The organism is Plesiocystis pacifica SIR-1 (assembly GCF_000170895.1).
Lineage (GTDB): Bacteria > Myxococcota_A > Polyangia > Nannocystales > Nannocystaceae > Plesiocystis > Plesiocystis pacifica.
In genome coordinates this window covers 1-57,026 of the sequence record NZ_ABCS01000058.1, presented here as the reverse complement: position 1 = coordinate 57,026, position 57,026 = coordinate 1, and the positions used below count along the sequence as shown (strand labels likewise).

Annotated in this window: 47 protein-coding genes (1 of these 47 running past the window's edge); 16 read left to right on the top strand and 31 right to left on the bottom strand. The window is 71.5% G+C overall.

Annotated elements, in window-relative coordinates:
- Positions 1-340, top strand: partial view of a hypothetical protein gene (locus tag PPSIR1_RS25600; protein WP_045116732.1) — the 3' portion only. 305 nt of this gene lie to the left of the window's left edge; 340 of the gene's 645 nt are visible here — the last part of the coding sequence; the start codon falls outside the window, past its left edge; the stop codon is at positions 338-340.
- On the opposite strand, the gene PPSIR1_RS25595 is transcribed toward PPSIR1_RS25600, so the two are convergent.
- From PPSIR1_RS25595 to PPSIR1_RS25535, 13 genes are all read right to left on the bottom strand, one after another.
- Positions 337-1,548 carry a hypothetical protein gene (locus PPSIR1_RS25595; protein ID WP_157595973.1) on the bottom strand — a complete coding sequence of 404 codons (1,212 nt, stop codon included), beginning with the start codon at positions 1,546-1,548 and terminating at the stop codon, positions 337-339. The two genes, PPSIR1_RS25600 and PPSIR1_RS25595, sit on opposite strands and share 4 nt — an antisense overlap.
- Before the next feature lie 140 nt (positions 1,549-1,688).
- Positions 1,689-1,982 carry a hypothetical protein gene (locus tag PPSIR1_RS25590; RefSeq protein WP_157595972.1) on the bottom strand — a complete coding sequence of 98 codons (294 nt, stop codon included), beginning with the start codon at positions 1,980-1,982 and terminating at the stop codon, positions 1,689-1,691.
- Positions 1,983-2,285: 303 nt separating this feature from the next.
- Entirely contained in the window at positions 2,286-2,816 is a 531-nt protein-coding gene (locus PPSIR1_RS25585; protein WP_006974085.1) for a hypothetical protein, read from the bottom strand.
- Positions 2,813-3,379, bottom strand: coding sequence for a DUF4166 domain-containing protein (locus tag PPSIR1_RS25580; protein ID WP_006974084.1), 567 nt, complete (start codon positions 3,377-3,379; stop codon positions 2,813-2,815). Before PPSIR1_RS25580 ends, PPSIR1_RS25585 begins: the two co-directional genes overlap by 4 nt.
- A 50-nt stretch (positions 3,380-3,429) precedes the next feature.
- Positions 3,430-6,660: an efflux RND transporter permease subunit gene (locus PPSIR1_RS25575; RefSeq protein WP_006974083.1), complete on the bottom strand. Its 3,231-nt coding sequence runs from the start codon at positions 6,658-6,660 to the stop codon at positions 3,430-3,432.
- The gene (locus PPSIR1_RS43805; RefSeq protein ID WP_006974082.1) at positions 6,653-7,873 is read right to left on the bottom strand and encodes an efflux RND transporter periplasmic adaptor subunit; all 1,221 of its coding nucleotides are present in this window, start codon (positions 7,871-7,873) and stop codon (positions 6,653-6,655) included. Before PPSIR1_RS43805 ends, PPSIR1_RS25575 begins: the two co-directional genes overlap by 8 nt.
- A 12-nt stretch (positions 7,874-7,885) precedes the next feature.
- Positions 7,886-9,304 carry a TolC family protein gene (locus PPSIR1_RS25565; RefSeq protein ID WP_006974081.1) on the bottom strand — a complete coding sequence of 473 codons (1,419 nt, stop codon included), beginning with the start codon at positions 9,302-9,304 and terminating at the stop codon, positions 7,886-7,888.
- Between the two features lie 70 nt (positions 9,305-9,374).
- Positions 9,375-9,962: a TetR/AcrR family transcriptional regulator gene (locus PPSIR1_RS25560; RefSeq protein WP_006974080.1), complete on the bottom strand. Its 588-nt coding sequence runs from the start codon at positions 9,960-9,962 to the stop codon at positions 9,375-9,377.
- A 144-nt stretch (positions 9,963-10,106) separates the two neighbouring features.
- Complete coding sequence (locus PPSIR1_RS46520; protein ID WP_006974079.1) at positions 10,107-10,550, bottom strand: ATP-grasp domain-containing protein; 444 nt, start codon at positions 10,548-10,550, stop codon at positions 10,107-10,109.
- Entirely contained in the window at positions 10,456-10,872 is a 417-nt protein-coding gene (locus PPSIR1_RS48255; protein ID WP_006974078.1) for a hypothetical protein, read from the bottom strand. The genes PPSIR1_RS46520 and PPSIR1_RS48255 overlap by 95 nt, the downstream gene beginning before the upstream one ends.
- Before the next feature lie 35 nt (positions 10,873-10,907).
- Positions 10,908-11,678 carry an SDR family NAD(P)-dependent oxidoreductase gene (locus PPSIR1_RS25545; protein ID WP_045116739.1) on the bottom strand — a complete coding sequence of 257 codons (771 nt, stop codon included), beginning with the start codon at positions 11,676-11,678 and terminating at the stop codon, positions 10,908-10,910.
- Between the two features lie 5 nt (positions 11,679-11,683).
- Positions 11,684-12,256 (bottom strand): hypothetical protein, encoded by a 573-nt coding sequence (locus tag PPSIR1_RS43800; RefSeq protein WP_006974076.1) that lies wholly within the window; start codon positions 12,254-12,256, stop codon positions 11,684-11,686.
- Positions 12,253-12,867 carry a TetR/AcrR family transcriptional regulator gene (locus PPSIR1_RS25535; RefSeq protein ID WP_006974075.1) on the bottom strand — a complete coding sequence of 205 codons (615 nt, stop codon included), beginning with the start codon at positions 12,865-12,867 and terminating at the stop codon, positions 12,253-12,255. The genes PPSIR1_RS43800 and PPSIR1_RS25535 overlap by 4 nt, the downstream gene beginning before the upstream one ends.
- A gap of 84 nt (positions 12,868-12,951) precedes the next feature.
- Here PPSIR1_RS25535 and PPSIR1_RS25530 point away from each other — a divergent pair, with 84 nt between their 5' ends.
- Complete coding sequence (locus PPSIR1_RS25530; RefSeq protein ID WP_006974074.1) at positions 12,952-13,728, top strand: ATP-grasp domain-containing protein; 777 nt, start codon at positions 12,952-12,954, stop codon at positions 13,726-13,728.
- Positions 13,729-13,809: 81 nt separating this feature from the next.
- Here the strand turns inward: PPSIR1_RS25530 and PPSIR1_RS25525 are convergent, their stop codons facing one another.
- The 5 genes from PPSIR1_RS25525 to PPSIR1_RS25505 all read right to left on the bottom strand — a co-directional run bounded on the left by PPSIR1_RS25525 (position 13,810) and on the right by PPSIR1_RS25505 (position 18,188).
- A complete protein-coding gene (locus PPSIR1_RS25525) occupies positions 13,810-15,420 on the bottom strand; it encodes a TIGR02996 domain-containing protein (protein ID WP_006974073.1) in 1,611 nt (536 codons plus the stop codon).
- On the bottom strand, positions 15,417-15,794 hold the full coding sequence (locus PPSIR1_RS25520) for an MBL fold metallo-hydrolase (protein ID WP_006974072.1): 378 nt from the start codon (positions 15,792-15,794) through the stop codon (positions 15,417-15,419). Before PPSIR1_RS25520 ends, PPSIR1_RS25525 begins: the two co-directional genes overlap by 4 nt.
- A gap of 88 nt (positions 15,795-15,882) precedes the next feature.
- Complete coding sequence (locus PPSIR1_RS25515) at positions 15,883-16,947, bottom strand: hypothetical protein (RefSeq protein ID WP_006974071.1); 1,065 nt, start codon at positions 16,945-16,947, stop codon at positions 15,883-15,885.
- Positions 16,948-17,033: 86 nt separating this feature from the next.
- Positions 17,034-17,645 carry a hypothetical protein gene (locus tag PPSIR1_RS25510; RefSeq protein WP_006974070.1) on the bottom strand — a complete coding sequence of 204 codons (612 nt, stop codon included), beginning with the start codon at positions 17,643-17,645 and terminating at the stop codon, positions 17,034-17,036.
- 3 nt (positions 17,646-17,648) lie between these two features.
- Positions 17,649-18,188, bottom strand: a complete 540-nt coding sequence (locus tag PPSIR1_RS25505) for a hypothetical protein (RefSeq protein WP_006974069.1) — start codon at positions 18,186-18,188, stop codon at positions 17,649-17,651.
- Positions 18,189-18,267: 79 nt separating this feature from the next.
- Between PPSIR1_RS25505 and PPSIR1_RS25500 the strand changes: the two genes are divergently transcribed.
- Positions 18,268-20,007 carry a hypothetical protein gene (locus tag PPSIR1_RS25500; protein ID WP_157595971.1) on the top strand — a complete coding sequence of 580 codons (1,740 nt, stop codon included), beginning with the start codon at positions 18,268-18,270 and terminating at the stop codon, positions 20,005-20,007.
- Positions 20,008-20,010: 3 nt separating this feature from the next.
- Here the strand turns inward: PPSIR1_RS25500 and PPSIR1_RS25495 are convergent, their stop codons facing one another.
- Positions 20,011-20,883 (bottom strand): leucine-rich repeat domain-containing protein, encoded by an 873-nt coding sequence (locus PPSIR1_RS25495; RefSeq protein WP_157595970.1) that lies wholly within the window; start codon positions 20,881-20,883, stop codon positions 20,011-20,013.
- A 116-nt stretch (positions 20,884-20,999) separates the two neighbouring features.
- Here PPSIR1_RS25495 and PPSIR1_RS43795 point away from each other — a divergent pair, with 116 nt between their 5' ends.
- Entirely contained in the window at positions 21,000-21,800 is an 801-nt protein-coding gene (locus tag PPSIR1_RS43795; protein ID WP_006974066.1) for a phosphatase PAP2 family protein, read from the top strand.
- A gap of 237 nt (positions 21,801-22,037) precedes the next feature.
- On the opposite strand, the gene PPSIR1_RS25485 is transcribed toward PPSIR1_RS43795, so the two are convergent.
- Positions 22,038-22,997, bottom strand: coding sequence for an alpha/beta hydrolase (locus tag PPSIR1_RS25485; protein ID WP_006974065.1), 960 nt, complete (start codon positions 22,995-22,997; stop codon positions 22,038-22,040).
- A gap of 118 nt (positions 22,998-23,115) precedes the next feature.
- Between PPSIR1_RS25485 and PPSIR1_RS25480 the strand changes: the two genes are divergently transcribed.
- Positions 23,116-24,810 (top strand): TIGR02996 domain-containing protein, encoded by a 1,695-nt coding sequence (locus PPSIR1_RS25480; RefSeq protein ID WP_006974064.1) that lies wholly within the window; start codon positions 23,116-23,118, stop codon positions 24,808-24,810.
- Positions 24,811-24,828: 18 nt separating this feature from the next.
- Here PPSIR1_RS25480 and PPSIR1_RS25475 read toward each other — a convergent pair whose 3' ends face one another.
- Positions 24,829-26,181, bottom strand: coding sequence for an NHL repeat-containing protein (locus PPSIR1_RS25475; protein WP_006974063.1), 1,353 nt, complete (start codon positions 26,179-26,181; stop codon positions 24,829-24,831).
- A 302-nt stretch (positions 26,182-26,483) separates the two neighbouring features.
- On the opposite strand from PPSIR1_RS25475, the gene PPSIR1_RS25465 reads away from it, so the two are divergent.
- From PPSIR1_RS25465 to PPSIR1_RS25455, 4 genes are all read left to right on the top strand, one after another.
- Complete coding sequence (locus PPSIR1_RS25465) at positions 26,484-27,923, top strand: cytochrome-c peroxidase (RefSeq protein ID WP_006974062.1); 1,440 nt, start codon at positions 26,484-26,486, stop codon at positions 27,921-27,923.
- Positions 27,924-27,977: 54 nt separating this feature from the next.
- Entirely contained in the window at positions 27,978-30,227 is a 2,250-nt protein-coding gene (locus tag PPSIR1_RS25460; protein ID WP_006974061.1) for a metallopeptidase domain-containing protein, read from the top strand.
- Positions 30,227-30,358 carry a hypothetical protein gene (locus PPSIR1_RS50835; RefSeq protein ID WP_006974060.1) on the top strand — a complete coding sequence of 44 codons (132 nt, stop codon included), beginning with the start codon at positions 30,227-30,229 and terminating at the stop codon, positions 30,356-30,358. The genes PPSIR1_RS25460 and PPSIR1_RS50835 overlap by 1 nt, the downstream gene beginning before the upstream one ends.
- A 71-nt stretch (positions 30,359-30,429) precedes the next feature.
- A complete protein-coding gene (locus PPSIR1_RS25455) occupies positions 30,430-30,639 on the top strand; it encodes a hypothetical protein (protein WP_006974059.1) in 210 nt (69 codons plus the stop codon).
- Here the strand turns inward: PPSIR1_RS25455 and PPSIR1_RS25450 are convergent, their stop codons facing one another.
- Positions 30,640-31,254: a macro domain-containing protein gene (locus tag PPSIR1_RS25450; protein WP_232296549.1), complete on the bottom strand. Its 615-nt coding sequence runs from the start codon at positions 31,252-31,254 to the stop codon at positions 30,640-30,642.
- Between the two features lie 177 nt (positions 31,255-31,431).
- A complete protein-coding gene (locus PPSIR1_RS25445; RefSeq protein ID WP_006974057.1) occupies positions 31,432-33,186 on the bottom strand; it encodes an IgGFc-binding protein in 1,755 nt (584 codons plus the stop codon).
- Positions 33,187-33,366: 180 nt separating this feature from the next.
- Between PPSIR1_RS25445 and PPSIR1_RS25440 the strand changes: the two genes are divergently transcribed.
- Positions 33,367-34,002, top strand: a complete 636-nt coding sequence (locus PPSIR1_RS25440) for a class I SAM-dependent methyltransferase (RefSeq protein ID WP_053335424.1) — start codon at positions 33,367-33,369, stop codon at positions 34,000-34,002.
- Between the two features lie 29 nt (positions 34,003-34,031).
- Here PPSIR1_RS25440 and PPSIR1_RS25435 read toward each other — a convergent pair whose 3' ends face one another.
- From PPSIR1_RS25435 to PPSIR1_RS25420, 4 genes are all read right to left on the bottom strand, one after another.
- A complete protein-coding gene (locus PPSIR1_RS25435) occupies positions 34,032-34,883 on the bottom strand; it encodes a hypothetical protein (RefSeq protein WP_157595969.1) in 852 nt (283 codons plus the stop codon).
- A 137-nt stretch (positions 34,884-35,020) separates the two neighbouring features.
- On the bottom strand, positions 35,021-36,589 hold the full coding sequence (locus tag PPSIR1_RS25430) for a hypothetical protein (protein WP_157595968.1): 1,569 nt from the start codon (positions 36,587-36,589) through the stop codon (positions 35,021-35,023).
- Positions 36,590-36,753: 164 nt separating this feature from the next.
- Positions 36,754-37,899, bottom strand: coding sequence for a thiolase family protein (locus PPSIR1_RS25425; RefSeq protein WP_045116733.1), 1,146 nt, complete (start codon positions 37,897-37,899; stop codon positions 36,754-36,756).
- A 28-nt stretch (positions 37,900-37,927) separates the two neighbouring features.
- Complete coding sequence (locus PPSIR1_RS25420) at positions 37,928-40,348, bottom strand: 3-hydroxyacyl-CoA dehydrogenase/enoyl-CoA hydratase family protein (protein ID WP_157595967.1); 2,421 nt, start codon at positions 40,346-40,348, stop codon at positions 37,928-37,930.
- 347 nt (positions 40,349-40,695) lie between these two features.
- Between PPSIR1_RS25420 and PPSIR1_RS25415 the strand changes: the two genes are divergently transcribed.
- Positions 40,696-43,416, top strand: coding sequence for a lytic transglycosylase domain-containing protein (locus PPSIR1_RS25415; protein ID WP_006974051.1), 2,721 nt, complete (start codon positions 40,696-40,698; stop codon positions 43,414-43,416).
- A gap of 333 nt (positions 43,417-43,749) precedes the next feature.
- On the opposite strand, the gene PPSIR1_RS25410 is transcribed toward PPSIR1_RS25415, so the two are convergent.
- Together PPSIR1_RS25410 and PPSIR1_RS25405 are read right to left on the bottom strand one after the other, a co-directional pair.
- A complete protein-coding gene (locus PPSIR1_RS25410) occupies positions 43,750-44,253 on the bottom strand; it encodes a hypothetical protein (RefSeq protein ID WP_006974050.1) in 504 nt (167 codons plus the stop codon).
- Positions 44,250-45,245: a polysaccharide deacetylase family protein gene (locus tag PPSIR1_RS25405; protein WP_006974049.1), complete on the bottom strand. Its 996-nt coding sequence runs from the start codon at positions 45,243-45,245 to the stop codon at positions 44,250-44,252. Before PPSIR1_RS25405 ends, PPSIR1_RS25410 begins: the two co-directional genes overlap by 4 nt.
- A gap of 607 nt (positions 45,246-45,852) precedes the next feature.
- Here PPSIR1_RS25405 and PPSIR1_RS25400 point away from each other — a divergent pair.
- Entirely contained in the window at positions 45,853-47,796 is a 1,944-nt protein-coding gene (locus PPSIR1_RS25400; protein WP_157595966.1) for a hypothetical protein, read from the top strand.
- Between the two features lie 19 nt (positions 47,797-47,815).
- Here PPSIR1_RS25400 and PPSIR1_RS25395 read toward each other — a convergent pair whose 3' ends face one another.
- A complete protein-coding gene (locus PPSIR1_RS25395; RefSeq protein ID WP_157595965.1) occupies positions 47,816-49,996 on the bottom strand; it encodes a vWA domain-containing protein in 2,181 nt (726 codons plus the stop codon).
- 56 nt (positions 49,997-50,052) lie between these two features.
- Here PPSIR1_RS25395 and PPSIR1_RS25390 point away from each other — a divergent pair, with 56 nt between their 5' ends.
- Entirely contained in the window at positions 50,053-50,541 is a 489-nt protein-coding gene (locus PPSIR1_RS25390) for a hypothetical protein (RefSeq protein ID WP_157595964.1), read from the top strand.
- Here PPSIR1_RS25390 and PPSIR1_RS25385 read toward each other — a convergent pair.
- Positions 50,519-52,765 (bottom strand): serine/threonine-protein kinase, encoded by a 2,247-nt coding sequence (locus tag PPSIR1_RS25385; RefSeq protein ID WP_006974045.1) that lies wholly within the window; start codon positions 52,763-52,765, stop codon positions 50,519-50,521. The genes PPSIR1_RS25390 and PPSIR1_RS25385 overlap by 23 nt on opposite strands.
- 106 nt (positions 52,766-52,871) lie before the next feature.
- On the opposite strand from PPSIR1_RS25385, the gene PPSIR1_RS25380 reads away from it, so the two are divergent.
- The 3 genes from PPSIR1_RS25380 to PPSIR1_RS50830 all read left to right on the top strand — a co-directional run bounded on the left by PPSIR1_RS25380 (position 52,872) and on the right by PPSIR1_RS50830 (position 55,993).
- Complete coding sequence (locus PPSIR1_RS25380) at positions 52,872-53,972, top strand: C45 family autoproteolytic acyltransferase/hydrolase (RefSeq protein WP_006974044.1); 1,101 nt, start codon at positions 52,872-52,874, stop codon at positions 53,970-53,972.
- 68 nt (positions 53,973-54,040) lie between these two features.
- A complete protein-coding gene (locus PPSIR1_RS25375) occupies positions 54,041-55,555 on the top strand; it encodes a zinc ribbon domain-containing protein (protein ID WP_006974043.1) in 1,515 nt (504 codons plus the stop codon).
- Between the two features lie 315 nt (positions 55,556-55,870).
- Positions 55,871-55,993 carry a hypothetical protein gene (locus tag PPSIR1_RS50830; protein WP_269744730.1) on the top strand — a complete coding sequence of 41 codons (123 nt, stop codon included), beginning with the start codon at positions 55,871-55,873 and terminating at the stop codon, positions 55,991-55,993.
- Positions 55,994-57,026 lie beyond the last annotated feature (1,033 nt).

Below are 57,026 nucleotides of genomic sequence, written 5' to 3'. Positions count from 1 at the left end.
CAGCTCCGAGGAGGGCCTCGTCGACACCAGCGAGGGCCCCCTCGACACTGGCGAGGGCCTCCCCCTCGACGAGGGCTTCGACCTCGACACCGGGAACACGGCCTGTGTTCCGCTCGTGGCCGAGGACGAGTGTCAGGAGTGCGCCGCGGCCGAGTGTTGCGAGTACTACGAGCTGTGCTCCCAGCCGACCAAGTGCAGCTGCTTCGTGCAGTGCGTGGGCGAAGGGGGCACGGTGGTCGCGTGCATGGTGGACTGCGGGCAGCCCGAGCTCGGCGACACCGAGGCGGGGGCCTTGGCGCTGTGCGTGCTCGAGGCCTGCTCGACCCCATGCAGCCTCTAGAGGCTGTAGGGGAAGGGCCGCAGGGGCTGGCCCGAGCCGCGGCGCCGGGCCCGATCGGCGTTGAACCACGGGCTGACGTGGACCCCCTCGATCTGCGCGCCGTAGTTGATGTCGCCGGTGTCGAGCGGCGCCCACTGGCCGAAGTAGCTGTAGTCCATGTCGCCGCGTCCAGGCCTGCGCTGGGGCTGAATGAAGAAGCTCAGCTGCAGCCGGGCCTCCCCGTCGGCGGACCCGGACGCGTCGGCGGCCCCAGCTTCGCGCAGCGCGGCGACGAGGCAGTCCTGGCCGGGCGCGTCGAAGTTGGCCTGCTCGGCGAACTCCGTGGCGTCGAGGTCCCCGTCAGCCCAGCGCAGGTCGAGGGCGACGCGCTCGAGCTCGCCGGCCTGGCCCCGCCCGAGGGCGTTCTCGTAGCAGGCCTCGAGGGCCGGGCGAGAGCGCCGCAAGGCGGCGACGGTCTCGCGCCCGACGGCCTGCAGCTGGCCCTTGGAGACCCAGCCGCGCACGAGCACGCGGGTCGGGTTGAAGGGCTCGCCGGGATCGTTGAACAGGGACACGCCGACGTAGCGTGAGGACCGGAGGTTGCGCATCACCTTGGGGTCGTCGAGGCGGGCCCAGGGGATGGTGTCGACCTCGATCTCCCAGACCGGGGCGTCGGGGCGGGAGCGGGCCGCGCTCGCGCGCTGGCCGGCGATGGCGTCGGCGGTCTCGCGGGTCAGCGCGCTGAGCTCGTCGTGCACGTTGCGGGGCTGCTCCTGGTCGCGGCGCAGCTGGAACTCCGCGAGCAAGGCGTAGATCGACTCGCGCTCACCGGCCGCGTCGGGCAGCAGGCGCTCGTGTCGGACCAGGTAGCGCTCGAGCATGTCCTCGCCCTCGTCGAGGGTGCTCGCGTCGCCGCCGACGTCGTAGCTGCCGATGCGCGCCCAGGCGACGTGTTGGATGAGCAGGTGGCGCAGGTCGTCGGCGGAGGCGTCCTGGGGCAGGTCGAGCAGGAGCTGGGCGAAGCCCTGGGCCGCGTCCTCGTAGGCGCCCCGCTCGAACAGGCTCAGGGCGAGCATGAAGCGGGTCTCGAGCTCGCGCTGGCTGACGCTCGGCTCCGCCGCGGTTGCCTCTCGCTCGGCTGGCTGCGCGGTCGCGGACTCGACGGCCCCGGCCTGGCAGGCGCATGAAACGGACAGTAAGGTCGACAGTGTCGCAGTGGAGCTTCGCATCGTGATCAGTCAAGCGCGCCCGACTGCACGTCTCCAGCAGGGCAACCCCGGTTTCGATCGGGGAGGTTCGTCGCGTGCTCGCTCGCTCGACGGCGGGGTTCCCCTCGGCGAGGGCGAAGACTCCCCCGATGTCAGCCTGCTTACAGCTCGTCGAGGGCTTCGCGGGCGCGAAGGGCCGCGGCTCGGAGGCTCTCGGGGGTGGATCCGGGGGCCTCGGCGAGGGTCGCGTCGACGTGGCGCCGGGCGGGCGCGGCCGCGGGCCCCAGGACCGCGAGCCAGTCCATGAAGGCCTCGCGGCGCGTGTTGTTGACCCGGACGGCGGCGGGTTTGAACAGGACCTTGCGAAGGGCGGGGGCGCTGGCAGGACCGATCGCCGCGAGGGTCCGGAGCGCGGACTCGGGGCGCGGGTCCTTGGGGCGCACGGGGGGCCGCAAGAACCACAGGAGATCGTCGAGCAGAACGCTCGCGTCCGGGCCGAGGCGCTGGGCAAGCTCGAAGCTGGCCGCGCGCGCTCGAGCTCTCGTCCCACAGCCCGCGGATCAAGGACGCGCGCTGGCTCGCCGAGAGCGGCCGTGTCTGGGTCAGGAGTCTTTGAAGGTGGCGGGTCCGGACCTTCGAGGGCCCGCGGCAGCAGGCGACGCGGATCCGCTCGCCGCACATGCTCGCTCGCGCACCATGAAACTCGCTGTCGAGTCTTTGCAAAACTGGAGACCCCGGACGCACCTTCGCGCGGCTGTTCAGCTAGCCGTGGGCCGGGGCTCGCGCTTGCCCCACGGCTTTTGGACCGAGGCGTGGAGCACGAAGCCCAGGATGAGAATTTGCGTGACCCCGAGGATGCCCACGCCGACGTCGATGAAGGCAAAGCGCGGCGTGGCCGAGGCGGCCGCGCCGTGGTCCCGCGCGAGGGCCTCGAGCTCGTTGATCCACGGCCCGATGACCGACGCGCCGACGGTCAGCAAGAGGGCCGTGAGCACGATCTTGACGGCGACCCACCAGTAGCGAAAGAAGCCCCACGGGGTCTTCCAGGACAACAGCAGGCCCGAGAGGGCTGACAGGCCGCAGCTGCCGATGATCACGAAGTCGTCGACGAGCTTGACCGCCAGGCAAAAGGCGTGAAAGGCCGCGTCGCCCTGGGCCTGGGAGGGGCGGGCGAAGCTCAGGACCATCATCGCCACGGCGGCCCCGAGCCACAGCATCGACGCGAGGATGTGGACCCACAAGGTCCACTTGCGCGCGCGCTTGCTCAGCAGCTTCCTGGGCGCGGTCACGGGGGCTCCGCAGCTGGGGGGTCCAGGGTATCCATGGCGCCCGCGTAGCGGACGACGAGGCCGACGAGGGGCAGGGCGATGCGCACGTCGACGAGCCACTGACCGTCTCGGGCCTCGGAGTCCGCGACCTGGGCGGTGACGCGGGGGGAGAGGGCGCGGGGCAGGGGCAGGCCGAGCACGCTCGTGCGCCGGTGCTCGAAGGTCATCGCGCCCCCGTCCACGCGCAGGTCGAAGTGCAGGTAGATCGGACCCACGGCCTCGACGAGGTGGGGCCCCGCGCGCCACTGCCGGGTGCGCAGGGCGTGGCCGTCGAAGCTCCGGTCCCAGCGCTCGAGGGCGCGGCCGGAGTCGACGTGGACCGCGAGCTGGACGTCCACGCCCGCGCCGGCCTTGGGCGCGCGCATCAGCCAAGCAGCCACGCGGGCGAGGGCGCTCGCGCCGTGGGTCACGCGGACCTCGCCGCGGGCGCGGCCGCCCTCGCGCTGGCTATGGAAGCCGCGCAAGGTCGGGCCGAGCTCCGCGAAGCGGTCGCCGAGGACGGCGGCGTACAGCGAGGGCGACATGCGACGCCCATGGCCCTAACACGGCCGGGCGTGCACGGGAAGCGCCCAGCTCAGCTCTCGGGCTCGGGCTCGGGCTTGGGCTCGGGCTCGGGCCCCCGCCGCGAGACCAGGGCGATGGCGTCCTCGACGATGAGGTAGAGCGAGGGCACGAGCAGCAGCACGACCACGGTCGCCGCGAGCACGCCGAAGGCCAGGCTGATCGCCATGGGGATCAGAAAGCGCGCCTGCATGGACGTCTCGGCCAGCATCGGCACGAGGCCGAAGAAGGTGGTCAGGCTGGTCAGCAAGATGGGCCGAAAGCGCTGGATGCCGCCGCCGAGGACGGCGTCGAAGGCCGAGAGCGATGGGTCCGCGAGCCGGGCCTTGTTGGTCGCGTCGATGAGCACCAGCGAGTCATTGACGACGACGCCGGACAGGGCGATGAGCCCGAACATGCTCATCAGCGACAGCCCGTAGCCCATCAGCGCGTGGCCTGCGATGGCGCCCACGAAGCCGAAGGGGATGACCATCATGATGATCACCGGCTGGACGTAGCTGCGGAAGGGGATGGCCAGCAGGGCGTAGATGAGCAGGAGGGCGAGGAGGTAGCCGCGGCCGAGGGCGGCGAAGGTCTCGCGCTGCTCTCGCTGGGCGCCGACCATCTCGATATCGAGCTCGGGGTAGCGCGCGCGCAGGTCGTCGAACACGCCCTCGTCGAGGGCCTCGAGCACGGGCCGGGGGCTGGGCACGCCGGGGGCGAGCTCGGCGGACACGACGACCTTGCGGCGGCCGTCCTCGCGCTCGATGGAGGTCGGGGCGAGGCCGCGCTCGAGGTCGACGAGGCGCCCGAGGGGGACGAACTCCCCGGCCGGGCTGCGGATCATCAAGGCCTCGAGGTCGTGCTCGGTGCGGCGCTCGTCCTCGGGCAGGCGCGTCATGATCTTGAGCTCGTTGCGCCCGCGCTGCTCACGGACCGCCTCGGCGCCGTAGAAGGCCGCGCGCAGCTGGGCCGCGACCATCTCGGCCGAGAAGCCCAGGCCCCTGGCCTCGTCGCTCAGGCGGAAGTCGAGCTGGGGCTTGCCGCTGACGTAGCCGTTTTCGATGTTGGTCAGCTCGGCGTAGCTCGACAGGGTCTCGGTGAGCTCGCCGGCGACGGCCGCGAGGGCCTGCTCGTCGGCGCTGAGCACCTGGATGGCGACGGCGTCGCCCGCCCCGGGCCCGGACGCGGCGGTGAAGCGGATCGACTCAACCTCGTGGAGCTCGCCGGTGCGCGTGCGCCAGTCGTCGAGGAATTGCTCGGCCGTGAAGTCGCGCTCGCCCGAGGGCACGAGGGCGACCTCGAAGGCGATGAGGTGACTGCCGGACTCGGCCTCGACCGCCCCAGGCCCGGCCCCGGGGGCGCTCTGGCCCACGCGGGTGTAGACCCCGCGGACCTTGGCCTCGCCCCCGAACTCGTCGATGGTCTGCCCGAGGCTCGCCTGCAGCTGTTCGCCGACGGCCTCGGTGCGGGCCAGGGCCACGCCGTAGGGCAGCCGGACTTGCACGGTGACCAGGTCGCCCTCGATCTGCGGGAAGAAGTTGAAGGGTACGGCGCCCGAGGCCACGAAGGCGACGGTCAGCACGAGCACGGACAGGGCCCCGGCCATGGCCAGGTAGCGCAGGCGCATGAAGGCTTTGACGACGGGGGTGTAGACCTTGGCGATGAAGGTCGCGAGGCCCGAGGCGACGCCGTCTTGGAGCTTGCCGAACACGCCGACGATGCCGCGCCGGGGCAGGCGGCTGCTCTCGCCGCGGGCGTCGGGGGTGTGGGCGAGGTGGGCAGGGAGGATGAAGAAGCTCTCGATCAGCGAGATGATCAGCACCGCGATGACCACCATGGGGATCATCTCGAACACCTTGCCCATGGTCCCGGGGACGAAGAGCATGGGCATGAACGCGGCGATGGTCGTGAGGATGGCGAAGGTGATCGGCCCGGCCATGTCGCGGGCGGCGAGGATCGCCGCGGCCATCGGGGCGTGGCCCTCCTGGCGGTAGGCGTGGGTCCGCTCGCCGACCACGATGGCGTCGTCGACGACCATGCCCAGGGTCACGATGAAGGCGAACAAGGTGATCATGTTGATCGACAGGTCCGTGCCGCCGAGGACCACGAAGGCGCCCATGAAGGAGATGGGGATGCCCAGGGACACCCAAAAGGCCAGGCGCAGGTCGAGGAAGAGGGCGAGCACGAGCAGGACCAGGAGCAGGCCCATGCCCGCGTTCTTGGTCAGCAAGCTGATGCGGTCGTCGAGGACCTCGCTGTCGTCCTGCCACACGCTGACCTCGACCTCGGGGGGCAGCTGTGCGCGCAGCCCTTCGGCGGTCTCTCGGACGGCCGCGGCCACGGCCGTGGGCGTCTCGTCGCCGGTGCGGTAGGCCGTGACGCGCACGGCGGGCTTGCCGTTGTAGAGCGAGTACTGCTTGCTGTCCTCGTAGCCGTCGGTGATGGTCGCGATGTCGCCCAGGCGCAGCTCGCCGCCGCCCCGGGTGCCGCGGAGGATGAGCTCGGAGATGGCCTGGCCGGTGGAGCGGCGGTCGCTGACGCGCACGCGGATCTCCCCGCTGTCGGACTCGAGGGCGCCAGCGGGCAGCTCGAGGCTGGCGCTGCCGATCTCGCGGGCGACCTCGTCGAGGGTCAGGCCGTAGCGCTCGAGCTCGGCGCGGGGGACCTCCACGGACAGCTCGAGGGCTGGCACGCCCTCGAGCTCGACCTGGGTGATGTCCTCGTGCTGGAGCAGGCGCATGCGCGCGTCCTCGGCGATGGCGTGGAGGTCCTGGAGCTCGTGGTCGCCGGACAGGATCAGGCTGACGACCTGGCTGCGGCGCTTGGCCAGGCTGACCACGGGCTCCTCGGCCTCGACGGGGAAGGTGGTGACCCGGTCGACCTCGTTCTTGACGTCGGCGAGGACCTCCTGGGGGTTGGCGTCGAGGAGCAGGGACACGGCCACGGTGCCGCTGCCCTCCCGGGCCGTCGAGTCGACGCGCTTGACCCCGTCGATGCCCCGGACCTTCTCCTCGACGGCGAGGATGATGCTCTGCTCGACCTCCCCCGGGCTGGCGCCGGGGTAGGCGACGGTGACGTTGACCTGGTCGAGGTCGAACTCGGGGAACACCTCCTGCTTGGCGCTGAGGATGCCCAGGCCGCCCGCGACGATGAGCACGAGCATGAGCAAGTTGGCGGCGACGTTGTTGCGGACCATCCACGCGAGGGGGCCGCTGCCCAGTTCTTGGGCTTGCCCGCTGGCGAGGTCGTTGGGCTCAGTCATGGTCGGCCTCCGGCTCGTCGGCGTCGGCGTCGGCGTCGGTCTCGGTCCGGACTTGCATGCCCTCGAGGGCGGCGGGGGAGGGCCGGCGGACGACCTGTAGGCCGCGCTGTTCGGCGGCCTCGGCCCACTCGGCGCTCAGGCTCTCGGGGCGCACGAAGATCGAGTCCGCGTCGGTCCACGCGATGTCGAGGTCGAGCCGGCGCAGGCGCTCGTCCTCGTCGACGAGCCACACCCGGCGGCCCTCGACGAGGGCGTCGCGGGGGAACTGCAGGGCGCGGGTCGGTCGGGGCGACTCGAAGGCGAGGGTCACGAAGGCGCCGGGCAGCAGGGCCGCGCTGGTCTCGGGCTCCCGGACCACGCGGATGATCAGCTCGGCCTTGCGCGTGTCCGTGTCGATGTTTGCGCCCAGGCGCAGGGCTTCGCCGGTCACGCTCACGGTGCCGCCGCGGCCGGTGGGCAGCTGCATGTGGATCGGGCTGCCCTCGCCGTCCTCGCGCTCGGCGGCGAGGTCGAGGGCGTCGAGGGCGTCGATGCGCAGGGGGGCGCGGACCCACAGCTCGTCGGCGGCGACGAGGGAGGCGAGCTGGCTGCCCTGGCTGACGACCTGCCCGGCCTCGACCTGCTCAGAGGTCACGAGGGCGTCGAAGGGGGCGCGGATGGCCGTGCGGCGCAGGTCGAGCTTGGCCCGCTCGACGGCGGCCTTGCGCAGGTCGACCATGGCCTCGGCGGACGCGAGCTGGGGCCCGCGGCTGGCCAGGCGCCCAGACTCGTCTTGGTCGCCGCCCCCGTAGCGCTCCCACTCGCGCTTGGCCGAGCGGCCCCGGCCGCGCTCGAGCTCGAGCTCGGCCTCGGCCTGGGCGAGCTCGGCCTTGGCCTGGTTCAGCGCGATGGTGTAGGCGCGGGCCTCGATGCGGACCAGCACCTCGCCCTCGCGCACGCGCCCGCCCTCGTCGAGCTGCTCGGCCACGAACACGACCTTGCCCCCGACCTCGGGCACGAGGGTCAGGGCGCGGGTGGCCTCGGCGACGCCGTTGGCCTCGACGCGGGTGCGGTGCTCGGCGACGCGGAGGGTGTCGACGCGAACCAGCGGTGGTTGGCTCTCGGGCGCCCGGGCGTGGGCGTCCTCGGGGCCCTCGATCAGCACGACGGCCGCGGCGACGCTGCCGGCGACGAGGGTCAGGGGGAGGACGAGGTGGGTGAGGAGCTTGTGCATGGCGCGGTTCTCCTAGGTGGTGGCTGGGGCGAGGGCCCGCTGGAGGTCGATGTGCGCGGTGATCAGGTCTCGCCGCGCGGTGATCAGGTTGAGCTCGGCCTGTTGGCGGCTGGTCAGGGCGGACAGCAGGTTGAGCACGTCGGCGTCACCCTCGAAGTAGCGCTCGCGCAGGGCGAGGTAGGTCTGCTCGGCGACCTCGAGCTCGGCGAGGGAGGCCTCGACGATGGCGAGGCGCTCGCCCTGGGCCGCGCGGGCGTCGGCGACCTGGCGCTGGGCCTCGAGGCGCACGCGCGCGACCTCGTTGCGCGAGCTGGCGGTCTGGGCCTCGCGCTGGCGCAGGGCCCCGATGCGCTGGCCGCCCGCAAAGATCGGCACGGACAAGCTGGCGCCGGCGCCCCAGTACCACTGGTCGCTGACCTCGCTGATCGCAAAGGCCTGGATGCCCGCGTTCGCGGACACGCTCAGGCTGGGGGCGAACTCGCGGCGGGCGACCTTCTCGCGGCGCTCGGCCGCGCGGACCCGGTGCTCGGCCGCGACCATGTCGGGGCGGCGGTCGAGGGCGAGCTCGGCGTCCTCGGCGCCCGCGGCCAGGAGCAGCTCGGGCAGGGCGTCGGCGCTCTCGTGCTGCGTGTCGGGGGACTCGGCGAGGAGCACGGCGAGCTGCTGCGAGAAGGCCCGGACCTGGGCCTGGGCCTGGGGCCGCAGGGTCTGGGTCGAGGCGAGCTGCTGGCGCTGCTGGAGCAGGTCCGTCGCCCGGGCGCCGCCGTCGGCGAGGCGCTGCTGGGTCAGCTCGACGAGGGCCTCGACCGTGGCGATTTGTTCATCGACCACGCGCAGCCGGGCCCGGGCGGCGACGAGGTCGTAGTAGGCCTGGGTGATCGACGAGGCGATGGTCACCTGGCTCGACGCGTGCTCGGCCCGGGCCGCGCTGCGATCGTCGCGGCTGGCTCGCAGGTCGAGGACGCGGCGCCCGGTCAGGTCGAGCTCGAGCGACACGTTGAGCACGCTCGAGCCCGTCCAGTAGACGTCGGGCGGGGGCTCGGCGTTGGGGTCTCCGCCGCTGGGCAGGCCGCCAAACTGAAAGCCCAGGCTCGCCGTCGGCCCGAGGTTGATGGTGCTGTCCCAGCTGACCCGCGGCAGCAGGGGCGCGCGCTGTTGAGTGATCGCCGCTTCGGACTCGGCGACGCGCAATTCGGCCGCGCGCACGTCGAGGTTCTGGCTGAGCCCGGCCTCGACGAGGGCGTCGAGGTGCGCGTCCTCGAAGCCCTGCCACCACTGGGCGCTGCCTTGCTCGAGGCGCAGGGCCTCGGCCTGCGTCGGTCGATCGGGCTGGGGTTCCCCGGGCCCTTCGGGGCTCGAGGCAAGGCTCGGCTGTGCGATGGCCATGCCCGTCAGGGCGACCACCACGAGTGCGGTGCTCGGAAGGCCCATGGCCTCCTCCTTGAATGGTGCCGACTACGGCAGTTGAACGATCAAAAGGGCGGCGCGCGGCCGCCAGGACTCAGCCGGGTTTCATGCCCGACCAAAACAGCTCGACCGTGCGCTCGGGGTAGTCGTCGCCGACCTCCGGCGCGCGATCGCCAAGGATGTGTTGCAGGTTGTGGCGGCTGTGCATGGCGCCCATGAAGGCCATCGCGGCGGCCTCCGGGCTCGCGATCTTCGCGCGGCCTTGCTCGTGCAAGGTTGCGAAGAAGCGGGTCATGGTGGCGTGCACGCGGCAGGGCAGGGGCTCGCCGGGGAAGTGCTCGAGCATGGACTCGGGGGTGATGCCCGAGGCCCGGAGCACGGCGATGGCCGGCATCATGCGGCCGAAGAACTGTTCGATCTCGCGGATGATCTGCAGCAGCTGCTCGGGCACCGGGCGCGCGTCGGGCCCGGCGTTGATGCGCTCGATCCACGGCGGCGCGCCCTGGGGCATCAAGGCGCGGATCATCAGCTCCTGCTTGGTCGAGAAGCGCTTGAACAGGGCGGCCTGGGATACGCCGAGGGCCTCGGCGATGCGCGACGTCGAGAGCTTGGGACCGTGCTCCAAGAACAGGGCTCGTGCGGTGTCGAGCAGGTCTTGGTCGGTGAAGGTTCGCGGGCGCATGGGACGAGCTCGCACGGAGGCGGCGGGGGCGGGGACGGGGTCCCCAGTTAGTTTGTGCTTGATTACTTACCGCAACCCCAAAGGTCTGCAAGGTTTATTTTTGAGCACTCACTTACTTTGTAATTGTCCATTTAAATCAATGGTTTATCGACGTGTTCGAAACTCTTCCTCGTCCAACCAGGCGGCCTCGATGCACCGCGCGGCCGCCTCGGGGGTGCATCCGTTGAGCCCCGCGCCCCACGCCGCGTTCGCCTCGACCAGGACCCATCGGGCGCTGCGCTCGGGTCCTTCGCGCACCCGACCGAGGTCGAGGACGCAGCTTCGCGGTACCAAGGGATGGGCGGCGATGCGCTCGGCGAGGGCGATGGCCGCCTCGAGCTCGCCGGGCCCGAGCTCGCCCTCGTAGGCGGCGGCCGAGAGCACGCGATCGTCGAGGACGAAGCTCCGGACCTCCGCGTCGATGTCGACGACCGTCGACAGCAGCACGCCGGTGTCACCGGGCAGGTCCCGCGCGACTTCGCGGACGACGCTGGCGCTCGCGTACACGCCGGCCGTGAACAGCTTGGGCGCGGCCGACTTGGCGAACACGGGCCTGACAAAGCCGGCGGGGAGCTCGTCGAGCGCGTCGCGGGGTCGTCAGGGCGACGCGGCGACCGAGGACCGCGGCGTCGAGGTGGACGAGCAGGTCGTCCGGCGGAGACAGCTCGCGAAGATCGAGCTTTTGGGCGAGGACCAGGCAAAAGGTGTCGTTGCCGTAGGGGCGCAGGCCTGCCTCGGGGAGCGGGGGCGGGTCCCAAAAGCGGCCCAGGCGGACGACTCGGCCGCCGGCGGATCGCCAGTGCTCGGCGACGGCGTCTCGCTCGGAGTCGCGGCGCTCGGGGACGAGCAGGACCTTGCCCGAGAGGGTCACGGCGCCAGCCTAACAGGCCGTCGGGGGCCGCCTGGCTAGCGTCGAGGTGCGGGGCTGATCCGCATGGTGACCCGCCGGCTGAGGTCGCGCGCGCGCTCGGCCACGTCGTAGGGCCAGGGGTAGGCCAGGCGCGGCCGCCCGCCCTCGACGCGATCGAGGATCCCCCGGGCCAGGCCCTTGGGTGTGCCGGTGGGGATGTAGCGGGTCAGCAGGCCGTCTCGCATCTGCCCGCGCGCCCGCGACTCGAGCTCGGAGCGCACCGGCCCGGGGTAGACGGTCACGACCCGGACCGGGCCATCGCCGAGCTCCATGCGGGTGATCTCCGAGGCCATGGCCAGCCCCGCCTTGGCGGCGCCGTAGTAGGCACAGCCGCGCAGCGGCGTGACGCCGGCCATGCTCGCGATGTTGACGACGGTGCCCCGCCTGCGCTCGATCATGCCGGGCAGCGCGAGCTCCATCAGCCGCAAGGGCGCGAGCAGGTCGACCTCGAGCAGGCGGCGGCCGAGGGCCCAGGGGGTCGCGGCGAAGGAGCAGACCTCCATGAAGCCCGCGCAGTTGATCAGCGCGTCGACGGGGCCGCGGGCGTCGACGAGGGCGGACCACGCGTCGGCGAGGGTCGAGAGCTCGGCGAGGTCCCACTGGCGCGCGGCCGCGTCGCCCCGCAGCGAGGCGGCGATCTGCTCTGCCCGCTCGCCGTCGAGGTCGACGAGGGTGATCCGGTCCGCGCCCCGACGCCTCAGCCACTCGCGGGCGGTCGCGGCCCCGATCGCCCCGGCCCCGCCGGTGATCAGCACGTGCTCGGCCATGGGCTTCAGCCCCACCCGATCGAGGGCGCCTGGGCCCGGGTGTCGAGGGCGAACCACAGCACGAGCACGCGGGCGGGCCCGGACTTCCACATCGCCGGGCCCAGGTAGAGGCCCGGCTCGACCTCGCGGATCTCGTCGTGGATGCGGGCGATCAGCCGGGGGTTGTCGCCCAGGTCGTAGTCGAGGACGACGGTGGGCTCGCCGTCGATGGCCGAGGCCTCGACCCGGGTCTCGAAGGGGAAGAGCAGGTGGCGGCCGCCGAGGTGGACGCGGTTGATGCCGCGGCCCTGGGTCGCCGCCGGACCGGCGCTCGAGAAGCTCTTGCCGCCCCAGGGGAAGAAGGGGGCCGCGGCGAGGGAGCGGAGCGGGCCGCGGGTGAGGCCGCGCTCGAGGCCACGCACCGCCAGCATGCGGCCGGCGGGGTTGCCATCGAGGACGGCGAGGGACTCGGGCACGGCCCCGGCCCGGTACATGGACTCGAGGCGCGCGCCGTCGTGTCGGGCGAGCTGATCCAGCGGGCCCGAAGCGACGGGCGAATGACGGGGAGGGGACTCGACGGTGGCTTGGGCGGTGTTCATGGGCTCTCCTGTACGCGGGCGCAGCTTCGCCACGCCATGTCTCGCGCCGCGTCGACGGCACGTTGATCGACCTCGAGGTGCCCGTCCCGCTCGGCCTTCATGACGCCGACGAAGCCTCCCCAGATGAAGGCCATGGCGACGTCGACGGGCAGGGCGGGCTCGAACACGCCGAGCTCTCGGAGCTGGAGGACCATCACCGCGACCGGCGCGAGCACGGTGCGCTCGAGGTGGCGGCTGGTCTCGTCGAGGTAGCGGTGGTGGTCTTGGAGCTCGAGGAAGCGGAAGGCCTCGGGCTGCTCGCGGGCGAAGCGGTAGAGCCGGGCCCAGAACTCGTCGAACAGCGGGCGCGGGGCTTGCTCGAGGTCGAGCCCCTCGAACAGCGCCTCGCCCAGGGCCTGCTTGGCGCGGCGGAACACCGCGTTGACCAGCGCTTCCTTGTTGTCGAAGAAGCGGTAGATGGTGCCGGCGGCCACCCGGGCTCGCTCGGCGACCGGCGGAACGGCCGTGCCCGCGTAGCCGCGCTCCGCGAACAGGGCGGTCGCCGCGTCCAGGATGCGGGCGTGTTTGTCGGCCTTGTTGGCCTCAGTTCGGGATTTGGGAGCGGATTTCACAGATTATGAATGAATGTTCATTTATTATGAGTGAGCTGTCAAGGTCTCCGTGACGAGCGCTGCGGCGCTGCTAGCGTTTCGCCCGTGCGCTGGGCCATCCAGACCAACCTCGGCAGCCGCTCCGACGCCGAAGCCCTCGCGGCGGTGTGTCGCGCCCAGGGCCACGCGGTCGCGCCGATCGTGCGCCCACCCTTCTCCGACGCGGCGCCCGAGCTCGACACCGACGAGGCGACGGTGTTCTACGGCAGCTCGAGCTTGATCGACTCCGTGGTCCGCGACGGACGCTGGCGACCGGGAGCCTGGGCCCTCGACGACGACTACGCGAGCTGGATCGAGCGCTACGGCGCCCACATGCTCAACGTGGACGCGCGCTTTTTGAGCCTCGAGGAGCTCGCCGCGGACGCGGAGCTGGCGAACTCCGAGGCCCTTCGCTTTTGCCGGCCGAGCGCGGACTCCAAGCTCATCGCGGGCCAGGTCGACTCGGGGGCGGCCCTGGTCGCCTGGGCGCGGCGGGTCCTCGCCCTGGAAGACGCGTCCATGGACCCGGACACCAAGCTGATGCTCGCCGAGCCCGTCGGCTTGAGCGACGAGTGGCGGACCTTCGTCGTCGACGGTCGCGTCGTCGCGGGCAGCCACTACCGCAGCTACCAGCGCCTCGAGGTCTCGCCCGATCTGCCCGGGGAGGTCGTCGCGTTCACCGAGGCCTTGCTCGCTCGCGGCTCGCCTGCGCCGGTGGTGGTCGTCGACATCGCGCGCTCGGGCTCGGGGCTCTACGTGGTCGAGTTCAACGGCTTCAACAGCTCGGGCTTTTACGCCGCGGAGCTCTCGGCGATCGTCGCCGCGGTCAGCGAGCGCGCGTGAGCCTCTGTCTACTTTGCCGTCGTGGACGACGCCATTGCCGTCGTGGACGACGCCACGCCCTCCCTGCCCCACGTCCACGACTCACCGGCGCTCGACGAGCTCGAGGCCTCGGGTCGCCGCGAGGTCTCGGGCGACGCGACGCAGCGCCCGGCTGGGGCCGTGCATGCCGTCGCTCGGCAAGTCGAGCTCCAGGGCGGTCCACTCCCTGGCCGCGCGGCGCAGGGTCAGGCCCTCGCGCTTGCCGGGGCGGGGGGACAAGAAGGCGCGCTCGAGCGCGGGGCAGGAGCGCTCGAGCACGCTGACGAGGCCGGGGAGGGCGTCGGCGTCGGTGTTGGCGAGGACCAGCTCGAGGCTGCGCAGGCGCTGGCCCAGGGGGCCGGCGAGCATCGAGCGGACCTGCGGGGTGGGGAGGTCGAGCTCCGAGCGCAGGCGCAGGTGCTCGAGCTTGGGGAGGGGGAGGCAGCGAGCCAGGCCGACGAGGAAGGCGGCGGACAGGTTGCCGTCGCGGTCGAGGGCGAGGTTGCGCCAGCTGTCCTGGAGCTCGAGGCGGAGGGTCTCGACGCCGGGCCAGCGCGGTCGACCGCGGCGGCGCGTGGCGAACAGCTGCGGGGCGAGGAAGGCGTCGAGGCCGAGCTCGCGCAGGGCGGGCAAGGGGGCGCGCTCGAGCAGGGCCAGGGGCGGGTTGAGGAGCACCTCGACCGTCGACCAGGTGGGATCGTCGGCGATGGCCTCGAGCTCGAAGGCCTTGCTCGTGACCCGGGCGGCGTGCAGGAAGCCGCCTCGGAACGCGCGGTCGCGCTGGACCAGCGCCGGGCCGAGCGTGCCGATCCACGCGCTGCCGTGCTCGCGGAGCAAGGCGTTGGCGCGGGCTTTGTGGGTCCGGGTCGCGCGGCCGTGGATCTCGGCGAGCTGCAGGGCGATGAACTCGCCCCGGGGGTCGCCGCGGGACAGCAGCCAGTCCGCGTAGATCTGGCGGTGCTCGAGCGCGCCGGGGTTGGCATGGACGGCGTCGAGGAGCGCGCGGGCTTGGGCCTCGGCGTCGAGGCTCGCGGCGGCGAGGGCCTCGACGGCTTCGGCGACGCGCGCGAGCTGCTTGGTCTGGGCTTCGCCTGGCCGGGTAGCGAGAGGCGCCAGAGCCTCGCGCACGCGCAGGATGCTGCGCTCGCGCATGCGCTCGAGTCGCTCGCCCATGCTCGTGTCCAGGGCGACGGTCGCTCGCTCGAGTCGCCGGATGACCCGCGGGTCGGCGTGGCGCGGGAGCAGGCGGTGGACCTGGGTCCAGAACTTGCCGGCGGAGGTGTAGGGCGGCCGCTCGATGCAGTCGAGCACCCGCGCGGCGATGCGCGGGTCGGGGCGGCGCGCGGCGAGGGCGAGGACGCGCTCTCGAGAGCGGACGGCGTTGTCGTCGGTGAGGTGCTCGAGGAGCTCGGGGAGGGCGACGGGGTCGGCCTCGGCGGCCTGCTCGAGCCATCGCTGGTGACGTTCGCCGGGCCGGAGCGCGCCCAGGGTTCGGGGTCGCTGGGCCGCGAGGGCGTCGGACAGGGCCTCGATCTGCGCCGCGAGCTCGGGCGCCCGGAGCTCGGCCCAGGCCGCGAGCAGAGCCCCGAGGGCCGCGTCGCCCCGGCGCGCACGCAGGAGCCGCTCGGCCTCGGTCAGCTTGGCGGTGAGCGCCCCGTCCATCTCCCCGTTCATGCCGGGCTACGACTCCGAGCGGATGGCCTGGCCGGGGGACAGGCGTCCGTCTCGAACGGACAAGAGCTGGTGCCGCTCGAGCCCTGCGAGGGGAACGCCAGTTCCTTCAGGTGACGTTCGTCCCAAGCTTCGATCAAGCTGCGGCACACGGCGCTGGCGTGCACGCGGCATCCGTAGCGCCGCTGGAGCTCGGCGCATCCGCCCGCGTGATCGCTGTGCACGTGGGTGAGCAGGATGTCGCGCAGCGCCGCGATGGGCTGGCCCGTCGCGGCCTCGAAGGCCTCGATGAGCTCGGCGATCCCGGTGCAGTAGCCGGTGTCGATGAGCACCGGGGCCTGCGCGCCGCGGGTGATCATCACGACGTTGCCGTGCAACCAGCCCCCGCACGAACACGCGCAGGTTCGGAGCGACCTCGATGAGCTCCCCGGCCATGAGGCCTTGTAGCCTCCGCTGCGCCGAAGCTCAATCGCCGCCCGCGTCGGGTTTCACCGCAGGCGCCCAACGCTCGGCTTCGGCCATCGCCTTGTCGAGCAGGCCGTAGAAGGCCCGCTCCTTGGTGATGTGGAAGCCCCGCGCCTTGGCGCCGGCGAGGAAGGTCTCGACGGCGGCGGCCTCGGGGGTGCCCGAGTGCGCGGCGATGAAGGCCTCGTAGGAGGCGCGCAGCTCGGGCTCCACGGTGCACTCGAGGAAGTAGGTGTGCTCGATGGTCGCGCAGCGCTCGAGGTAGGTCGAGAGCACCGCGCGGCTGCGCTCTTGGTCGCCCCAGACCTCGCCCGAGGGGCCCTCGGCGAGGGCGGTCCACTTGGCGAGCTGGGCCGGCCCGTCGACGGTCGCGCCCTCGCGCAGGCGCACCCACGCCGGGCTGGGCCGGCCGGTGAGGTCCTCGGCGTAGCCCCGGAGCTCGAGGTAGGCCTGGCCCTGGGGCGAGAGCGCGGGGCTGAGGTGCTCGCGCAGGCCCGCGTAGTCGAGGGTGGCCGCGGTGATCATCTCGTCGCCCTCGTAAAAGCCCACGCCGAGGGCCGAGAGCGCGTCGAGGCGCTCGCGCTCCGCGGCCGAGAGGTCGTGCTCGTAGCCCATGGCGTACTCGAGGCTGGTCGCGCTCGTGCCCTCGATGGCGTCGAGGTCCAGGCGCCCGACGAGGGGGTCGGCCCACTCGATGAAGGCGTCGATGGCCGCGCGCTGGGTGGCCGCGTCGTCGGGGTCGAGGCCCGGCCGCGCCGCCAGGAAGCTCTCGAGTCCGCGCTCGAGCAGGGCCAGGCGCGCGCTGTTGTCGAGCTCGAGATCCTCGTGGTGCTTGCCCTCGGTCAGCGCGTTGAGCTGCTCGGCGATGGGGCGCGTGTCCCGAGGCGGGGCGGGCTCGGCCTTGCTCTCTTGGGTCTTGCTCTCTTGGGTCTTGCTGGCCTCGGGCTTCGGAGCGGACGCGTTCTCCGAGGCTGTGGGGGCCGCGTCCGAGTCGCAGCCGGCAGCGGCGAGGATCAGGGAGAGGCACAGGCTGGCGCGGGCAGTCCGCTTGGAAAGACGGGGCACCCCGGGAGTGTGGCGCGGCGCGGCGCGGGAAGCCTCCCCACGTACGGAGAGGATCCACATTACGGCGGGATTACGAGGCGCGCGACTCAGCCCTGCACGAACACCCGCAAGATCCGGCGCTCGAGCTCGGTCTCGGAGTGATGGTCGACGAGCCAGCCCCACGCCGCGTGGGCGAGGACGAGGCGCCCGCCGCTGACGCGCCGCGCCGCGTGCCCGTCGATGAGGCTCCAGCGGCCGAGGGAGCAGTCGGCGAACAGCTGGTCGATGTCGCCGTTGGCCACGTAGGTGGTGATGGCCTCGGGGCCGGCGTCGCAGACCACGGACCAGGCCGCGAGGGAGTCGGCGTCGTGGGCGAAGGGCTCGAGGGCGACGAGGCTGACCTGGCTGGGGGCGACGGCGGCGACGGCCCGGAAGGCCTCGAGCATGGGCAGGGGCAGGCGCTCTTCCTCGAGCTCGGCGAAGGCCAGGGCGGCCAGGGCGGCGCGCTGATCGTCGGGGACGGTGTGGAGGCCGTCCATGGCCTGCGTGGCCGCGTCGACGGCTTCGTCCTCGAGGCCAGGGAGGGCGGTGGCGACCCACCAGGTGCGCAGGCCGAGGAGCGCGGCGCCGAGGGCCGCGAGGCCTGCGAGGGCGAGGCGCTTGCGTCGACGCGCGGCGGCGTTGAAGTCGGCCAGGGGATCGTCGTCGGCGTCGGACATGCTTCAGCTCCTACTGACGAAGCTGCGGTGGCCTTCGGGGCCTTCGCAGGGCGCGAGCCCGAGGGCGGTGAGGGTCGCCTGGTCGCGCTCGTTCCAGGGACGCAAGGGGACGACGACGGCCTCGAACGGCCAGGTCGCGAGCCAGTCGAGCACGGCCCCGAGGAGGGCGGCGGTCTCGGGCAGGGCCTCGTCGATGACCCAAAAGGCGAGCTGCGCCCCCGTGGTCCACGGCTCGACGTAGACGCAGCCGATGCATCGCCGGGCGCGGAGCAGGGAGTAGGCGTAGGCCTCGCGGCGCTCGTACTCGCGGTAGTGCTCGGCCAGATCGCGGCGGTTGTCGTCGAGGCCAAAGCCCTCCGGCGGCCAGCCGTTCCAGTCGAGCTCCGCGGCCAGGCGAGCGCGGCAGCTCGTGAACGCGGCGAGGTCGAGCTCGGCGAGGTGGGGGGCGAGGGGAGTCAGCCACAGCGCGTCGCCCTGGGGCGGGGCCGGCGGGCAAAAGCCGGGGCGCCACGCGGGGCCGTCGTGGGGCGCTCGGACACGCATGGCGACGATCTAACATGGCGCGGCGATTGCGTGGACCGGCGCTTTGCCCCATGGTGGAGGGGTGTCGAGGGTCGCGCGAGTGGGGGTCGTCCTGGGGCTTTGTTTGGGCGTCGTCGCGTCGTTGCGCCCGGGCGAGGCCAGAGCTCAGGAGCCCTCGAGCGCGGAGGGGCCGACGCAGGAGGCGCTACGCGAGGCCTGGGGCCACCGCGAAGCGGGGAGGCGCCACTCCCTCGGCGAGGAGGGGGGCGACCCAGAGGGCTTCGAGCGCTGCGCCGAGGCCCACGTGGCGCTCTACGAGGCCTACCCCGACAGCGATCGGGCTGACATGCTGCTGTGGAACGCGGCCGAGTGCGCCGGCGCGGCGGGGCTCCACGCGCGGGAGGTCGAGCTGCGCGAGCGCATGCTCGAGCGCTTCCCGACCAGCGACTATCGCCGCGACACCCTGTTCTACCTGGCCGAGATCATGCAGGCCGTGGCGAAGTTCGAGGACTCGGCGGCGCTCTACGAGCAGGGCGCCGCCGAGTTTCCCAAGGACCTCGCGGCCGCGCCCGCCCTCAACAACGCCTACCTGTTCCGCCTCGGGCTCGGCGACGAGGAGGCCGCCAAGGCCAACCTCGACGCGTGGGTGCGGCTGTACAAACGCAAGGATCCCAAGCGCGCGGCGGCGATGGTGTGGTCCTGGCAGGCGCAGCTCGAGTCCGATCGCAAGCGACGCGCGTACGCCGAGAAGTATCTCGAGGTCTACGGCAGCAAGGGAGGCTTGGATCGGCGCGTGCACGCCGAGGCCGTCATCGCGCAGATCGACTGGCGGAGCTCGTGCTCGGAGCCGCTGCTCCTCGATCTGTGCGTGACCCTTCGCCGGAAGGCGCCGCACCCGAGCGCGCGGGCGCTCGAGGAGGCCCAGGCGCGCGTCGAGGCCCGCGCCGCGGGGAAGACTCGGCGGCGCGACTGGTCGCCGCCAGCCACGGCGGCGCTGGCCGAGTCGACTTGGCGTCGGCCCAAGCGCTGCGGCGACGCGTCGCTGGGCGTGTACACCCGGCACAAACGCAAGGCTCGCCTGGCCGAGCGGGCGCAGACGCGCTTCACCAAGATCCTGAAGCTGGTCCGGCAGGGCGGGCGGAAGATCGAGATCCCCGCCGAGGACCCGCGCCGCGCCCAGGCCTTCGCCGACGCCTGGGCCATGGCGCTGGTCTACCGGGCCGACGCGGCGCTGGAGGACTACCTCGCCATGGCGATGCCCTCGGCGCTCGACTTTCACGCCCCCGCGCGCCCTGAGGGGGACGGAGTCTCGAAGGCGGACCGGGAGGCCTACCGCGCGGCCGTGCGCCGCCGCGACGAGTCACAGCGCGAGCTCGGCCGCTTCTTGGAGGACAAGCTGCGCCGCGGCGGGGAGCTGCGCGAGGCCTACGCCGAGGTCCGGTCGACGCGCAGCCTCGAGTGGACCCTGACGGCCGCGCATCGCTCGGGGATGGTCTCGCTCTCTTTCGGTGAGCAGCTTGCCGGCGCGGCCGTGCCGCGGGGGCTGCGAAGCCGGGACCAGGTCGAGAGCTACTGCGAGGCCCTCCAGGACGTCAGCGTCCCCTTGGTCGAGCAGGCGGCCGATGCCTACGTCTACTGCGTGGATCGGGCGACGCAGTACCAGTACTTCGTCCCTGCAGCCCGGGACTGCGAGCGCCTGCTCGCGCAGCTGCGCCCCTTCCATGGGATGTCGCCGATCGTCGAGCTGTTGGGGGAGCCCGGCTACCCGCCGGGCGAGGGGCCCACGCGCTTGCAGGTGGCGGGCTTGATCGCCGAGGATCCGACGGCGCCGAAGGAGTGAGCTTCAGGAGCTCGCGGCGTCGCGGAGCACGTCCAGGTAGGCGGTCAGCGCGTCGCCGTACATCCGCCCAACTTCGGGGGGCACGGCCACGGCCTCCGCCCCTTCGAGGACGAGGTTGTTCAAGGCAGGGCACGCGAGCAACGGCGAGAGGTCGACCAGCGAGGTGCACTGGCCCAGGTCGAGGACCTGGAGCTTCGGCAGCTTCGCCAGCGCGCGGATGTCCGCGAGCTGCTCGCAGCCCGAGAGCTGAAGCAGCTCGAGCTCGACGAGGGGCTCGAGGGCGTCGAGCGTGGTGAGCTCCGCGCTGCGGCGGAGCCACAGGTGGGTCAGCCCGGTGAGCTGGCTGAGCCCGAGGCTGTCTTCGAGCGCTCCCTCGCGCCACGTGAGGCTCAGCTCGCGCAGCGTGGCGAGCCCCGCGAGGGGCGTCAGGTCCTTGGCCTTGCGCGCGAGCGAGAGGGTGCGGAGCTTCGACAGGCCGGACAGCGCGCGGAGGTCGTCCAGGTTGTAGAGGCCCTCGAGGCTGAGCTCCTCGAGGGCCGTGAGCTTGGCGAGCGCGTCGACCCGGGGAAGGGCTCCGGACAGCGAGAGGTGGGTCAGCCCGGTGAAGTGCTCGAGGCCGTCGAGCGCCTCGAGGCCGTCGAAGCCCAGGAGCGAGAGCTCCCGGATGTGGGCGGAGTCGGCGGGGAGCTCGAAGCGTGCTTCGTCGTAGCGCCCGCGGATCGCCACCGAACCGAGGAGCGGCCAGCAAGGGTGGGGGAGCTCCTTGCTCTTCAGCTCCAGGCGGCGCACGCCAGGGCTCCAGCTGCGCACGGGTTCCTGCGCGAACGCCAGGGCCTCGGCTCGCTCCTCGCCCTCGAGCCCCTTGATGAACTTCACGATCCGCTTCCAGCCTGCCTGGGAAGCTTTGCCCTTCACGGTCTTTTCAAATTTCGCTCTCGACATCTCCAGCAACCTCGCCCCGCGAGTCTGGGCGATGATAGCCTGGCGCGTCCATGGTCGAGTCCGCAGACGGGTCCGACGCGCGCAAGACCTGGGGCCTCATCGCCTCGAGCATGCTCGTCGGCGCGGCGCTGAGCTTCCTGCTCCCGGCGGAGCCCATCGCCCTCGACGGCGGCCTTGCGCTCGTCGTCCTGCGCGTCTCGGACATGGCGACGTGGACCGTCCTCCCGCCTTTGTGCGTGCTCGCGGTCGCGGTGCTGGCTTCGCGCCCGGGCTTGAGCGCGCGTCGGCGGGCGGTCGAGGCCGGGGCCATCTTGGTGGTCATGGGGGTGACCCTGGCCGGCAACGCCCTGCTCAACGAGCACGTGGTCAAGCCGGCCCTGGCCGCGCCGCGCCCCAACATCGTCGCGCTGGTCGAGGCGGGAGAGCTGGGGGCTGCCATCGACACGCCCGCGGACTTCTACGCCCTCGGCGACAAGCAGGCGCGGCGCGACTTTTTGGCTGGCGAACTCGACGACCTGCGCACCCCGGCGCTGACGAAGGCCGTGCGCGAGCACTGGGTTCACGAGACGGGCTACTCCATGCCCTCGGGCCACGCGACGGCGGCGGTGACCTTCGCGGCGATGATGGCCGGGCTGGCGCTGGCGTGGGCGCAGGGCTGGCGCCGCGCGGTGTTCGTGTGGGGGAGCCCGGCGTGGGCGTTGGCGGTGGTCTACACGCGGCCGCTGCTGCGGGTGCACACGGCGCTGGACGTGACCCTGGGGACGCTGGCGGGGCTCGTCTGGGGGCTCGTGTCGGTGGCCGTGATCGTGTGGTTGGCCGAGCGCCTGGGCGGGCCGATCGAGCGCGACTGAAGCTCAGATCAGTCGTCACCGAAGCGAGGCTTCGGCCTACCAAGGATGAAACGGCGCCCCGCTGACTACTGATCGGTCAGTTTCGTATCAGAGCTTGTCAACGAATCACGCCCCCGCGAGCGGGGGCGACCACGAGCCTTCTCCAAGGCACGAACTTCATTGCCCACCAAGCCAAAGCGGAGGAGCGGAGCGACGAAGCGTCCCCGGTCCCAGGCGGCTGTGGGGGCAAAGTAGAGCTCAGGCGGGGAGAGCGTCGACCCAGCGCCCGATGGCGCCGAGGGCCTCGTCGGCGGCCGCGATCATCGGGGTCGCCTGGAACACGTGGATCTGCCCGTCCCAGACTTGCAGCTCGACCTCGACCCCGGCGGCCGCGGCCGCGCTGGCGAGGCGTCGGGCGTCGTCGAGCAGGACCTCGTCGCCGCCGGCCTGGACCAGCATGGGCGGGAAGCCCTCGAAGCGACCAAAGAGCGGCGACACTCGGGGGTCGGTCACGGGCAGGGAGCCCGCGTAGGCCCGGCCCATGTGCTCGAGGCCTTCGCGGTAGAGCAGCACCTCGCGCTCGGCGTTGGCGTCGACGGAGGCCCCGCTGACGCTCAGGTCGGTCCACGGCGAGAGCAGCACCAACCCGGCCGGGAGGATGGCGTCGGGGTCTCCCGCGACTCCGCGGTCGCGCAGGTGCATGGTGAGGGCGAGGGCCAAGCCGCCGCCGGCCGAGTCCCCCGCGAGGATCGCCCGCGCGCGCGTCGTCGGCGGGAGGCTGGCCCAGGCCTCGAGGATGTCGTCGAGGCCGGCGGGGCAGGGGTGCTCGGGGGCCAGGCGATAGCGCGGCACGAGGGCGCGGGTGCGGCAGCGCCGGGCGACGCGGGCGGCGAGGGGCCGGTGGGTCTCCGGGGAGCCGAGGCTGTAGCCGCCGCCGTGGAGGTAGACGAGCGTGCGGGGCGGAGTACCGTGCTCGAGTTTGGGATCGGGCTGAAACTCGGTGAGCTCCGCGGGGGTCAGCGCGAGGCCACCCCGCGGTCCGAGGGCACCGGGCTCGCGGCGCTCGAGGGTGTGCTCGGGCATGCCGATCTGGGTGAGCTCGAGCAGGCGGGCAAAGGCCGCGCGCTGGACCGCGACGGGGCTGTCGATGGTCAGGCCGCCCAGGGTCTTGCGGCGGATTTTGGCCGCGCCCGCGGGCCGCGGTTGGGCCGCGTCCACGGGCCGCGGTTGGGCCGCGACAGAAGGTCGCGCTTGGCCGGGTTTGGGGGACTCGCTCACGGAGGGGGAGGTATAGCCCGTCCCGTGCCCGCGTCCACGGGCGAGTACACTCCTGGCCATGGGCGGGAGCGAGGACCTCGGCGAGCTGCTCGCGCGCTGGCGGGAGCAGCGGGACCCCGCGCTCGCGGACGCCATCGACTTGATCGGGGCGAGCGCGCGGGGTCGGGCCCAGAGCGAGGCCCGCAGCGCCCTGGCCTCGGGCAGCGTGGCCCAGCGCGTCGCGGCGTGGACCGAGCTCGCCCAGGCGCCCGCCCCCGAGCTCGTCGGCGAGCTGCTGCGGGCCTTCCCGATCGGGACCATCGAGCAGGGCATGACGCAGCTCGAGCGCCTCGCCGAGCTCGACGATCCGCGGGTCGCCACGCGCCTGGTCACGAGCCTCGAGGACCCGCCCTATCGCTCCCCTGCGGCCCTCGAGTTCTGGCAGCGCAGCGTCGCCGTGGTCGAGGCGCTGCGCGACCCTCGGGCGATCGGCTGGTTCCCCCACTACGCCAAGCTGGTCCAGACCGAGTTCGCCCCGCCCATGGGGCGCCTGGTCGAGCGCGAGCTGAAGGCGGCGACCAAGCGGGTCAAAAAGCGCCTCGCCAAGCTCGCCGAGGCGAGCCCCGCCAACCTCGAGCTGCTCGCCAAGACCCGCGCGGCCCACCGCGCCGACGCCAACGAGCAGGAGCTGCTCGCGGGGGTCCACGCCGCGCCCGAGGACGACGCGCCGCGGCTGGTCTACGCCGACTACGCCAGCGCCATCGGGGACCCCCGCGGGGAGTTCATCGCCCTGCAGTTCGCCCACGCCCAGGGCCGGGGCAGCCGGGCGTCGAACAAGCGCGAGAAGGAGCTGCTGAGCGCCCACGCCCTCGAGTGGCTGGGTCCCCTGGCGCCGGTGGTCAACAAGACCGGGCTCGAGTACCGCCGGGGCTTCCCCGACACCGTGGTGTTCCGGCCCAACAACCGCGGCCAGGTCGAGAAGCTCGTCGGGCACCCGGCCTGGTCGACGGTGCGGGTGATCCACATGGAGAGCTGCTGGCCCTACCAGGAGGTCGCCGACGCCATGGTGCTGTCCCCGGCCTTTCGCTCGCTCCGGGAGCTGCGCGGCTTCTCCTCGCCGGAGCTGCTCGTCGCCGTGACCCAGAGCGAGACGCCGCGGCCGTGGACCCGGCTCGAGTTCGACCAGCTCAACATGCAGCCCTCGGTGGGCTGGAGCATCAACAGCGGCTATACGCGCATGCCCCCCGAGGGGCCCAAGTTCCCCCCGCGCCTGCAGGCCGCGCTGAGCATCAACCGGGGCCTGCCGCAGCTGCGCGAGCTGGAGCTGCGCTGGCTCCTGCGCGTCGACGCCAAGTTCATGCGCTGGCTGTTCTTCGGCCCCCTGGGCATGCAGCTCGAGCGCTTCGACACCCAGGTCGGGACCGTGTTCTTGCCGACCTACATGCGCGAGCTCGCCGAGCATCCCCTGGCCGTGTTCTCGACCCTCGACGAGGAGCGCAACGCGACCTACACCCTGACCCGCGGGGACTCGGGCGCCTTCGACCAGCTCCACGTCGCCTTTCGCCGGACCAACCGATCGCCCTACGACGCGACCCCGCTGCCGAGCTCGTGGGAGCTGCTGATGACCATGCTCGGGAGCCTGCGGCGCGGGGAGCTGGCGCGGCTGGAGCTGCGCTGGTCCAAGAAGTACGCCCCGACGGCGGAGCAGCTCGAGGCGCTGGCGACCTGGGCGGGGGCGAACCCCGAGGTCGAGTTGGCGCACCCGGGGCGCTGAGGCGAGGGCGGCTACGGCCTACTGCGGATAGACCACGGCGTTGAGCCCTCCGCCGGTCATGTCCGAGTAGGTGTAGTGGTTGCCCGGGATCTCCAGGTAGTCCATGTCCAGCGACTCGGGGTCGATGCGCCACGCCCAGCCGAGCTGGTCGACCATCCACACGAAGTCGTCGGCGTCCACGCTCACGCCCACGGGGATCGAGCACAGGCCGTCGAAGTCCTCGGCGGTCAGGACGTTGACCACCTCCTCGTCGTCGCGGTCGATCTGGACCAGGCCGCAGGGCTCGTTCATGGCGACCCACACGTTGCCCTTGGTGTCCGCCGCGACCCCGCGGTGGCAGGCGTCGGTGCCCACGATCTCGGTGACGATCTCGGTGTCGGGGTCGAACACGGACACCGGCCCGAAGCAGCCGCCGGTCCACACCCGGCCCTCGGCGTCGACGGCCATGCCGTAGGGGGCCGCCCACCCCGGCGCGATCCAGCGGTCGACGTCGAGGTCTTCGGTGTCGATGCGCAGGTACTCGCCGCGCAGGCCCGTGAACCACACGCTGTGGTCGCCGTCATGGGCGGCGCCGTAGGGCGCGTGCACGGGCCCCAGCGAGCTGCCCCAGTCTTCGACCGCGATCAGCTCCTCGAAGGTCCCGGTGGCCGGGTCGAGGCGGCCGATGTGGGCCAGGTCCGTGCTCGCCCCGCCCCAGCCGACCCAGATCTTGGCGTCCTGGTAGGTGCAGGTCTGGGTGTCGAGCTCGCCGGGGTCGAAGGTCATGCCGCGCGGCCCGGCCGAGATGCCCTCGCCGATCTGCGGCATGTTCGTCGACCACAGCACGCACTCGTCGTCGCCCCAGTCGAGCAGGTCGTCGGGGCTCTGGGAGGTGGTGATCAGCCCGTCCTCGTTGGCGTCGACGCAGTCCCCGGTCTCGGCGGCGACGAGCACCACGGAGCCGGACAGGCGGTTGCCGACGAGGGCGTAGCGGCCGTCGAGGCTGACGGTGGTCCGCGAGGGGCTGTGCTCGACGTTGGCCGGGCCGGTGCGGTAGCGGGCGACCTCGACCTGGGTCTTGGCGTTGACCTTGGACACGCTGCCCTCGTCGGTGTTGGCGACCCACAGGTAGCTGAAGTCCACGGCGGTGCTGCCCAGGTCGCTGCACGGGTCGTCCTCGCCGACCTCGTCGTCGCCGCCTCCGCCCGCGGTCAGGGTGCCGCCGCCGCCTCCGTCTCCCCCGCCCGCGGTCAGGGTGCCGCCGCCACCCGGGCTGTTCGGCGGCGGGTCACCCAGGGGCGGGTCGTCGTCGGCGCAGGCGAACAGCGACAGGGCCAGGCAGGCGAGGCTCGCGGTGAAGGTCAGGGCCAGGCTCCGCGCGGGACTCGACATCCTCTCTACTGTAGCGAGGCTGGGGAGCGGCGCCACGGGAGAACAAAGAGCGCGCGTGCGCTCGCGCGCCTTTCGAGCGCGACCCGTAGAGTTGGCGGCCTGAGGGTGCTGCCAAAGCCGCGTGCGAGACCTGCCGCGAGTGAGCAGGCGGCAGCCCCGGCACTGGCGAGCGCAGCTGCCGATGGTTGCAGCTCGCCACGATCCCACTCGAGTCGTGGTCGTGTTGTGCCCAGCGTGGCCTCAGCAACGCGCCGTCGCGCGCTCGAGGGCGCGTCGGTGCTCGCCTTGCACTGCTCGGGGGCGTGCCCAAGCGAGCCGTCCACCGTCTTCTCCTCCCGACCTCCGCCCTCGCCCTCGCGGCCACCGCCGTGGCCTGCGATCCCTCCGAAGAGGAGGCGCTGGTCCGCGAGGTCCAGGGGGCGATCGACGACGAAGCGCTCGAGCCCTTGCCAGCGCCGCCCTCGGTCCGCCCCGAGCTCGTCGAGCTCGGCCGCAGCCTGGCCTTCGACAAGGAGCTCAGCGGAAACCGCAACATCGCCTGCCTGAGCTGCCACCACCCCGAGCTCGCCAGCGCCGACGGCCGCCACCTGCCCCAGGGCGTGGGCGGGGCGGGGCTCGGGCCGCTGCGCGAAGGCGGGGCGGTCATCCCCCGCAACGCGCCGGCGCTGTTCAACCTGCACACCTTTGAGAACATGTTCTGGGACGGGCGCGTGGCCGTGGACGGGCAGGGGCGCATCGTCAGCCCCGCGGGGCAGCAGCTGACCCCGGAGATGGAGGCGGTGTTCGAGTTTGGCGTGGTCTCGGCTCAGGCGATGTTCCCGGTGACCTCGCGGGAGGAGATGCGCGGCGAGGCCGGGGACAACGAGCTCGCCGACCTGGCCGACGACGACTTCACGGGCATCTGGGCGGGGATCATGGATCGCCTGGGGGGCATCCCGGCCTACGTCGAGCTGTTCGAGGCCGCCTACCCCGGGGAGCCCTTCGAGCAGATGAGCTTCGCCCACGCCGCCAACGCCATCGCGGCGTTCGAGATCGTCGCCTTCGACGCCCGCGACTCGCCGTGGGAGAGCTTCGTGGCCGGGGACGCGGGCGCCCTGAGCCAGGTCGAGCTGCGCGGCGCTCGGGTGTTCTTCCAGGTCGGCTGTACGGACTGCCACAGCGGCGCGGCGATGTCCGACTTCGAGTTCCACAACATCGGGCTGGCGCAGTTTGGCCCCGGCACGGGGCACGGCCCCGGCGGCCTCGACGACTACGGCCGCGAGGGCGTCACGGGCAACCCCGATGACCGCTACGACTTCCGCACGCCGCCTTTGTTCAACGTGGGCTTGACGGCGCCCTACGGCCACGCGGGCCAGTTCGAGGGCCTGCGCGCGCACCTGCTGCAGTACACCAACCCGGCGGCGAGGCGGCGCGACTACGCGATCGAGGAGCACGTCGTCGAGTCCGAGCTGTGGCCGACGCTGCTCGACAACGCCGACGAGGTGCTCGCGGAGCTGTCCCCCGACGCGGACATCGACTTTGGTCCGGGCGGGGGCGGCCCTGGAGGTCCGCAGCCTCCCGGCGGACCCGGAGGCCCGCAGCCTCCCGGCGGACCTGGGGGCGTGGGCGGGCCTGGTCCGGACGCGGGGGACCCGATCGACGACCTGCTCGACTTCATGCACGCGCTCACCGATCCGAGCGCCGGCGACCGCCGGGAGTGGGTCCCCGATGGGGTCCCGAGCGGCCTGCCCGTGGCCGACTGAAGCCAACGCCTGGCTAACGCTCGGGAGGCATCGGCGGCGATAGCATCGCCGTCGATGCCTGAGAAAAAGAAGGTTTGGGTCAAGGTCTTCCTCGTCGACTTCAAGGACGTGCGCGCGCCAGCGGGCTTCAAGCCGAGCTTCGTCGACCAGCTGTTCTTCTCGTCGAACCCGCCCTCGACGGCGCCCTCCCCCGACGGCTCGCGCTTTCACGGCTCCCTGCACCAGTACGTGCACGCGTCCTCGGACTTTTGGCAGTCCCTGGCCGGCAGCTCGACGCAGTGGATCAAGTCGAACCTGCGCAACCGCGACATCCCCCACTACCGCGGGAGCATGCGCAAGCCGAGCGGGACGGGGAGCACCAACTGGGGCGAGTCCTGGCCGGTGATCGTCGCCGAGGCCCTGCGCGGCGCGGGCTTCACCTCGAACAACTACAGCTCCGGCGCGGCCCTGCGCGCGGCGATCCGCCGCCTGCCCAACGGGCGCCAGGCCGACGTGCTCGTGTTCCTCAACATGGACGTGGCGGGCGGCGGGGCCAAGCGCAACTTTGGTCAGATGAAGAACTCGCTCGACATCATGAGCGACGACCGGATCAACAACAACACGATCCCCGGGTCGAGCCAGCGCTGGAACGCGCTGTGGGATCCGGCCTGGGCCGCGCTCCCCGACCTCTACTGCACGCCGCTGATGAGCGCGAACGTGGGCGGACACCGGGCGGACGGGACCTACCCCGGGCCCAACCCGACCAAGAGCTCGCTCGAGATGAACTCGCTGGCGGTGCTGTGGCACGAGATGGGTCACCTCGCCGTGTACAACCAGAAAACCTGGCTCGACGGCGGCAAGGGCCTGCCGGACTTCTACGGCCACGCCTACGGACCCTGGGGGCGGATGTGCCTGATGGGCGGGCCCAAGGCCAGCACTCACTACCCCATGCCGCTGAGCTCCCTGGCCCGGTGGATGGCGGGGTGGCTGGAGTTCCGCGACTTCAGCCGCGAGGACCACCGCATCCGCCTGCGCCCCTTCGAGACCCACAACGACGCCGTGCGCCTGACCAACGGCGCCCCGGGCTCGGACCACTACCTCATCCTCAGCAACCGCGACGACCTGAGCTACTCGGCCAAGGGTACGCCGCCGAGCTCCAAGGGCCGCGGCGTCCTGACCTACCGCCTCGATCTTCGCGGTCAGCGGCTCCGGGTCGTGCGCGGCGGCAACGTGGTCCGCAAGGTCGCGTCGATCGTCCGCCGCGACAAGAACTACAACAACATGTTGTGGAAGGCGGGCAAGACCATCGACGCGCTGCCGCCAGCGCGGGGCTTCTTCGAGGGCCCCCGGACCCTACGCAACGCGCGGGGCGAGCTGTGGTGGACCCTCGATTCGATCAGCGGCGACGGACGGGACCTGATGGTGGAGCCCAAGCTCCGGGCCATGCACCTGCTCGAGGACTACCACCGCGCGGTCTGGCACGGCGAGAAGCCGGGCAAGCGCACCGTTCGCGTGCGCCTCAACCCCGACGACTTCGGCGGCTCGGACGGGCACGTGGCCCTGCAGGACCGGCGCATGACCGTGCAAGGGCGGGGCGGCAAGGCCCTCTACCTGCACCCGGCGTGGGCCACCAACGGGGCCGTGCGCGGCGTCTACCCCCTCGCGCGCCTCGGCGGCGGGCCGATGCGCCTCTACGCGAAGGTCGGCATGCCCGAGGAGGCCAAGGGTAGCGACGGCGTCGAGCTGGTGTTCTCCTCGGGCTCGGACACCTACACCACCCGGCTCCACCCGGGGACCCACAAGGAGTACTGCATCGACTTTCGCAAGCCCGGGAGCAACCTGACGGTCCTGGCCCGGGCCAAGGGCTCGGCGACCCGGGACTGGGCCTACATTCTGGACGGCTGGCTGGTGCCCGCGGCCCCGCGCCACTACGACTTCCTGGCTCAGGCGTCCAAGGCGACCTGGCGCACGGGCAGCGGCAAGCTGACCTTCAACCGCCAGGATCAGCCCACCGGCGAGGTCAGCCTGCGCGGCTGGATGCGCCTGCACACCGGGACCTACCACGGCTCCAAGGTGCTGTTCACCCACCCCAACTGGGCCAACAACGGGTGGATCGAGGGGACCTACCCCGGCGATCAAGTGCCCGCGAACGGGGCCATGATCCGCGCCCACCTCGGCTGGGCTCACGGCCGCAAGGTGACCAACAACGGCGTGCGCGTCAGCGTGTCCATGACCGTGGGCAACAAGACCACCAAGCTCTCGACCAGGCCAAGTACGAGCTCTACCCGGCCAACCAGCGCCAGAGCTGGCGCAAGAACGACCTGATGTTCGTCGAGGTCCCGATCCCCTCGAGCGCGTGGAACAAAAACGCGGTGTTCAAGTTCCGCGTCGACACCGACGGCTCGGCGGCGCAGGACTGGGTCAGCTGGACGGAGATGGCGCTGACGACGGCCTGAGCGCCAGCGGCAGGACCGGAGCAGTGGCCGAGCGCGACATGGGCTGCTAGCGTAGCCCGCGGACACCGCTGATGTCGGGCAAGAAGGACTACTCCGGAGAGCGCGAGCGCTGCCCCGTCCACGGACGGGGCCGGCGGTTGTCGCGGGAGAACATCGGCGAGATTCGGCGCTGGACCGACATCCAAAACTCGCGCGCCCGCCGGAAGGGCCTCGAGCCGAAGGAGCCCAAGGTCACGATGTTCAGCTGCAGCTGCAACTGCTTCCACGTCGACGTCGAGTAGTCAGCTTTGGTCGTCTGAGTCGCGGACGTGGGGCAGGGAGGGCGTGGCGTCGTCCGCGACGGCTAGAGAAGACAGGGACTGTGAACTTTTCACAGTCCCGGCGCGCTCGGCTCGGAAGCTTCGCCACGCGTCGAGCATCTGCTCGACGGCGTCGAAGGGGTCCATGCGCCCGACGCCGGTGCCCATGGACGGGCAGCCGAGGCGCTCGATGGGCGGGTTGGCGGCCGCGCTCGCGGTCCGCAGCGCGGCGAGCATGGCCCGGCGGACGTTGTCGGTGCCGACGATCCGCCCCGGCGTGCGCATGGTTGGCGCGGCGACCATGCGTGGGATTCGAGGGTGCCCCGTGGGCACGAGCAGGGCCTCGCCGATGGGCAGCTCGCCCTCGGGGTAGCGCCGCTCGATCAGCCCGCGCAGGGTGTTCTCGACCCGCAGGCCGAAGGTGTTGCGGTAGTAGCGGTCGATGCCCCCGTCCATGATGCCGAAGCTGTTGGCCGGGCTGACGACGGCGTCGACTTGGGCCTGGGTCAGGTCGCCGCTGCCGAAGGAGACGTCGTCCTCGCCGCCGAAGAGCTGGGTGAAGGCGAGCACGCAGTGGGGATTGACATCGCGGAGCACCAACAACATGAGCGGGAAAGCTGGGCGTAGTGAGGCCTCGGCGCAAGTCTTGAACTTCGTCGGGGCTTGGCCTAGCTTGGGGCCAGTTGGTGGTCGAGTTCGAAAATTGACACAGGGGCCTCGCGCATCGCGGGCCCCTCTGGCGATCGAGCGTGGCGGACCTCGGCCCGCGGCGGCTCACTGCGGGTTGATGATCTCGAGCTTCAGGCCGCCCGGGTAGGCGTAGGAGGTCACGCCGGTGTAGCCGACCTGGACCACGCCGAAGGGCGCGTCGGAGGTCGCAAAGTGGGCGCCCTCGGACACGTTGACGTCGGCGACCTCGAAGGCCCCGACGGTGGTGTAGCCGCCCACGAGGTTGCCGTCGATGAACACGTCCGCGCCGCCGGCGGGCCGGGTGATCTGGGCGTAGTGGACGTTGTAGCCCTCGCCGGTCACGAAGGCGTAGCTCGACAGGAACTGCTCGGTCGGGACCATCTGGTACATGCCGGGGTCGCCGGTGTTGGCGTTGGGGTTCTCGGACTCGAGGTACTGCACGGGCAAGAAAGGCCCGTCGCCCGAGATCACGAAGTGGTCCTGGGTCGAGAAGGAGTAGAACTCGCCCTTGTCGAGGGTGATCGGGAAGCCCGGCTGGGTCGGGGTGGTGTTGACGGTGATGCCGTCCTCGCCGCCGTAGATGCGCCAGTGGTAGGCCTCGTTGCCGCGCGTCGGGGCGTGGGCGCCGACGTACTCCTGGCCCCAGTACTCGAGGGGGAAGGGCGCCTCCTCCATGTGGTCGCAGTAGGTGTTGGCCGGCCACGCGGGCACGTTGGCGCACTCGGTCGCGCCGACGAGCCAGATCGGCTGGTCGGCGGAGATGACCGTGCCCGAGACGTCGCCCCCGGTGGTCTGCTGGACCACGACGTTGAGGGTCGAGTAGCGGTCGAGGGCCACGGAGGTGCTCCCGCCCGCGCTCAGGGCCGCCACGCCGCCGCCGCCTTGGGTCGCGTCGGTCACGGTGAAGTCGACGGTGGTCCCGTCGACGATGCCGATCGCGGTGAAGTAGCTCGGGTAGGCCGTGTTGAGGGTGTTGGGGTAGGAGGTGACGACGTAGTTGCCGGTCAGCGCGTGCTCGGGGAGCAGCATCGAGGCGTCGTTGGTCGCCGTCGAGCCGATCGGCGAGTGCAGGTAGGCGACCACGGGGCGGCTGGTCTCGACCCGGTACACGCCGCCCTGGCGGATCGTCGTGACGCTGTCGATCTCGACCTGGCCCAGGCTCCACGTGTAGGTGCCCTCGGCGGGGATGTTGACCGGCGGCCCCTCGGGCTGCTCGGCGCCGCCGCCCACGGGCACGTAGTAGAGCTGGGCGACGACCAGGTCCGTGCTCGAGATGTTGCCGACGATGAGCGAGTCGTTCTGCGCCGGGTTGTTGGAGTTGTTGTAGAAGTTGTCGAGCTTGGTCGCGAAGAAGGAGCAGCCCACGGAGCTCGGGTTGGCCTCGATCAGGTCGCACTCGCTGACGCACTCGCCACCGATGCAGGTGGTGTCGGGCTCGCAGGGCACGGGGTCGCCGAACATCGAGCCGTCCTCGACGCAGGTCTGGGTGTTGTCGGGGTCGAAGCAGATGGTCTCGCCCGGATCGCAGAAGGTGCCCTCGTCGGTGGTCTCCTCCGTGCTCTCTTCGGTGCCCGTGTCGGCGGTGGTGTCCGCGTCGGTGGTGTCGGCGTCGGTCGAGGTGTCGGCGTCGGTGGTGTCGGCGGTGGTGTCCGCGTCGGTCGAGGTGTCGGCGGTGGTGTCCGCGTCGGTGGTGTCCGCGTCGGTGCTGCTCGTCGCGTCGTCGGTGCCGACCTCCTCGTTGCCGTTGGTGGTCTCGGTGTCCTCGATGCCGTCGCCGGTGATGTCGGAGTTCTCGTCACCCGCGGTGGTGTTGGTGGTGTCGTCGGCACAGGCCGACATCGCGCCGATCAGGAAAAGTCCAGTAATGACAGGGGTTTTACGTCGCATTTGGACTCATTGTGGAGGAACGGGGACTCTCGGATCCAGTACCGGTGTTCTGCCCGTGCGGGCCGTGACCCGTCGTCGCACCTGCCCGCCGTGGGGTTTGCGCTGCCGTCCTGCCTCGGGGACAACGAGGGCATGAGCGACGGCCAGGACTTTGGCATGCGGCCTCCGGGCGCCGACAAGTGGAACGAGCGTTTCTCCGACGCACACACGGCTTACGGCACGGATCCCAACGACTTCTTGGCCGAGGTCGCGGCGCGGATCCCCGAGGGGCCGGTGCTGGTGATCGCGGCGGGCGAGGGTCGCAACGCGATCTACGTCGCGCGCCGAGGACACGCCGTGACCGCCGTCGATCAGTCGGAGGTCGCGATGGCGAACGCGGCCTCCCGCGCCGCCGCGTGCGGGGCCTCGCTGACGACCGTCGTCGCCGACCTCGCGGACTACGACTTTGGTCAGCAGCGCTGGGCGGGCATCGTGTCGATCTGGACGCACATGCCCCCGCCCCTGCGCCGCCGGGTGTTCACGGCCTGCGTGGCGGCGCTGCGGCCTGGCGGCGCCCTGGTGCTCGAGGCCTACGCGCCCGGGCAGCTCGAGCGACCCGGGCGCGGTGGGCCGCCCGTGCGCCCGTGGTTGCTGGCCGCCGAGGAAGCCCGGGAGCTGTTCGCCGGCCTCGAGCTGGAGGTCTGCCGCGAGGTCGAGCGCGACATCGCGGAGGGCCGCTACCACGTCGGGCCGAGCACCACGACGCAGGTGCTCGGCTTCCGAGCCTAGCTAGAGCACCAGTCGGTTTGAACCGACTGCTAGGGCTCAGAGGGGTAGTGGATGTCGACGATCGCGTCGCCGCCTTCGTGGGTGAAGGTGGTGCTCTCGGTGACGAGCCGTCCCCACGCGAACACCCCCTGGCTCAGCTCGCAGGTCGGGTCCTCGCCCTCGCACTCGCAGCCCCCGGGGTTGAAGTCGCGGGTGCAGCTGGTGCTCAGGTCGACGTTGATCGAGACCACCGCGCCGTCGGGGACGGCCCGGCCGACGCGGCACTCGAAGGCCTCGGTGCACTCGGCGTTCTCGTGGCAGCTCGCGGGCACCTCGACCCAGGGGTAGTGGTAGGCAGGCACGGCGAAGTCGAAGCTCTCGCCAGGGTCGACGCGGATGGCCCCGCCCTCGAGTTCGTCACCCTCGCAGCCGAAGGTCGAGCACACGGAGGTGGACAGGATGAGGTTGCAGGCCTCGCCCTCGTCGGGCGTGTCGGCGCCCTCGATGCCGTCGACGACGAGGGTGAAGCGGTGGAAGCTCAGGCAGTCGTCGCCGGGGATGAACAGGGGATCGGCGCTGTCGTTGTGCACGCGCACGGTCCAGGTCGTGATCGACAACGGGTCGCTGTCGGCGACGCTGCACTCTGCTTCGCTGCCGGTGGTGTCGTCGTTTGTGGTGGTGGTGTCGTCGTCGGTGGTGGTGGTGGTGTCGTCGTCGGTGGTGGTGGTGGTGTCGTCGTCGGTGGTGGTGGTGTCGTCGTCAGTGGTGGTGTCGCCGTCGGCGTCCGAGGTGGCGTCGTCGGTGCCGACCTCCTCGCCGCTGTCGTCCGAGCACCCGGAGGTCGCGCCGAGGCCCAGGCTGAGCGCGGCGATGACGATGATCGAAGTCGAAGACTTGGTCATGCCGTGCACGTGCCACCGCCGGGGCCATCGATCATTTGAAAGCGCTCATTTCTCGATGTCATGAGCGGGCTGAGGGCGCCTGGCCCGCGTTGGGCAGGTCAAGGCGACCGCGCCGCTGACGGGCGGAGCCGGGCCGCTCAGCGCTCGAGCCGGCCGAGGCCCTGGACCTCGGCCGCGCGCACCGTCTCGCCGCCGCTGGGCCAGACCAGGATGCCGCCCGGGAGGTGGTCGAAGGCCGCGAGCTCGGCCTCGACCTCGCGGACGAGGCCCTCGTCTTCGTCGAGCAGCCGCACGGCGTAGCGCGAGGTCTGGGGGTCGTCGCTGGGGCTGTACTCGAGCTCCCCGGTGGTCCAGCTCGACACGACGCCGTCTTTGTCGAGCAGCGCGGTGTCCCAGCTCCCGAAGGTTCCGGGCTCGACCTCGGGCGCGGACGCGCCGGTGATGTTGACCAGGGCCCCGCGGGCCAGCAGCGCGCCGTAGGTGTAGTCGCTGATCCAGTTGGGCGAGCAGTAGGCCATGATGTCGGTGTTGGCGTTGGGGTCCTTGAGCACGCCGCCCCCGGGTCCGTCCCAGCCCCACACGCCCAGGTAGGCGCCGGCGTGGGGGTAGCCCGGGTCGCTGGGCTGGCCGCCGAGGCCACAGGGCGCGTGCTCGCGGCCGTGAGCGTGGCCGATCTCGTGGGCCATGGTCAGCGCCGACTGCTCGCCGGTGTAGCCCAGGCCGATGCTCGTGCGCAGGAAGGCGTTGCCCGGGTCGCTGCCCAGGGAGCTCAGGCCCGCGACGCAGCCGAAGCCGCAGTACTGCTGGAAGGACTCGGCGGGGTTGAACAGGGCGTAGATGTACTCGTCGGAGCTCAGCCCCAAGGTGCCGCGGTAGCCGGCCATGAACTGGATCAGCTGCTGCCAGCCCTGGCCCTGGGCGGTGATGCTCTGGCCCCAGGCCAGGGGCGCGGTGATGGTCAGCTCGACCTCGGGCACGGGGTACATGCCGAGCATGGTGTCGACGTAGGTCGCGATCTGGGCGTCGCTGAGATCGGGCAGGCGCCCGGAGCCGTCGGCGTTGTACTGGATGGGCACGACGGTGATGCGCAGCGGGCCCACGGGTAAGAAGGTGGCCTCGTAGCCCTCCCAGCTCGACTGGCTCGAGTCGCCGGGGTAGGGCGTGTCGCCGATCTCGTAGATGTTGACCGACATGGTCTGGTCGCTGGGCAGGTCCTCGGCCGGGACCTCGAAGGCGAAGCCGCTGTCGAGGTCGTTCTCCGCGGTGATGCCGGCGATGGTCGCGACCGACTCGTAGGTCTTGGTGCCTTGCTCGCCCTCGAGGGTCAGCACGGCCTGGACCGCGCGCGGGCTCCAGTCGGCCAGGGGCACGACGTAGACGCGGACGAGGGCGTGGCGGTCGCGGACCAGGCCGGTGGCCGTGGGCGCGATGTCGCTGCCGTTGAAGAACACCTGGGTCTCGACGCCCTGGTTGACGGTGACCTTGGCGATGGCGAGGTTGGTGGCGGCTCCGCCCGCGGGCTCGGGGCCGTCGTCGTTGCCGTCGGTGCCGGCCTCGCCATCGTCGCCGACCTCATCGTTGCCGCCGGTCCCGTCCTCGCCGTCGCCTCCCGTTCCAATGGAGACGTTGCAACCCAGGCTCGGCAGCGCGAGGGCGGTCAACGAGAGCAGGGCCAGGGTGGAGGGGATCAGCTTCAAACGACACATGGACAACGTTTCCAGTGTGGGAAGGTATCACCGCCTCACCCCGAGGTCTGGCCATTGGGACGGGCCGGCGCACAAAAAAGAGGCCGCCGGAGCGACCTCTTTTTTTATGCGCGAAAGTCGGGTGAGCCGGACCAAGCCGGCTTCGCCCGGTGCTCTCGAAGCGATCAGTAGATGGCTTCGAAGATGCCCGCGGCACCCATGCCGCCGCCGATGCACATGGTGACCATGCCGTAGCGGCCCTGGCGACGGCGCAGCTCGGACAGCAAGGTCGCGGTCAGCTTGGCGCCGGTGCAGCCCAGGGGGTGGCCCAGGGCGATCGCGCCGCCGTTGACGTTGACTTTGTCCTGGTCGAGGCCGAGCTCGCGCACGACCGCGAGGGATTGTGCCGCGAAGGCCTCGTTGAGCTCGAAGAGATCGATGTCCTCGAGCTTCAGGCCGGTCTGCTTCAAGACCTTGGGGATGGCGGCGACGGGGCCGATGCCCATGATCTCCGGGGCCACGCCGGCGACGGCGAAGCCGACGAAGCGCGCGAGCGGCTTGGCGCCGATCTCCTTGGCCTTGTCGGCGGACATGACCACGGTCATCGCCACGCCGTCGCTGGTCTGCGAGGAGTTGCCCGCGGTGACCGTGCCCTTGACGTGGAAGACCGGGCGCAGCCGGGCGAGGGCGGCCGGGCTGGTGTCGGCGCGGGGGCCTTCGTCGGTGTCGAAGAGCTTGCCCTCGAGGGTGGTGACCGGGATGATCTCGTCCTTGAAGCGCCCGCCCTCGATGGCCGCGATGGCCCGGCGGTGGCTCTCGAGGGCGAAGGCGTCCTGGTCCTCGCGGCTCACGCCGTACTTGCGCGCGACGTTCTCGGCCGTGACGCCCATGGACACGTAGACCTCGGGGCGCTCGGCGATCATCTTGGGGCTCACGCGCGGCTTGTTGCCGCCCATGGGCACCATCGACATCGACTCGATGCCGCCGCCGACGCCACAGTCGATGGCGCCGACCTGGATGCGGTTGGCGATGCCGGCGATGGTCTGCAGGCCGGAGCTACAGAACCGGTTGACCGTCAGCGCGGGGGTCTCGTCGGGGCAGCCCGCCCCGATGCCGATGACCCGGCCGACGTTCAGGCCCTGCTCGGCCTCGGGCATGGCGCACCCGATGGCGATGTCCTCGACCATCGCGGGGTCGAAGCCCTCGATGCTCGCCATGGTCGCCTTGAGGACCTCGGATCCCATGTCGTCGGGACGGGTGTTGCGGAGCGTGCCCCGGCCGGACTTGCCGACGGCGGAGCGCTTGCTCGCAACGATGACTGCTTCACGAATTTCAGGCATGTGCTTGTCTCCGTCCTTCTCAGTTGCGCAGGGGCTTGCGGGTGTCGAGCATGTGCTGGATGCGGGCCAGGGTCTTCTCCGTGCCGCACAGCGACAAGAAGGCCTCGCGCTCGAGGTCGAGGAGCTCTTGGGCGGTTGCGGTGCCGGCGGTCGGCTTCATGCCGCCCGAGAGCACGTGGATCATCTTGGTGCCGATCAGCTGGTCGTGCTCGCTGGCGAAGCCGCCCCAGCCGAACTCGTGGATGCCGAGCATCAGGTTGGCCCCGCCGGGGGCGCCCATGACCGAGATGGGCTCGTTGCGGTCGGGCGGGGTGTAGTTGCTCTCGGCGATGGCGATGGCGGCCGTCTTGGCGTCGGCGAGCACGCGGTTCTTGTGGAAGGTGATGCCGTCGGTGGCCCGGAGCCAGCCGGTGTTGCGGGCCTCGAAGGCCGACATCGACACGTTGCCCGTGGCCGCGGCCTCGAAGCCCCGGCGGACCCAGGCGAACACGTCGCCGCCGGGAGCCTGGTTGGCGTAGGCCGAGGCCCGGCGGGCGATCTCCTTGAGCCCGCCGCCGGCCGGCAGCACGCCCACGGCGATCTCGACCAGGCCCATGAACAGGTCGGCGTTGGCCTGGATGTGGTCGCCGTGCATGCTGACCTCGCAGCCGCCGCCCAGGGTCTGGCCGTAGGGCGCGACGACCACGGGCAGGGAGCCGTGGCGCAGGTTCATGAGGGTCTGCTGCAGGGTGTTGACCGCGTGATCGAGGTCGTCCCACTTCTTTTGCATGGCCAGCATGCCGATCTGCAGCAGGTTGGCCCCGCGGCAGAAGTGGTCGTCCTGGCTGCCGATGACCAGGGCGCGGAAGCCCTTGTCGGCGCAGATGGCCGGGGCCTTGCCCATCAGGGTCACCACGCCCTCGTCGAGGACGTTGGCCTTGCTGCGGAACTCGAGCAGCGCGACGCCGTCGCCGATGTCGATGATCGCGGCGGAGGAGTTCTTCTCGACCTCACCCTCGGGCTTGCTGCCGTCGAGGATCAGCATGCCGGCGGGGACCTGGACGTCGACGCTGTTCTCGCCGTCGAAGACCTTTTGGCCCTTGCCGAAGGTGCCCTGGTACCAGCTGGGCTCGGTGCCGGCGGCCTTGGCCGACTCCACCAGCTTGGTGATGGCGGGGGCGACCTCGAGGCCCATGGCCTGCATCTGCTCGACGCACCAGCTGACCCCGGCGGCGTCCATGAGCTCGAAGGGCCCGAGCTGCCAGCCGTAGCCCCAGCGCATCGCGTCGTCGATCTCCTTGGGCGTGTCGCAGATCGTGCCGGTCAGCAGCGCCGAGTAGTTGAACAGCGGCAGGTAGACCTTGCGGTAGAAGTCGCCGGCCCGGCCCTCGAGGCGCATGGCCTTGTTGACCTTGGTGGCCAGCGAGCCGCGGATCTTGAGCTCGGGGAAGTTGGGCTCCTTGCGCGCGCGGTACTCGAGGGTCTCGAGGTCGAAGCTGAGGATGACCCGCTTGCCGCTGTCGTCCTTGGTCTTCTTGTAGAAGCCCTGCTTGGCCTTGTCGCCGACCCAGCCCTCGTCGACGAGCTTTTGCATGGCCGCCGACGGCTGCATCAGCGAGTGCAGCGGATCGTAGTTGTCCGCGCCCTCGTCCCCCGAGAGGTTCTCGCGCAGGTTGTTGATGACGTGGGCGGCGACGTCGATGCCGACCATGTCGCCCAGGCGGTAGCTGCCGGTCTTGGGCCGACCCACGGGCTTGCCGTTGAGGGTGTCGACCTCCTCGATGGTGTACTTGCCCTCGAGGGTGGCGGCGAAGGTCAGCAGCATCTCGCCGATGCCGATGCGGTTGCCGATGAAGTTGGGGGTGTCGCGGCACAGCACGACGCCCTTGCCCAGGACCTCGTCGGAGAACTTGGCGACCTCGTCGACGTACTTCTTGGCCGTGTACTTGGACGGGATCACCTCGAGCAGGTGCATCCAGCGGGGCGGGTTGAAGAAGTGCAGGCCCAAAAAGCGCTCGCGGGCGCCCTCGTCGAGGGCCTCGGCGATGTCGGCGATGGGGATGCCGGAGGTGTTGGAGGCCAAGATGGTGGTCTCCTTGGCCGCGGCGGCGACCTTCTTGAACACCGTTTGCTTGATGTCGAGGCGCTCGATGATCGCCTCGATGACGATGTCGCTCTCGGCCACCGCGCGCTCGAGGTCATCGTCGAAGTTGCCGGCGGTGATGCGCCCGGCGAAGGCCTTGTTCATCAGCGCAGGGGGCTTGGCCTTGGGCAGGGCCTTGAGCGCCCCGGCTGCGAGCTTGTTGCGCGCGGCCTTGGGGGCGTCTGCGTCGACGCCCCGAGGAACGATGTCGAGCAAGTACGTGCGGATCCCGGCGTTGGCGAGGTGGGCAGCAATGCCCGCGCCCATCGTCCCGGCACCCAGCACGGTCGCTACCAGCTGGTGTGGAGGTCGGTTCAACGTCACGAGGCGCACGATAGACGGCGTTCAGGCCGTTGGCTACAGCGTTCGCGCGAAAGCCGTTCCATGCCCTCGGACTGGGGGATCTCGGCGCGATGGGGCGCGGTGGACACGCCATGGTTGAAGCCTTGGGGAAGTTTGCGAGGGGGCTTCACCGTATTGCCAGGAAATGGTGCCTCCGCCACGACTTGCTAGGATCCAGGGGTCTCGTGTCTGACCCGACGCACTCTTCCTGGAGCCGACCAGGCCTGTTTGGAAGCCTCGGCATCGTGCTCTTCGTTGGGTTGGGCTTGGGATCGGTCGGGCGCTGCGGGCGGACGAAGACGCCCGAGCCGCAAGCGCCGCGGGTGGTCGAGCTGGAGCCCGAGGTGCCGCCGGAGCCGGAGATCGACCCGACGCCCGAACCTCCGCCCGAGCCCACGCGGCCGCCGCCGTGGTCCCCGCCCGAGGAGGCGCTGCTGCCGGGGCTCGACGGCGCGGGTCAGCTACTCGCGCGTGGGGACGCCGAGGGGGCGCTCGCTCGCCTCGAGGCCGACGGGTTGCTGCCGCCCTTTCCCGAGCCGCCCGAGGGCGAGACTCAGGCCGAAGGCGAGGCAGAGGCCGAGGCGGGCACGACCGAGCAGCCCGAGGTCGCGCGTCATCCAGCCGAGGGAGATCCGGAGTGGTTTTTGGCTGGGGCGATCGCGGGGCGGGCCTACGTCGAGACCGAGCAGTGGGACAAGGCCGTGTTCGTGCTCGAGGCGCTCGCGGCCAACAAACACTTCGCCGAGGAGCTGCCGCGGGACTGGGTGGGCTTCGAGCTGGCCAAGGCGCGGGTCGCCTACGCCGATCGGATCCAAAACTCTGGCAGCATGGATCGCAGCGAGGCCGACTACCAGCTGAGCGCGGCGGTGTCCGAGCTCTCGGCCCTCAAGAAGCTCAAGCCCGACCGCATCCACGGAGCCATGCGCGTGCTCCAGGGCGAGGCGATGGCGGCCATCGATGGGGCGCCCGCCAGCGAAGCGACGCAAGGTCTCGAGCCCAACGAGCGGACGCCAGAGCAGATCGCCAAGGCCGAGAAGGCGGCGGCCAAGGGCCGCAAGCGCGCGGCTCAAAAGGCCGACAAGGCCCTCGAGCGGCTGATCGCCAGCTTCCCCAACCACCCGCGGGTGGGCGAGTGGATGCTGCTCGAGGCCCAGGCCCAGCTGCGCGCGGGTCAGCGCGGCGAAGGGGCGGCGGCGCTGCGCCACATAGCGATCATGCGCGCCGGGGAGCCCGAGGCCGAGCGCGCGTGGACCGAGCTCGAGGCCCTCGCGGCCGAGCACGAGTCGATCGATGCTGGGGAGTTCTCGACCCGCGAGGCCCTCGACGCCGGTCAGGCGGCTCGGGTGCTGCGTCGCCTCGATCGCTCCAAGGCGCTGCTCGAGCCGATCTGGACCGCGGACAGCATGCCTCGACACCTGCGCCGTGAGGCTGGGAACTCGCTGGCGTGGACGCTGTACAAGAACCGGGAGTACAGCGCCTGCGCCGACATCTTCGCCGCGCTCTACGAGCAGGTCCCGTCCGCGGATACGCGCCGCGATCGCAGCCGCTGCCTCGAGCGAGCGGCCCGCTACGACGAGGCCATCGACATGTGGGTGGCGACCTTCGAGGGTACGAGCCGGGGCTCGGCCGCGAACGCGCTGTGGAACGCGCTGACCCTCGCGGTCAACGGGGGGCGCTACGACCGGGCCCTGGAGCTGCTCGAGATGTTCGACGCGCGCTTCCAGTCTCGGGGGGCGGACCGCCGCTGGTTGCGGGCCTGGCTGCCGATGCGCGCCGGGGACGATGCCCTGGCGCTCGAGCGCTTCACGGCGCTGGTCGAGGGCGGTCGGGCGGGCTCGCGGGACCGGGCGGCGCGCTACTTCTTGGGCAAGCTCGAGCTCGCCAGCGCCGAGGCGGCGGTGCGCGCCCAGGGGGCGGAGCGGCTGCAGGCCCTGGTGGCCGAGGGCGACGCGCGCATGACCGCGGGCGGGGTCATCGGCGGCTTCCCGATTTACTACGGGCTCATGGCCCGGGCGCGCCTGGTCGAGGCGGGGGAGCGCGTCCCCGAGCCGCCGGCCATCCCCGTGCCCGAGTGGAGCGAGCGCCACATTGGCCACGCCGAGACCCTCGACCACCTCAGCCGCTTCGCGGACGAGCAGGGGGCGGCGTTCAGCTCCCTGACCCGCGCCGAGCAGCTGCTGCGCGCGGGCTGGCGCGAGGAGGCGGCCCACGAGTTTCGGGTGGCGATCGACGAGTACATCAACACCCGCGCGACCTGGTCGGGGACGCCGATGCCGGGGACGCGCAGCGAGGCGCTGGTCCGCGGGCTGGCGTGGGAGTCCGAGTGGAGCCAGCCCAAGGCGGTGGCGAGCCGGGCGGCTCGCAAGGCGATGCGCGGGGAGGAGAGCCGGGCGGCCCTCGACGAGCGCTTTCGGGTGCTGGCCTGGGCCCTCGACGAGCCCTACCGCTTTGCGAAGCTGAGCCCCTACGGGCAGCCCTACCGCAGCCGGTGGTTGCTCCGCTCGTACCGCGAGCCCATCGAGCGCCACGCCCACGCGCGCGAGGTCGACCCGACGCATCTGTGGGCGCTGATGTACACGGAGTCTCGCTACCGGCGGCACGTGGTCAGCCACGTGGGGGCTCGGGGGGCGCTGCAGATCATGCCGTGGACGGGGCGGCAGTTGGCGGAGGGGTTGGGGGAGCTCGAGGTCGGGCAGGCCTTTGACCCGGATCAGCTGTTTGTCATCGAGGACAACAGCCGGTTGGCGGCGCGCTACGTGTCGGAGCTGATGGTCAAGTTTCATGACCAGCCGACCTTTGCGTACGCGAGCTACAACGGGGGGCCCGTGAACGTTGCGCGGTGGTTGGCGGCGAAGGGGCCGGGATCGACGACGGGGGAGGTTGGGCTCGATGAGTACGTCGAGGAGATTCCCTTTAGTGAGACGTCGAAGTATGCGCGGCGGGTGATGGAGACTCGGGCGATGTTTGAGTGGATGTATGAGGGGGAATTGCCGGTTTGGACGAATGAGGTCGATCCGGTTTATGAAGATAATATTTGGTTCTAGGCTGGGTTGGGGTTCTCGTTTGGTTTGACGAGGGGCTCGTCTCCGATGGAGAGCGGGCACGGGGCAAGGGGGTCGGATCCCCGGCTGTCGCCTGAAGGCATGCTTCGTTTTGGTCTCGGCGGCTCGAGGTTGGAGGGGGTCTGGGGTTTCAGCGAACTCTGGTTCGGCTCCTTGCGCTCGGGGATCCGACCCCCTTGCCCCTGTTGTGCCCGTCTTGGTGCGGAGGGGTGGGGCTCCGACTCGATGGGGTGGGGACTGGTTGGTTGGAAGCACTTGGGGCGAGGAGGGTCTCTCCGGTGTTGGGGAGACCCTCCTCGGTGTGGGTGGGGTGGGTTAGACCCAGCCTTCGACGTTCATGCGATCGGCGCTGTGTTCGTGGAGGTCGAAGGCCCTGGCGAGGGGGGCCAGGCCCATGAGGGGGTGGGCGACGCAGTTGTGGAGGAGCCAGGCGCGGCGGTTTGGGATCTCGGGGAGGTCCGAGTGGGTGGGGACTGGGCTGTGGTTGAGCCAGTCGGCGCTGCGGTCGTGGAACCGGACCGTGAGCGCGCAGGGGAGCAGGCCGAGGAGGGGGTGGGCCAGGCAGTTGTGGGTCAGCGAGGCGAGGGCGTGGAGCAGCCCGCCGAGCTGGCCGTGGTGGGCGCGAAACATGGCGCGACGCTCGTGGAAGCGGGTCTCGGCGTCCGCTCCGGTGACGCGCTGGGCGACGCCTCGTTTGGCGTCCCGGGCTCGCTTGCGAGCGGCGGCTTCGGCCTCGGCCTTGGCGCGTTGCTCCGCTCGCCAGCGCTTGCTCTTGCCCTTGCGACGGCCCGAGGGGCCCTTGGATTTTCCGATCTTCATGCTGCTTCTCCCAGGTGTTGGCTTCGTGCGGCGACCTTGGCCGCCTTGGCGACCGTGGTCAGGACCACGGCTTCACTGTTGAGCTCGCGTCGGCGGCGGTGGCAAAAGTCCATGAGCGGCTTCTTCCAGCGACCGGCGCCTTCTTGGTGGCAGCCGATGTTGAAGAACATCGGCGCGTCGCCAACGCGTGCGAGCTCGAGGAGCTCGTCGAAGGTTTTGGTCATGTACTCGGCGCTCGCGTAGTCCGAGAGGCCGCCGTTGACCGGCATCTCGAGGATGCTGCGTTCGCCGGAGCGGACGACGTAGGGCCGGGTGGTCGGGGCGACGGCGCGGCCGCCCGTGGCCTCGAGGTTGAGGGCGTTGGCCCGCTCGACCGCGCGCATGGGCTTGTCGCCCCACAGATCGACCTGGTAGCCGGCGATGGCGTTGCGGCAGCCCAGGGTGTCGCGGAGGTTCCCGCGGCGGCCCCCGGGGCGGTAGCCGCGGGACATGATGACCGGGGGCAGGGCCGAGCAGTCGTAGCGAAAGCCGAGGGCCATGAGGGCCTCGAACACGCCGTCGCAGGTCATGGCGCCGCCGCAGCGAAAGCCCCACACGGTCGCGCCGAGCTTGCGCTGGAGCAGCTCGCGGGCGGCGGCGAGGATCGCTTGAGCGTTGCCCTCGTAGACGCCCAGGGGCACGCCGTGGCCGGTCCCGTCGTTGTTCCAGTCGACGTCGTCGCGGACACGGACGCCGGCAAACTCGACGAGCGCGCGCCAGCAGTGGACGTGCAGGGCGAGCTCGTCGCCCTTGGTCACGGCGCTGCGGATGGCCCGGGCAGGGTCGAGCGAAGCGTGGGGCTCGAGCCAGTAGCTCGGGCAGATGTAGTGGGTCAGAGGGGTCCGGGCGCCGAGGCTGTGTTGGATCGACGCGCGGGCCTCGTGGAGGTCGCCGAGATCGCGGAAGTGCTCGCCTTCCCAGTCGACGGTGATGGAAACGTACAATTTGGCCATGGGGACATCGCAGGCATGAGGAACCACGGGAGGGGGAGCCCGGGCGTCGACGAAGCGTCGACGTTCGGGGTTGGGTTCGCGTGCGTGCGAGTCACGGGCCCCGCGTCGCTCACGAGCAGACGCTCGTGGGCTCGGGGAGCCGTTGGCCACGGGCCGCGTGGGCCGTGGGGACGACTAGCCGCAACGCTCAGCCAGCGGTGATGTCGGGGCCTTCGGGAGCGAAGGACCCCGCCGCGGCGGAGCATTGCAGCCGGACGACCGGCGATGTTTGGAGCATGGTCATGTCCAAGGAGCTGGGCGAGGCGCCAGCGTGTGTGGGTCTAGCGGAGCATTGGCTCGAGTCAAGCTCCAGGCCCGCTCGAGCGGAGGTCGTGGTTCGTGAGCCTTGGTGCGGCCTGGAGAGGAGGGATGGGGGTCGACCCCACCCAGGGTGTTCTCACCACGTTCCGGCGTGGGGTTCCGTCGCTTGGCAGGGGCCCGAGGGCCGCGGCGGAGCGCGGAATCCCCCATCGTTGGGTCAGCCCTGGCGAACACGCGCAGGGTTGGGGCGGGGGTGGGGCTTCGCCGCCTCTGGCTCGGGGTGATGGGCGGCTGCGATGATCGCCGCGTGCTGCTCCGCGCCGAGCTCCCGGACCATCTCCAAGACGGCGCGCCCGCGACCTGGATGATCTGCCGAGCGGGCGAGGCCGTGCACGTGCGCGTGGAGGTCGAGCGGGTGCGCGTTGGGGTGACGCCGCGCTGCGTGGTCGGTGGCGAGGCCGTCGCGCTGCGGCGCGCAGGCGAAGGGGAGGGGGAAACCTGCGCGTGGGAGGGCCGGGCGACGGTGAGCGCCCGCGGGCTCTTGCGGCCGAACCTCGAGGTGCGCGTGGAGGCCGAGGGCGAGACGCCGCGGACGGCGACGGTGCGGCTGATCCGGCGGGGCTCCGTGGTCGTGTCGACGTGCATCGTGCTCGCCGGATTGCTCGGCCTCGCGGCGCTCATGACCACGACCCTGGCGACGCTGCGGGCGACCTTCACCGACGCCTTCTTGGGGGTCAGCGGCGCGACCATCCTCGGCCTCGGGGTCAACGTGGCCAGCTCCGTGGGCGAGCGCCTGCGCAGCGATCGGCTGCCGTGGTTTGGCATGCCGCTGCTGATTCCCCGGGCCCTCGGCGGGACCCTGGCGCTGCTGCTGCTGGCGGGCGCGGGCCTCGAGCTCGGGGTCACGCAGATCCACAACCAGACGGATCGGGAGCTGACCATCGCCCTGCCGGGGCGGGGCAAGCCCGAGGTCCTGTCGCCCCACCACACCATGACCTTGTTCGGCGGGGTCGCGGGGCATCGGGAGGCCGTGGCCGGGCACATCCACGACGGGGAGCTGTTCGAGGTCGTGCGCCGCGCGGGCGGGGGGCGCTTCACAGCACCGGTGCTCGAGGTGCGCTGCGCGGACATCGACTGGCTCGGCGGCGACGCGCTCGAGTCGGACTCGGACTGCGCGCCCACGGCGAGCGCGCGGGTAAAGGCGGTCGAGCCGGACGCGGGCTTGTTTGGGGACCACGGCGAGGCTGAGTGCGCGCCGGGGGATCTGGCCATCGAGCACACCTTCAGCTACCCGTGGTCGCCGGGCCCCGAGCTCGCGCCGGTGGTGGTGAGCGTGCCGGGGGAGGGGCATGGGGTCGTGGAGCTGAGCGCCGGAGATGCCGGGTCTGCCGAAGAGGGGAGCTTCCTCGCCACCGACATCGCGCTGGACTCGGGCTGGGGGTGCGCCCACGTGCCCACCGTCGAGGGCGAGCTCCCGGGTTTTCGAATTCGCGAAGGCGGGGCGCGCTCGCGCCTCGAGTGCGAGCTGTCCGAGGAGGTCCGGCCGTGGCTGATGCCGCTGCGCCTGGGCGGCGAGGGCAGCTGGCTCCGGGGCGTCACCGCGCGCGCGAGCGTTGGCAGCTCGCGCTGGTCGGTGAGCCGGGAGGGAGACAACGCGCACGCCTGGGTGTGCGCGGGGCTCCCCGAGGGTGAGGTCGTCGAGAGCCCGGACGCGGCGCGGACTCGCTTTGATCTGCTCCGCCTCGATCTGGCCGAGGCCCCCGACGCGGCGCCCATGCAGCTGACCCTCGCGGCCCGGCCGAGCGCCGTGGTCGTCGAGTTCGACGGGCAGTACCTGGGCAAGCTCAGCTGCGGCGGGGAGGGGGAGGGCCCCTGGCACGTCGCCCCGGTCCGCGACGCGCCCAACCGCACGAGCGTGCTCGAGGTCGAGTTCGAGGGCTCGAAGTCCCGCTGGGACCCGCCCGCGCGCACCGAGCAGCCCCCGTGGATCTGCTGGAGCGAGGCCGCGGACACGAGCACGCGGGTCGCCTTCGACGGGCGCGGCGACGCCAAGGCGACCATCCTGGTCGACGGCCCCGCGCCGGACTACAGCCGCGACTCGACCAAGTCGTGCTGGTGGTACAGCGGCACCCCCTACTACCGGGAGCCGCGGGGGGCCAAGTGCAGCAAGGCGACCAAGGCGGAGGTCCGGGAGCTGCGCTCGTGGATGACCGCCTTCGACCGCTGCAACCTCATCTACGTGTGCGAGTGAGGCTCGCGGCCGGCGCTTGTCAGAGCCGCCGGAGCTCGACGGCGCCCGCGCTGCCGCCCAGGGCGAAGCGCCCGCTGTCGATGGTGTTGGACACCCGCAGGTCCACGTCCCACAGCGCCTGCTCGATGCAGGCGTCGGGGCTGGCGACCTCCGTGACCTCGTGCTTGTCGAGCTCGACCACCGTGGACGCGAGGGCGCGCTCGGACACCTGGGTGCAGTGCGCGGTCGCGCTGGCGAGGAGCAGGCCGAGGTCGTCGCGGTGGACGACGTGGACCCCGCTGGGGCCGCCGCAGCGCGTGGTGTAGCCGATCGAGCGGCTCCCGAAGCCGCGCATGTACAGGGGCTGCTGGGTCGGGCCGCCAAAGCTCGCGCTGGCGAAGGCGCTCAGCTCGGCGGTGACGACGGCCGCGAGCCGAGCGAGGGCGAGGCGCTCGGCCTGCTCGAGGGAGGCGTCGCTCTGGCCCAGGGCGTGGTGGCCGGCGAGGACCTGGGTGAGGGCGCGGTCGGGGCTCGTGGTCCAAGCCCGCGGCTGACCCCAGACCTCACCGGTGAACGCGATGTGGGTCGGGACGCGGCCCCAGCCGTCCTCGACGTCTTCGACACCGAGGACGGTGGTGTCGCTGACGCGGGTGCCCTCGGGGACGCTGTCGCCGAGGAAGTAGGACACCTCGCCCGCGTCGCCGAAGGCCTGGACCAACTTCATGTTCCAGACCCGGGTGGGCCGGATCCACTCTCGGGCCGCGCTCTCGAGCTGCTCGGGGTCGTGGGCCCGGTGGGAGACCTCCCAGGACGCGCCGCCGCTGAGCGGCGCGAACAGGCTCCAGGTGTCGTGGCCCCCGTAGGGGCGGAAGCTGGCGGTGCCCGAGTGGGGGCGGACCGCGTGCACGCGGACGTCGTGCGCGGCGGCGTCGAGGGTCGCGGCGAGCTGGGCGTCGAGCTCGTCGTCGGCCCAGGTCGAGCGCAGGTCGAAGTCCGAGAAGGCGAGGATCCAGTCGGTGCGCGGATCGTCGGGGGCGTCCTCGTCGAGGCGCGCGAGCTCTTCGGCGCGGGCCCGGTCCAGGAGGTGGCGGGCGCCGTCGAGGGCCAGGCCCAGCTCCGAGCCGTTGCGCGCCTCCCAGCTCGACCACCCGCGGATGTCCTCGGCGGCCCAGGCCGCGGGGATGAAGTCGTGGTAGAGGCGCGAGAGCTCCCGATCGAAGCGGACGAGCTCGACGCGGGCGTCGGGGTGCTCTTGGGCGAGGACGCGCAAATAGGCGGCGGCGTGCCCGAGCAAGGCGTCGCGGCTGGTCTCGTCGAGGGAGCGCGAGCCGTCGAGGAGCAGGACCACGCGGCGCGGCGGCGGGGGGGCGGGCAGGCGCGCGGGCAGGTCGAGGCGGGCGTCGACGAGGACCCGCTCGCCCTCGACCCCGAGCGCGCCAAAGTCGACGATGGAGTGGCGGGCGCGGGCGAGCTTGGGCCGATCCGAGCGCAGGCTCAGGGTGTGCTCGTGGGCGCCGTCGAGGACCAGCGGCGCGACGAGCTGGGCTCGCGCCTCGAGGCTGGGCTCGCGGTCGTCGACGCGCAGCTGCATGCCGGGCTCCTCGGGGCTCTCGACGAGGACGCGCGCGGGCTGGTCGTAGCGGTGGAAGGCGGGGAGGGTGAGCCGGTACTCGCCGTCTTCGCGGGCGGGCATGAAGGTCAGGGTGTAGTGGATGCTGCGCTCGCCGAAGGCGGGGACGGGGTGCAGCAGCAGCTGGGCGTCGCAGTCGTCGCGGGTCAGCCAGGCGCTGGTGTCGGCGTCGCGGGCAGGCTCGCCGCTGACGCCCGCGCCCGCGAACCAGCGCTCCTGCGCCACCTCGGCCTCGAGCAGCTCGGCGGCGATCCACTGGCCCTCGCCGTCGAGGAGCTGGAAGTCGCCGAGCTGGGCGTCGCAGGGCAGAGGAATCTCGAGCTCGAGGAGCTCGCTCGTGGCCCCCGTGTTGTGGAAGGTCCGGGTGACCTCGACGCGGGTGTGCACGCTGTGCGGGTGGAGGACGGCGTCGTAGCGGGTCTCGAGCAGGCTTCCGCCGCCGTTGGTGCGGGGCGCGGTCGCCTGGGCGGGGGCGGGGCCGAGGAGCGTGAACGAGGCCAGCGCGGCCAACAACGCGGGCCCCGCCGCGCGGCGGCCAAAGGTCCAGATGGACGGGCGGGGGCGAGATCCGGGCTCGGGCTCGTTGCGCACGGTCGGGGGACAGGGCTCGCCCCCAGAGGTTCCGCCGCGCTGCTATCTTGGCCGCCATGAGCGGTCACACGCCCATCGAGGCCAAGCACCTGATGATCCCCCGCATCCTGTGGGGCGCCTTCGTGGTCTCCCAGCTGCTGTTCCCGGCCATGGGCTGGATCATGGTTCGGGAGACCCCGCCTGAGGGGACGGATCCGACCATGAGCTGGGTGCTCGTCGGGGCGGGCTGCATCTCCGCCTTCATGGGCCTGGTGCTGCCCAAGATGCTCGGGGGAGCCGTCGCCGACAAGGCCCCGGGCGGCCACAAAGAGCACCCCAACTACCCGACTCAGCCGGTGATGGCCAAGGCCTTCACGCCCTTCATCTTGAGCCTGGCGATGTTCGAGTCGGCCTCGATCATGGGCCTGGTGATCCTGCTGATCAGCGGCGACTGGGGGCTGTGGTCGATCCCCGCGGGCGTCGGCATGGCGCTGATGCTCACCGCCTTCCCGACGGCCGCGGGCATGATGAAGCTCGCCGGCGTCACCAGCTCACGGGCCAGGTGACGGTCATCTCGTCGTCGGTGAAGCGCGGGAACTCGACGTCGTCGATGGCGGAGGTGATGCAGCGCGTGGCCCGGCGGCTCTGCTCGGGCTCGATGTCGACCTTCGTGGCGTAGCCCCCGTTGGCGATGGTCAGGCCGAGCTCGAGGCGGGTGCCGGGCTCGACCATGCACTGGCTCAGCCGGGCGCGGGAGCCCTTGAGGGCCGCGAGCAGGTCGGCGGTCGAGGGGCGCTCGGGGAGCTCCTCGGCGGCGGCTCCAAAGGCGTCGGGCTGGGTGCTGCGGCTGAGCACGGGGTGGTCGGGGATGGTCGCTTCGGTCTTGCCGTCCCCGAGGCCGAGGGCCACGCTCAGCAGCACCGGGGGTCGGCCGTAGCTATCGCGGACGCGTACGATGGAGTTGCCCTGGCGGCGGTCGAAGGTCAGCGCCCCGTCCCCGTCGTCGTCTTCGGCGTCCTCGGCGAACACCGGCACGCCGTTCTCGTCGAGGGTGCAGGTGGTGTAGCCCACGGTCCCGCCGCCGTAGAGGAAGGTGTCGTTGCACTCGAGGTAGACCCGGCAGTTGAAGCTGCTGCCCGGGCTCGTGGGGCTCGCCCAGAACATGCAGGAGTCCCCGAGCTCCGCGCCCGAGAGACCGTCGACGGGGCCGACGACGTGCCCGCTCCAGCGGTGCATCTCGGCGAGCTTGCCGAGGGAGGGGGCTGGGGCCGCGCCCTCGGCGTTGAAGGGGTTGCCGTCGCCCACGCCCTCGGCGTTGAAGGGGTTGCCGTCGAGGCCCGGCGCGCCGACGGGATCGTCGATGACCGAGTTGGGATCGAAGCCCGGGATGGGGTCGATGTCGATCTCGGCGGGGATTTCGTAGCTGTCGTAGCTCTCCTCTTCGGAGGCGTCCATGATCGCCGAGATCACGCCGAAGCCGATGAGCAGCACGGCGCCGGCGATGACGACGCGGCCCCCCGAGCTGGTCTCGGGCTCGCCGTCGTCGCCGAGGTCGAAGTTGGGCGTCGGCGAGGGCGCGGACGAGGGCGAGGCGGCGAGCAGCCGCTGGATCTCGCGGTCGCGGTCGAAGGCCGTGGCGACCTGGCCCTGGTCGCCGCTCCAGTCCGAGCCGGCGCCCACGCTCTGGTGCCCGCCCTGGTTGGCGAACAGCGCGGGCGAGGCCGCGATCGCCTCGGGGGGCGGGTTGGTCTCGAAGAAGCCGACGCTGCTGTCGTCGCCGTTGTTTTCGAGGTCGGACGAGAACAGCTCGCTGGGCCCGTCCTCTTCGGTGTAGTACTCGCCGCCAAAGGAGGACTTGGACCAGCCCATGTTCCCGTCCATGGACTGCTGCTTGGGGCGCGCCCGCGCTCGCCAGCCCGTGTCGCCAGTGAGCAGGCGGTCGAGGTCCTGGCGCGCGTCGACGGCCGAGGTATAGCCCGTCCCCGAGCCGGACAGGAGCATGCGCTCGATGCACTGGCCCACGGCCCCGGGCACGTTCTGGCGAGCGGCGGCCTGCTGGGCGGAGACGCTCTGGTTGCCAGCCCACTGCCCCGTCGCCGCGTAGTAGACGGCGCTGGCGAGCTGGATCAGGTCCTTGGCGCGGGTCGAGTCGGCCTCCGGTTTGTCCTGGGCGTCGCGGATGAAAGAGTCGGCTAGGCGGCTGTCTTGCTCGAACACCTGCGTCGCCCACTCGAAGCCGAACAGCACCGGCGTGCGGTCGTTGACGAAGCCGATCTTGCCCGGGTGGATGTGGCCGTGGATGACCGAGGGCATGGCCCGGTGGGCGCGGGCGAGGCCGCCGAGCAGGGTGGAGAAGAGCTCGACGAGGGCCTGGCCTTCGAGGCGACCGGTCTGGCTCAGGCGGGTCTCGAGGGTGGCCTCGAGCCAGTCCATGACCACGTAGGGGCGGGGCTCGTGGCCGCCGGCGATCTCGTGGATGCGGTTGAGGCCGCGACCGCCGACGTCGGCGAACATCCGGTTGCCCTCGCGGAATCGGCGCAAGCGATCGGGGTGCTCGAGGTGCTCGCGGGCGACGAACAGCACGGCCACGGACTTTGCGAAGCCGTCGTCGTAGCCCTCGTAGAGCTCGCCCCCGGCGAAGGCGCCGACGTGCCGACGCAGGCGGTAGCGGTAGGCGATGAGCAAGCTCGCCCCGCAGGACGGGCAGCGGTTGCGCGGGGTGCCGTCGTCCTCTGCGTCGTCCGCGAGAGGGATGGCGGAGGCGCAGGCGGGGCAGGGGAGTTCGGCCATCGCGCACACTCTAGCAAGGGCCCCCGCGCGGCGCCCCCGGGATGTCCGGGGAGGGGGCAGCAAGGGAGGAGAAGGGCCCTGGGGGGCCGTCGAGTACCATGCGCCGATGCGAATCCTGAGCGTTTCGGGCACCCCCGCGGCCATGGGCGAGGCCTTTGGCGAAGCCTGCCGCGAGTCCATCCCCGATCTCTACGAGCGCCGCCTGGCCAACGCCGTGCGCCAGGCCAGGGTCCACGGCGGGCGGGAGGTCGGCGAGGCCGGGGTCCTCGACGTCGCCCGCGCCTGCCTGGCGCCCACGGCCGCCCACCACCCCGAGGGCTTCGCCGAGCTCGAGGGCATCGCCCGAGGGGCGAATCAGCCCGTCGAGAAGATCCTGGCGATGAACGGGCTGACCGACATCCGCGACGTGCTCGCGTGGGGCGGGACCCTCGAGGCCCTCGGCGGCTGCTCGGCCTACCTCGTCCCCGGGGCCCAGACCGTCTCGGGCAAGCTGCTGTGCGGGCAGACTTGGGACCTGGCCACGGACAACATGCCGCACGTGCTGTGCGTGCACCGGCGCCCCAGCGAGGGCCCGCAGACCTGGACGCTGACGACCTCGGGCTGCCTCTCGCTCATCGGCCTCAACGAGCACGGCATCGCCGTGGGCACCACCAACGTGCGGACCACCGACGCGCGCCCCGGGGTCACCTACCTGAGCATCATCCACAAGGCCCTGAGCGCGCGGACCCTCGAGCAGGCCGAGGCCGCGGTCGTCGGCGACGCCGACAGCGGCCCGGTCCAGCGGGCGGGGGCGCACTTTTACTACCTCGGCGACGGCCAGGGCCGCGCCCTCGCCCTCGAGTGCACGCCCTTTTTGGCCGAGCGCGTCGAGGTGTCCGAGTCGGCCTACGTGCACACCAACCACTGCCTGGTCCCGGCCCACGTCGAGGTCGAGGGCAACACGCCGTCGACCTCCTCCCACGCCCGGCAGGCGCGCCTCGAGCAGCTCATCGCCGAGGCCAGCGCGGGCGGCAAGGCCGACTTGGCTGCGTCCAAGGCGTGGATGGGCGACCGGGCCAACGGCGCCAAGGCGATCTCGCGCACGGACTTCGACAACATCAGCACCAACGGCGCGGTCGTCATGGAGCCGGAGAGCGGGACCATCCACGTCTGCCACGGGCCTCCGCACGACGCGCAGTGGCTCGACCTGCGCGCCCTCGCCAATTGACCCCAGGTCCCAGGAAAGCGCCCTGGGGGCCTTGTCAGCTCCGCGGCGCTTTCGTGTATTGACCCCTCATGCTCGGCGCGGACCCGAACCCCAAGGACGTCACGCTGCCCCCGGCGCGGGAGCGGCAGTGGCTCATCGAGCAGACGGCGACGCTGCTCGAGGGGAGCGGCTGGCGGCCTTACGTGCTCGCGCCGCTGCTCGCCCCGACGCCGACCTACTTCCCCGATCGCTGGGCCGGTGGCGACCGCAGCGTGATCCGCATCCTGCGACGCTTGCTCCGCTACGCCGGCCACGACGAGGCCGCCTACGCCGTCGAGGTGACCATCCACGACGCCGACCCGGCGCGCCGCGGGGAGGTCAAGGGCAAGCCGCCGGTAATGCGCGGCAGCGACCCCACGGCGTGGTTCGTGGGCCGCGATCAAACGCGGGTCGCGGCCACCGGCAAGCAGCCCGAGCGCGAGTCCGGCACGCTGCGCTTTTCCGTCGAAGAGCACGCCCTGCGCGAGCCCGAGAACCTGGTCCCGGCCCTCGCCCGCGCCGTCGCCCAGGCCCACCGCGCCCTCGCCGGGCTCGCCACCCCCGAGGGTATGGCCGGGGAGCGCCTCGTCGACCTGACCACCTTCATGCTCGGCTTTGGCCTGCTGACGACCGACGCGAGCCAGCGCTTTTACGCCAAGTCGGACGGGGGCTTTCGGACCTCGCGGGCCCAGTTTCGCCTGGGCGCGCTCTCGGTCCAGGACATGAGCTTCCTGCTCGCCCTCCAGGCGGTCGCCCGAGGCCTCGACGGGCGCGGCCGCCGGAGCCGAAAAGAGCGGCGCCACATCCTGCGTCACCTCCAGCCCAACCAAGCCGGCTTCTTCCGGGAGGCCGAGACCTGGCTCGTGTCCCTCAAGCCCCCGGCGCGCGCGCGCCTGGGCATTCCGGCGGCCGAGCAGTGGCCCGCCGCCTTCGACCTCGACGCGCTCACGGGGCCCCTTGGCCGCCCGGGCGCCCGACCCGAGCGCATCGGCGGGCCCGAGCTGTCTGGCGTTTACGGGGAAGAGGGCGAGGAGGAAGACGAGGACGAGTATGAGGGCGAGGACGAGGACGACGAGGGGGACGAGGACGAAGAGGAGGAGCGCCGCGACCTCGACCGGGGCATCCGCGACGCCAACCGGGGCAAGGTGGTGTTCCGAGTCGAGCGCAGCGGAGCCCTGCGCATGGCCAAGATCCTCGGCTTCCCGGTGCTCATGCTCGGCGGGCTGTTCAGCCGCGGCAACATGGGCATCGAAGTCCCCATGGAGATCGTCGCGCCCACGGCGGCCTGCCTGGCGGTGGCTGGGCTGGCGATCGGCGCCCTGTTCACGGACCGGCGCTGCTCCGAGCCCAAGTGCGGCAACAAGTTGAAGGTCGAGGACGAGGTCTGCCCGCTGTGCGGCGGCGTGGTCATGGGGGTGATCCACGGGCCGAAGGAGCGGCTCGGGGCGGAGGAGGAGCTGGTTCGGAAGGGGAAGATCAGCCCGGATGGGCTCGTGCTCAGTTGGCGGGATCCGAACGCGCCGATGGACTCGGAAGACGACGAGGACTCGGAGGACGACGATTAGAGTTGCGTTCGTTGGGTTTTGCATGGGGGTCGGCTCTGATGGAGAGCGGGCACGGGTCAAGGGGGTCGGATCCCCGGCTGTCGCCTGAATGCATGCGGTGCTGTGGTGACGGTTGCTCGAGGTCGACATGGGGCTGGGCTCCGGTGGGCGCTGGAGCGGCTCCTTGCGCTCGGGGATCCGACCCCCTTGCCCCTGTTGTGCCCGTCATGATGCGGAGGGCTTTGGCTCCGACTCGAAAGGTCGAGGGCTGTCTCGAGCCCGAGCGGGAAAAAAAAGGGACGGGAGGGGGTGAGCCACGGGCCGAAGGAGGGTCGGGTGCGTCAGGAGAAGATCAGCCCGGACGGGCTCGTGCTCAGTTGGCGGGCTCCGAACGCGCCGATGGACTCGGAAGACGACGAGGACTCGGAAGACGACGAGGACTCGGAAGACGACGATTAGAGTTGCGTTCGTTGGGTTTTGCATGGGGGTCGGCTCTGATGGAGAGCGGGCACGGGTCAAGGGGGTCGGATCCCCGGCTGTCGCCTGAATGCATGCGGTGCTGTGGTGACGGTTGCTCGAGGTCGACATGGGGCTGGGCTCCGGTGGGCGCTGGAGCGGCTCCTTGCGCTCGGGGATCCGACCCCCTTGCCCCTGTTGTGCCCGTCATGATGCAGAGGGCTTTGGCTCCGACTCGAAAGGTCGAGGGCTGTCTCGAGCCCGAGCGGGCAAAAAAGGGACGGGAGGGGGTGATCCACGGGGCGGAGGAGGAGCTGGTTCGGAAGGGGAAGATCAGCCCGGACGGGCTCGTGCTCAGTTGGCGGGATCCGAACGCGCCGATGGACTCGGAAGACGACGAGGACTCGGAGGGCGACGATTAGAGTTGCGTTCGTTGGGTTTTGCATGGGGGTCGGCTCTGATGGAGAGCGGGCACGGGTCAAGGGGGGCGGATCCCCGGCTGTCGCCTGAATGCATGCGTTGCTGTGGTGACGGTTGCTCGAGGTCGACATGGGGCTGGGCTCCGGTGGGCGCTGGAGCGGCTCCTTGCGCTCGGGGATCCGACCCCCTTGCCCCTGTTGTGCCCGTCATGATGCGGAGGGCTTTGGCTCCGACTCGATTGCCCCTGTTGTGCCCGTCATGATGCGGAGGGCTGTGGCTCCGACTCGAAAGGCCGAGGGCTGTCTCGAACCCGAGCGGGCAAAAAAAGGGACGGGAGGGGGTGAGCCACGGGCCGAAGGAGGGTCGGGTGCGTCAGGGGAAGATCAGCCCGGATGGGCTCGTGCTCAGTTGGCGGGATCCGAACGCGCCGATGGACTCGGAAGACGACGAGGACTCGGAGGGCGACGATTAGAGTTGCGTTCGTTGGGTTTTGCATGGGGGTCGGCTCTGATGGAGAGCGGGCACGGGTCAAGGGGGTCGGATCCCCGGCTGTCGCCTGAATGCATGCGGTGCTGTGGTGACGGTTGCTCGAGGTCGACATGGGGCTGGGCTCCGG

Bases quoted from the DNA above. Each gene is read 5' to 3' on its own strand.
- PPSIR1_RS25480 (WP_006974064.1), top strand. From the start codon at position 23,116: ATGGGCGGGAGCGAGGACCTCGGCGAGCTGCTCGCGCGCTGGCGGGAG.
- PPSIR1_RS25565 (WP_006974081.1), bottom strand. From the start codon at position 9,304: ATGGGCCTTCCGAGCACCGCACTCGTGGTGGTCGCCCTGACGGGCATG.
- PPSIR1_RS25375 (WP_006974043.1), top strand. From the start codon at position 54,041: ATGCTCGGCGCGGACCCGAACCCCAAGGACGTCACGCTGCCCCCGGCG.
- PPSIR1_RS43800 (WP_006974076.1), bottom strand. From the start codon at position 12,256: ATGAACACCGCCCAAGCCACCGTCGAGTCCCCTCCCCGTCATTCGCCC.
- PPSIR1_RS25460 (WP_006974061.1), top strand. From the start codon at position 27,978: ATGCCTGAGAAAAAGAAGGTTTGGGTCAAGGTCTTCCTCGTCGACTTC.
- PPSIR1_RS25385 (WP_006974045.1), bottom strand. From the start codon at position 52,765: ATGGCCGAACTCCCCTGCCCCGCCTGCGCCTCCGCCATCCCTCTCGCG.
- PPSIR1_RS25410 (WP_006974050.1), bottom strand. From the start codon at position 44,253: ATGAAGATCGGAAAATCCAAGGGCCCCTCGGGCCGTCGCAAGGGCAAG.
- PPSIR1_RS25545 (WP_045116739.1), bottom strand. From the start codon at position 11,678: ATGGCCGAGCACGTGCTGATCACCGGCGGGGCCGGGGCGATCGGGGCC.
- PPSIR1_RS25445 (WP_006974057.1), bottom strand. From the start codon at position 33,186: ATGTCGGCCTGTGCCGACGACACCACCAACACCACCGCGGGTGACGAG.
- PPSIR1_RS25505 (WP_006974069.1), bottom strand. From the start codon at position 18,188: ATGCGTGTCCGAGCGCCCCACGACGGCCCCGCGTGGCGCCCCGGCTTT.
- PPSIR1_RS25575 (WP_006974083.1), bottom strand. From the start codon at position 6,660: ATGACTGAGCCCAACGACCTCGCCAGCGGGCAAGCCCAAGAACTGGGC.
- PPSIR1_RS25455 (WP_006974059.1), top strand. From the start codon at position 30,430: ATGTCGGGCAAGAAGGACTACTCCGGAGAGCGCGAGCGCTGCCCCGTC.
- PPSIR1_RS25380 (WP_006974044.1), top strand. From the start codon at position 52,872: ATGCGAATCCTGAGCGTTTCGGGCACCCCCGCGGCCATGGGCGAGGCC.
- PPSIR1_RS25580 (WP_006974084.1), bottom strand. From the start codon at position 3,379: ATGTCGCCCTCGCTGTACGCCGCCGTCCTCGGCGACCGCTTCGCGGAG.
- PPSIR1_RS25435 (WP_157595969.1), bottom strand. From the start codon at position 34,883: ATGACCAAGTCTTCGACTTCGATCATCGTCATCGCCGCGCTCAGCCTG.
- PPSIR1_RS25525 (WP_006974073.1), bottom strand. From the start codon at position 15,420: ATGAACGGGGAGATGGACGGGGCGCTCACCGCCAAGCTGACCGAGGCC.
- PPSIR1_RS25405 (WP_006974049.1), bottom strand. From the start codon at position 45,245: ATGGCCAAATTGTACGTTTCCATCACCGTCGACTGGGAAGGCGAGCAC.
- PPSIR1_RS50835 (WP_006974060.1), top strand. From the start codon at position 30,227: ATGTTCGTCGAGGTCCCGATCCCCTCGAGCGCGTGGAACAAAAACGCG.
- PPSIR1_RS43795 (WP_006974066.1), top strand. From the start codon at position 21,000: ATGGTCGAGTCCGCAGACGGGTCCGACGCGCGCAAGACCTGGGGCCTC.
- PPSIR1_RS25475 (WP_006974063.1), bottom strand. From the start codon at position 26,181: ATGTCGAGTCCCGCGCGGAGCCTGGCCCTGACCTTCACCGCGAGCCTC.
- PPSIR1_RS25560 (WP_006974080.1), bottom strand. From the start codon at position 9,962: ATGCGCCCGCGAACCTTCACCGACCAAGACCTGCTCGACACCGCACGA.
- PPSIR1_RS25510 (WP_006974070.1), bottom strand. From the start codon at position 17,645: ATGTCCGACGCCGACGACGATCCCCTGGCCGACTTCAACGCCGCCGCG.
- PPSIR1_RS25430 (WP_157595968.1), bottom strand. From the start codon at position 36,589: ATGTGTCGTTTGAAGCTGATCCCCTCCACCCTGGCCCTGCTCTCGTTG.
- PPSIR1_RS25440 (WP_053335424.1), top strand. From the start codon at position 33,367: ATGAGCGACGGCCAGGACTTTGGCATGCGGCCTCCGGGCGCCGACAAG.
- PPSIR1_RS43805 (WP_006974082.1), bottom strand. From the start codon at position 7,873: ATGCACAAGCTCCTCACCCACCTCGTCCTCCCCCTGACCCTCGTCGCC.
- PPSIR1_RS25390 (WP_157595964.1), top strand. From the start codon at position 50,053: ATGAGCGGTCACACGCCCATCGAGGCCAAGCACCTGATGATCCCCCGC.
- PPSIR1_RS25595 (WP_157595973.1), bottom strand. From the start codon at position 1,548: ATGCGAAGCTCCACTGCGACACTGTCGACCTTACTGTCCGTTTCATGC.